Raw genomic sequence first — 57,671 nt, forward strand, 5'->3', positions numbered from 1 at the left:
TGGTACTCCGCGGGAAACCGCGTGGGAGAGTAGGTCGCTGCCGGATTCTTTTTGAAAGCCCCTGGTGCCGCAAGGCGTCGGGGGCTTTGTCTTTGCGGGCTTTGCCTCCGCTGGCTTGCGCGGGGTTCGCGCTCGCGGATGGCTGTCTTTGTGGATCAGCCCAGCAGGCGCACCGCGAGAAAGACTGGCAGGGCCACGTAATAGAGCGCCCGGCAGGTCCACTCCGCGCCGATGCGGACGTTGCGTGTCCACCGTGGGCCCAGCCACGCGGCGCCGAAGCAGAACGCTTCAGCGAAGGCCCTCCAGAAACAGCCAAACAACAGCAGGGCCAGGAACACCGGCAGCCAGGTGCGCGCGAAGGACGTGAGGTACGCCGTCCAACCGTACATCTGGAGCTCTCCGAACGGACCTCCGAAGGAGATGTACTGGTGCGCCCGGAAGAAGATGCCGGCGAGCACTCCCGGCACCAGGCCGTACTTCAGGGCCTGGTCGTACCAGCGCCTGCGCCACTTCTCGCTCCGCGCCTGTGCGTATCTCACTCGCGGGTCGTTTCGTGCGTCTCCCCGTGTCCCCATTGCCTCGAGGAGGGGCATGGGGGCCTGGACCTCCAGCCCGTAGTCGAAGGCTCGCCCCGTGCGCAGCCGCAGGGTCAGGCCCGGGCCTGGGATGGGCAGCCGCCACGGGCGGAGGGCTTCCAGGGCTTCGAAGGGGAGCTCGAAGTGCGCTCCCCCTTGCTGGGTGAGCATCAGTCCTTCCGGCCGAACCGTGACGGTGGCCCTCGTTCCCATCCGCAACAGGCGCAGCGCGATGTGCGGCAGGACTCCTCCCACGACGAGCCCCGCCGCGAGCGGCACGGGTTGCAGCGTCTGGGTGCCCGCGAGCACGTCCTTGAACAGCAGCGTGGTGCCGGCGCACAGCGTGCCCAGCACCGTGGTGTGCAGGATCGCCCCCAGGGCACGCAGACGGGGCGTGAAGGCGTGGACGGGGAAGGGGCCGGAGGCGTCGACGGTCATGGGAGGGGCCTGGCCGCGCGCGCATTGCCTCGATACGAGCGGCTTCCGTAGCATACGCACCCTGGAGGCCCCTCAAAACATGCGTTCCCCGCAGCCTGGCCCTGAGCGTCGCACGGATTCCGATGGCGTGACGCGGGTGACGCCCTCGCGCGATTCCCCAGGAGGTGTGGGCTCCTGGCTCATCGGGAGTGCCGTCGCCATCACGGGCCTGTGCGTGGGGCTCTGCCTCTGGTGGCTCTCCCGCCCCGTGCCTGTCGAGGACCTGCCTCCCATCGTGGTGGCGGAGCGCCCTGCTCCGGTGGCTCCCTCCCTGGAGCCTTCGCGCCCTTCCGTGCGCCCCGCTGTCGCGCGTGTCGCCGCGCCCGTGCCCGTGGAGGAGCCTGCTCCCATGCCCGTCGATGACCCTCCGCCGCCCGAGGGCAAGAGCGGGACGGCCCTGTACCAGCGCGGCACCAAGCCGTTGAAGCGGGGGCTTGTGGTGCCCGACGACTTCGAGCTGCCTCCTGGCTACATGCGGCACTACCAGACGACGGACCAGGGGCAGCCGCTCGCGGCCATCCTGATGTTCCATCCGGACTTCACGCCCAAGGACGCCAACGGGCAGCCCATCCCGATCCCCGAGAACCGCGTGGTGCCCGAGGAGCTGGCGCCCCCGGGCATGCCCCACAAGCTGCTGGACATCCCTGTCGAGGACGAGGACTCGCAGTGACGTCCGTGAAGAGGTGGGCCGGGGCGCTCCTGGGCGTCGCGGCGACCACCATGCTGTTCGCGGCGCTCGGAGCGCTGCGACCGGGTTGGGTGTGGCTGGCCATGGTGGCCATGGCGCCCTGGCTCGCGGCCCTGGACGGGGCTCGCTCCGCTCGGGGGGCCTTGGGGCTGGGCGTGTTGCTGTCGGTGACGTTCACCGCGGCGGTGTTCGGCTGGTTCCCGGGCGCTGTCGCGGCGTACTCGCGCGCGCCCGTGTGGCTGTGCTGGGGCGTGTTCCTGCTCATCGTGCCTGTGTTGGAGCTCCAGTTCATCACCGCCGCCTGCGTGCGGTGGTACGCGCGCCGGCGGGTGGCGGAGGTGCCGCGCCTGGCGTGGGTGCCTCCCGTGCTCACCTCGCTCGTGTACGTGGGCACCGAGTGGTTCACGCCCAAGCTGTTCGCGGAGACGCTGGGCCACTCGATGTATGCCTCGGAGACGCTGCGTCAGGGCGCGGACCTGGCTGGCGCTCCGGGGCTCACGTTGGGCCTGCTGCTCATCAACGAGTGTGTCGTCCGGGTCGCGCGGGGGCTCGCATCCCGGCAGGGCTTGCGGCTCAGGCCGGTGGTCGTGGCGGTGGTGCTGGCGGTCGTGGGCTGGGGCTATGGCTGGGTGCGGCTGGGGCAGGTGCGCTCGGCGGTGCACTCGGCTCCTTCGCTGGTGGTGGGCGCGGTGCAGGCGAACATCACCAACATCGAGAAGCTGGCCGCGGAACAGGGGACCTACGAGGTCGTTCGCAACATCCTCGATACGCATTACGCGATGTCGGATGCGCTGTTGGGCTCGGCTCCGCTGGACCTGCTGGTGTGGCCGGAGACGGTGTATCCGACGACGTTCGGCACCCCGAAGAGCGAGGACGGCGGCGCGCTGGATGAGGAGATCCGCTCCTGGGTGTCGGAGCGCGGGGTCCCGCTGGTGTTCGGCACGTACGACCTGGAGGGCGAGCGCGAGTTCAACGCCGCCATGTTCCTGGGGCCCTCCGCGACGGGCGAGCTGGCTCAGTCCTCGTACCGGAAGACGATGCTGTTCCCGCTCACCGAGTGGGTTCCGGATGCGGTGGACACTCCTGCCCTGCGCGCGATGCTTCCGTGGACCGGTCGATGGAAGCGTGGCCCGGGGCCCCGGTTGGTGGACTTCCGCATCAACGGCGGCCGCGTGCTCAAGGTCGCTCCGCTCATCTGCTACGAGGCCATCTTCCCCAATTACGTCGCGGCCGAGGTCCGACAGGGCGCGGACCTGATTCTCACGCTGTCGAATGACTCGTGGTTCTCAGGGACTCCCGCGCCCCGGCTGCACCTGATGCATGCGGCGTTTCGGAGCATCGAGACGCGTACGGCCCAGGTGCGGGTGACCAACTCAGGCATCTCCGCGTTCATCGACCCCGCGGGGACGTGGACCTCCGAGCTGGAGGACAACCAGCGTGCCGGCACCGTGATGCGTGTGCCTTCGGCGGACCGGTTGAGTTCGCTCGCGGGGGCCTGTGGGGACTGGCTGGGGCCCGTGGCGCTCGTGCTGGCCGTGGTGCTGGGGGTGTGGATTCGCCGCCCTGTGTGACGCCTCGCTCAGGCAGCTTCGGCGTGCGGGGCGGGGAGCTGTGCGTCCGCCTTGGGCTTCCGGGCGATGACCTGGATCTCCCTGCGCAGGTGCGTCAGGCGGCAGACCTGGACCCAGGCCCAGAGGAAGGCGAAGCGGGCGTACTCGTAGGGGGCTCGCAGGCCCTTGGCCAGTCTCCGGCGCAGGATGTCCTTGCCTGCCTTCACCGGCTGCATCCCGGCCCTGGCGCAGGCGTCCGCGAGGTTGTGCTCGTAGAAGTAGACGTGGTGCTGCCAGCCTCGCCGGTCCGGGCGGAACGAGCGGCCCTTCCGGGGCATCACGATGATCTTGTAGTAGGCCGCGTCCGGCACGATGACGAAGGCCACGCCTCCGGGCCTCAGCACGCGCTGGATTTCCCGCAGCCCGTCCATGGGCTGATCCACGTGCTCCAGCGTGTGCTTCAACGTGATGATGTCGAAGGACGCGTCCGGGAACGGCATCTGTGTCAGCGAGCCGTATTCGGCCGTGTAGCCCCGCTCGCGGCAGAGGTTCACCGAGAACTGGGAGTAGTCCAGCCCCGTGGCCTTCAGGCCCGCTCGCTGCGCGGCCTCCAGCACGTAGCCCGCGGAGCACCCCACATCCAACAGGTCCTTCGCGTGCGGCGCGTACTCCAGGCACACGAGCACCTGGCGCAGGCACTTTCGCACCCGGTGGTCCCAGCGGCTCAGGTACTTCGCCCGGTTGTGCTTGAAGTACTTCTCCTCGTAGCCCTCGCCCAGGCCTGGCTTCTGCTCGCGCTTGTAGATGAGCCCACAGCCCGTGCAGCGGCCGTAGCTCAGCTCTTGGAACGCAACGACCGGTCGGGACCCGGTCTCATTGCAGACAGGACACGCGGAATAGAAGGGTGCGAGCATTTCGCGCCGCACCATCAGGCTTCACGTTCTGGAGTGTCAATCCCACCCTCGGCGCCCGTGGTTCCGTGCGCGGGGGCTCGCTTCGCCAGGCCCAGTGCTCCCAGGGCGAGCAGGGCGGCGATGGCGACTCCCAGGGCCATGGGCCTCGCGGTGCCGTCGTGGGTCGCGCTCACCGTCGCGGAGGCTCCGGCGGCCAGCATGAACTGAAGCGCTCCCAGCACCGCCGACGCGATGCCTGCCTGCTTCGCGTGCTGCTCCATCGCCAGGGCCGTGGCGTTCGGGGTGATGGCTCCCAGGGTGGAGACGAACACGAACAACGACAGCGCGATGCCCCACAGCCCGCCAAGGCCCGTCGAGGCCACCGTCACGAGCGCCAGTCCCGCCAGCGCGGCGATGCGCACCGCCTGCTTCAACACCCGCTCCGGAGAGGAGCGCGCCATCAGCCAGTGATTGAGCTGCGACACCGCCACCAGCCCCGCCGCGTTCGCTCCGAAGAACCAGCCGAAGTGCTCCGGCTTCACGCCGTGCAGCGTGATGAACACGAAGGGCGACCCGCCGATGTACGCGAACATCCCAGCCTGCGCGAGCGCCGCCGCCAGCGCATGGCCCAGGAAGTCCGGCGCCTTCGCGAGGCCCCACATGGCCTGGAAGGGTCTGGCGGGTGCGGCGCCGCTCCTCGGAGGGGCTGTCTCCGGGAGGATGACGAACACCGCTCCCAGCGCGATGAGCCCGAGGACCGCGTGGCTTCCGAAGATGGCTCGCCAGCCCGCGGCTCGCAGCACCCAGCCGCCCAGCAGCGGGGCCAGGATGGGCGCCAGGCCCATCACCAACACCAGGCGCGACATCATCCTCGCCGCCGCGGCTCCCGAGTGAAGGTCCCTCACGACGGCCCTCGTGGTCACCATGCCCACCGAGCCTCCCAGCGCCTGCACGAACCGGCACGCCGCCAACACGTCCGCCGATGGCGCGGTCGCGCAGCCAATGCTGCCCAGCACGTAGAGCAGAAGACCCGCGTAGAGCGGCTTCGTGCGGCCGAAGCGGTCGCTCACCGGGCCCGCGAAGAGCTGCCCCACCGCGAGCCCCGCGAAGAACGCCGCCAGCGTGCGCTCCACCTCTCCCGCGGTCGCGTGCAGCGACTCGCCGATGGCGGGGAACGCCGGCAGGTACATGTCGATGGACAGCGGCCCGAAGCCGATGAGCACCCCCAGGATGAGGATCAGCCAGGGCCCCTCCGTGGAGCGGAAGCGCTTGGGCGTGGCGGTCGTCATCTGGCGGTCCTCTTCGACGGCTTCTTGCGGGCGCGTGCCGGCGCCGCCCTGGGTGTCATCAGCGCGCGGATGAGCTGGCGCAGGACGGCTTCATCCTGGCCCGGGGCGTAGGTGGCGCCGCCCACGTGGGCGTTGAAGCAGCGGGCCTCCAGCGCGCCACAGAGCGCTTCGGCCGCGGCCCTCGGCTCGGCCAGGTCCACCCTTCCGGCCCGCTTCGCCCGGGCGAGCCACTTCGTCAGTCCCTCCCGCAGCGCGACAGGGGGCGGCGTGTCCAGGTGCATGGCCCTCGCGCCGCCCAGCGCCGAGTAGTGCAGCACGAACAACCAGGGCACCAACTGGCGCAGGAAGTCCCGGTGATGCAGGAGCGCTTCCAGGAGCTGGTCCTCGATGGGCGCGGTGTCTTTCGGTCCTGGGGCCAGCAGCGCCAGCGCGGTGGGCGGCACGGGGCGGAGGGCTCGTGACATCAGCGCCTCCTTGGTGCCCACCCGATGCAGCAGCGCTGGCTGCGAGATGCCCAGCCGCTTCGCGATGTCCTGTAGCGGCGCGGAGGGGCCCTGCGCCAGGAACACGGAGCGGGCCGCTTCGTCGATCTGCAGGTCGGTGACGCGGGGGGGACGGGACATGGCGCGAAGGGTTAGTTACTGACTGGTAGGTAATAAATCCGCGCCAGCCGTGCAAGGAGCCCGTTTTCACGGGCCCCTCGCGGTGTCTTCAGCGGGGAATCAGATGCGGCCGGCCTTGAGCTCGCCCACCAGGTGGGCGCAGGCTCGGACGGTGAGCGCCATCATCGTCAGGGTGGGGTTCTGCGGGCCCTGCGAGGGGAAGCAGGAGCCGTCCGTGACGTAGAGGTTGGGCACGTCCCAGCTCTGGTTGAACGGGTTGAGCACGGACGTCTTCGGGTCCTTGCCCATGCGCGCGGTGCCCACCTCGTGGATGGCCATGCCCGGCTCGGAGAGCTGCTTGTTGACCTTCTCCACCGTGCAGCCCGACTCCTCCAGCATCTCCAGGCAGGAGGTGACCGCGTCCTCCGTCATCTTCAGGTCGTTGTCCGAGTGCCGGCACTCGATGTGCGCCGCCGGAATGCCCCAGCGGTCCTTCACCGTGGTGCTCAACGTGACGCGGTTCTCCTCGCGCGGGACCATCTCCCCGAAGGGCACCATGTGCATCTGGTCATCGAAGGTGAAGACCTGCACGCCGTAGCCCCGGGCGAAGTCCGGGTGGCGCTCGGTGACGTTGCGGAACTGGGGGATGTACGCCCAGCCGTGCTCCTTCTGCTGGAGGTGCGCGGGCAGGTTCATCCGCGCCTCGATGCCGCGCAGGTACATGTGGTCCATCAGGTGCTTGCCCACGAGCCCCGAGCTGTTCGCCAGACCGTCCGGGAACGCCCGGTTGCGCGAGTGCAACAGCAACCGCGTGGATTCAATGGTGCCCGCGGCCACCACCACCACCTTCGCGCGCACCTCCTCGGAGGTGCCGGAGTTGGCGTCGATGAAGGACACCCCCGTCACCCGGCCCGTGTTCGGGTCGTGCAGGATGTGGCTGGCGATGGCGTGCGAGCGCAGCGTCAGGCGCCCCGTCTTCAGCGCCGCCGGCAGCGTCACCGGCGCGTTCGCGGTCCGCCGGGCGACGACGTGACGGCCGGGCCAGCGGGCCTTCACCTTCTCGCGCAGGCGGACCTCGCCGGGGGACAGCGGCGCGGGGCCGGTGAAGACGGAGTCCGGCAGCGTGTCCACGCCGTCCGGGTTGCCTCGCAGGCCCATCCACCGCTCCACGATTTCGTAGGACGGCGCCAGGTCCGCGTGCGACAGCGGCCAGTCCGGGCTCAACCCATCCAGGCTGCCCGCGTGGAAGTTGAAGTCAGACAGCCGGTAGAACTGGCGGCCGTGAGCCTTCACGCTGGTCCGTCCGCCCACCTGCCTCGCGCGGATCCACGCGAACGGCGCGTCCGACGGCGTGGTGTAGGGATTGTCCACGTCATCCACGAAGGCGTGCGGATGGAACGGCCACGCGAAGCTCGTGGACTGGATGGACTGGCGCGACGTGCGGGCCTTGTCCGACTCGATGCGGTAGCCCAGCTTCTGCTTCACGCGGTGCATCAGGTGGAGCGCCCGGTCCGCGTTCGCTCCGCGCCCCGCCTCCAACACCAGCACCTGGAGCCCGGCCTCCGTCAGTTGCTTGGCCGCCCAGCCACCGCAGGCTCCCGAACCCACCACCACCGCGTCATAGACCGTCTTCGACGTCGTCATGCCTGCTCACCCGGACGGTCAGTCTGCCGCCGCTGCGAAAGTTCGCCTAAATTGTAAAACAGGACCCCATTGCTGCCTATAGGGTCTAGAGGTCTGGCAGGAGCCAACACAAGCCCGGGACGGCGACTTCCGCCCTGGAGTGCGGGGCGCTTGCTGTCGGAGAGGTGCGGACATGGCTGGGTTGTTGAAGCGGATTCGGTGGGGGCGGGTGCTGGCGGTGTTGGTGTTGCCCTGCCTGCTGGGCGCGCTGGCGTTGGCGGGCCGTGCGGCGTGGCGCTCCGAGCAGTACTTCCACTATCCGAAGCCGGCGGCGGTGCTGCCCGAGGACTTCGGCTCCGCGCGCGAGGTGACGCTGCGCACGGACGACGGGGTGGAGTTGCGCGGCTGGTACGTGCCTTCGCGGAACAAGGCGGCGTGGGTGCTGGCGCATGGCCTGTCGCAGACCCGGATGGATTCGCTGCCGGAGGCTCGCGTGCTGCGCGACGCGGGGTATGGCGTGCTGCTGTTCGACCTGCGCGCGCATGGGCAGAGCGGCGGCGAGACGTCCACCTGGGGCGACAAGGAGCGCCAGGATGTGCGCGCGGCGCTGGCGTACGTGCGGGCCCAGCCGGATGTGGACCCTGCTCGCGTGGGGGCGCTGGGGTTCTCCATTGGCTCCGCGGCGGTGGCGGAGGTGGCGGCGAAGGACCCGCAGGTCGCGGCGGTCGTGCTGCTGTCTCCGTTCAACACGCTGTGGCTGGCGGCGGCGTATGACTTCCGCCGCTTCGGCGCCGTCACCCAGACGGGGGCGCTGGTGCCGTTCTGGCGGCGGGGGATTGCCCTGGACGAGGTGCGAACGATTGATGCCGTGGAGCGCATCAAACCCCGGCCCCTGTTCATCGTCGCGGGGACGGAGGAGTCCGGGCAGCCGCTGCTGGATGAGCTGTTCGCGCACGTCGCGCCGTATGCCCAGACGTGGCGCATCGCTGGCGCTTCGCACGGCAACTTCGCCGCCGCCGCGCCCACGGAGTATCCGCGCCGGCTGCGGGAGTTCGCGGACTCGGCGCTGAAGCCGGTGGCTCCCTCGGTGGAGACGCCCGTGGCTCCGGCCGTGGAGGAGAAGGCTCCGGCGAAGAAGCCTTCCCGGCGGACGAAGAAGGCGGCGGCCCGCTAGGCCTGGGCGGGCTGGGCGGCTTCGAGCTTCGCGAGCTGCTCCAGGTACATGCGGCCCTTCTCCGGGTCCGTCATGTGGATGAACGCCGCCATGCCCTTGAGCTGCTCGAGCGACTCGCCCTCGCGGCCCGGCTTGCCCTTCAGGCGGTTGTGGATGGCCGCACGCAGGCGGCGCACCACGTCGCGGGGGACCCGGGCGGCGGGCGTGCCGTCCTTCGCCTCGTTCACCACGAGCCCCGTGACGCGCTGACGGCTGCCCTTGCGCGCGACCCGCGTCTTGTCCGGGTGCACCGTGAAGCCTTCCGCCTCCACGATGTCCTTCACTCGCGCGAGCAGCACCGCCACCGGCGCTCCCTGCGCGCGGCGGGCCTTGGGCGCCTTCGCCTTCGTCCAGGAGAAGGTCAGGTCGTCCGCGTAGCGCGTGTACGTGAAGCCCAGCTTGCGCGACAGCGCGGAGAGCCGCTTGTCCAGGCGCAGGCAGAGTGCGTTGGTGATGCCCGGTGAGGTGGGCGCGCCCTGCGGGAGGGCTCGCGGCCCCTTCGCCACGTGCAGCGTCTTGCCCCGGAAGGACATGCGCTCACGCGGCGCCTCCGTGGACATCAGCGCCAGCAGCGTGGACGTGTTCTCCGGCAGGCCGCCCTTGCGCAACAGGCCCTTCACCCGGCGCCAGTTCACGGAGGGGAAGAAGTCCTTCATGTCCACCTTCACCAGCACGTCCGCGCCCCGGTGCGCCAGCGCGTTGGTGAGGATGGAGCGCCCCGCCACGAAGCCGTGCGCCGCGCCGTGCACCGGCAGCCGCTCCACGACGTTGGACAGCACCCAGCGCTGCGCTTCCTTCAGCTCCGGCTTGGGCGAGGTGATGGTTCGCTCGCCGCCCGTGCGCTTGGGGATGCTCCACGTCACGTAGTTGGAGCCCGTGTCCACGTCGCGGTGGAACGCGAAGCCGCGCAGCTTGGACACGCTCAGGCCCAGCGCCGTGGCCAGCTCCTCCGCGGTGTTCAGCGGGGGCAGGCCGTTCTGGCGCGCGCGCTCCTCGCGGTGCTCCAGGTCGAACTTGTCCGGCAGGCCGGCTTCGCTCCAGAAGATGCCCACGCCCAGGTGGTTCACGTGCGTGGCCTTCCACGCCTCGTGGGCCTGGCGCTCCAGCGCGCGGCGCTCCACCGCTTCGGCCTTCTTCTTCTCCTTCCAGGCCGTCTTCTCCTTGTCCTTCAGCGAGGAGAAGTCGACTTCATCCGCGAGCGCGCCCTTCGCCACGAGCTGGGCGCGCACCCATTCGTCCGCGCCGCCGGCCTCGGTGATGGCCTTCCAGCGCGTGAGGAGGGCGTCGTGCGCGGCCTTCGCGGCCTCGCGCTTCGCGGCGGTGTTGGGGGTGGCGGCGGGCGTGACTTCAGGAGCGGCCTGCGGCGGGGCGGCGGGGACGAACGACTCCAGCTTGGCGGTCATCGAGTTACCTTCGACGGGCGCGGCGGCTCAGGGAGGGGCGACGGAGACGAATTCGAGCGGTCGAGGGAGGCCAGGAAGGCACCACCAGCTCACCTGGGGCACGGTAGCCTCACCGGCTCTCCCCTCCCGAGCACTACCGTCGGGGTGGGAAAACGGCGGCTGCGTCGTTGGTTCCGCTTCCCGCCCCGACGGTAGTGCTCGGGAGGGAGAGAGCCAAGAACAGGCTACCTTGCGGAGAGTGTCCAGCATTTCAACCAGAACGGCGCAACGCCGTTCCTACGCTCGAGGCGTTGAGGCTGATGCGGTCCAGACCTCTCTCGACCACTCGCTATTCGGTTTTCGTCCGGCGCCACCATCCTTCCGGCCGCCCCGTCGGCGGCCGGGCCGTTGAGTGAGTGTTTACACCAGAGTCGAGGCCGCGTCGATGTAGCCGTCCGCGGTCAATTTCTCCAAACGGCTGAAGTACGCCGTCCGGGCTTCCGTGTCCGTGTCGAACCAGAGTCGCTGGTGGCGCGAGTCTCCCAGGCGCGGTCCCCACGTGAGGGCCACCACCTTGCCGTCCAGTGAGACGCGATACACCTGCTCCAGCCCCGTGGCCGGGTCGCGGCGCACGTACGCGCGCGTCTCCGCGCGGATGAGCTTGCGGCCCTCCGGCGTCTGACGGAGCGCCTCTTCCTCGGCGCGGCGGCGGGCGTACGCCAGGCGCAGCGCGAGCATGTGTTCGCAGGGGCCCTCGCGCAGACCGGAGCGGCGGAAGTGCGGGCAGCCGCAGCTCGCGTCCTTCACGCGGCCCTCCAGGTCCATGGTGAAGCTGGGGAAGAAGCTGCGCACCGCCTCGCGGTCCACGACCTCTCCCTGGATGCGCGTGCCCTCGCCGACCAGGTCGTGCACCTGCGTGAGCTTCACTTCGCCCGAGCCCGGGCCGCCGTCGCCCAGCAGGCGGTGGGCGCGGGCCTCACGCTCGTTGCCGTAGCGCAGCGCGGCCTCGTCCACCGGCGTGGGCATCAGCTCGCGCGGGCGGTAGGTGCCGCGGGACACGTCGAAGAGGACGCGGCCTCGCAGGCACTCCAACTGGAGCGCGGCGCGCACCTGATCCTTCGGGGCTCCCGCGTCCCTGGACAGCACGTCGAAGGGGAGGGGGCCGTCCTTGCGCAGGCGGTTGCGCAGTTGCTCCGCCAGGCCTTCCGGCACGTCGCGCGGCATCAGCGCGTCAAAGGCGGCGGCGCTGGACCAGCCGCTCTCCGTCCAGCCGGTGAGCCCCAGCGTCAGCGTGGCCGCGCCCAGGTCGATGACCCAGAACACCGGCAGGCCCGGACCCAGGAGCTGCACGTGCACGCTCTTCGCGTGGGGCAACAGGCGCGCGAGCGCGGCGAGGCGCTGACGGCCGAAGGTGCGCACCACCGCGGGCGCGCTGCCCGTGTACACGCCGCCGTGGCACTCCAGCACCTGCTCCCAGGGCTCCAGCACCAGGCGGGGCGGGGCGCCGGGGACCAGTTCGAATCGCAGCGCGCGGGGCGCCTTCTTCGAGCGGCGGGTGCGCAGCGCGAAGAGCAGGTTGTAGAGGTCGATGGGCGCGATGGCGCAGGTGGTGGCCGGCAGCGTCGCGGCGGACTGCACCTGGAGGAAGCCTCGCAGCCACGCGTGGGGCACCTCCACCGTGCGCGGGGCCCGGGGCTCCGTGGCGGGGGCGGGCTTCGCGGTGGGGGCGACGTGGGCCTCCAGCACCACCGGGGCGTAGGCGCGCAGGCGGTCCAGCCGGGCGGGCAGGTCCTGCGGCACGTCCAGGAAGGTGGAGCCGTGCGCGGCCTGGCGCTGGTCGAAGAGGCTGTTGTCGAAGGCGAGGCGCGCGTAGGCGCTCTCGTCGCGGGAGAAGACCTCCAGCGAGACCTGGTCCGGATCCACCGTGAGGACGGGGTCCAGGACGGCGTCCTTCTTCTCTTCACCTTCCAGCGCGTTGTCGAGGAAGGCCTTCTGCGCTTCCCAGATTTGAGCGCTGGCGCGCTTGCCCTGCTTCATCAGGTACGCGAGGTACGCGGTGCGGTCGCGGCCCCGGTAGCGCAGGTCGCTGGAGAGCACCGCGAAGGCGGCGGCCAGCGCGTCGCGGAAGAGGGTGGGGTCCTTCACCTGGCCACTGACGCCCACGGTGCCTCGCGAGCCCTCCAGGGCAAGCTGCACGCGCGAGGCGTCCGGCGTGACGACCACGTCGCTCTGCGCGGCGTAGCTCAGCGCGACGGGATGACGTGCGGTTGCGGTGCTCACGACGGTTGACCTTCCTTCCGGGCGCGCTCAGCGGCCCGGCGTGCACGTTTGTGGGCGCGGTAGGCCGCCTTGCGCAGCTCCACCGACTGCGACTTGTCGAACGCGGCCGTCTTCAGCAGCGCCGCGGCTTCGTCTCCGCCCAGGCGTCCCAGCGCGGCCCAGGCGTCCTGCTTCACCTCCGCCTTCGGGTCGGCGGCCACGGACTTGAGCGGCTCCAGGTCCTTCTTCGCCAGCAGCGCGGGGACCGCGAGCCGGCGGCCTTCGCTGGCCGTGAGCGCGGACGTGGCCACCTTCGCGCCCGTGGGGCCCAGGGCCACCGGGTCGAAGGGCTTCACCTCCAGCGCCCAGGCCGCGGATTGCTCCGGCACCAGCGCGGCCAGCACCGACGCGGCGGCGGAGCGCACGGCGGCGTCCGGGTCACCCAGGGCGGTGCGCAGGGCCTGCGCTTCGCTCGACGCCTTCAGGCGGCCCAGCACTCGCGCCGCTTCCTGGCGCACGGCGGCGGGGGCCTGGGATTCACCCTTGCGGAGGATCTCGGCGGACGTCGCCACCAGCTCCTTCGCGCCCAGGCGGGAACCCGCCCAGAGCAGGCGCTCCCAGGCGGCGGCCAGCGGCTCCTTCTTCGGCGGCTGCGCGGTGGCCCAGGCGGTGGCGGTGCGCCGTTCGGCGGCCACCAGCGCGCGGGCCAGTCCGGCCGTGTCCACGGCGCCGGCTTCACGCGCGTCACCCGTCCAGGTGCCCACGAGCCGCGCGGCCTCTTCGCGGGCCTCCGGCTTGTCGTGGCCGAACAGGGCGATGACCTCCGGCACGGGCAGCGCGCCACGGCGGGCGAGGCCGCGACGCAGGCGGAGCCGCAGCTCCACGTTGTCCAGCGTGGCCAGGCGGGGCACGAGCAGGGCGGGGTCGCCTTCGCTCGCGAGGTACGTGGCGGCGGGCTCGGAGATGTCCTCGTGCTCGCTCTGCACCGCGAGGAACTCCACCCGCGTGCGCTCCTTGGGGAAGAGCACGTCCAGCGCCTTGCGCGCGGCGGCGCGAAGGTCGTCGTCCTCCTCGTTCAGCGCGGCGGCCAGGGCGGCCTCGGCGGCCGGGTCTCCGAGCTTCCCGAGCTGCTCCGCGACCGTGGCGCGCACGTCGTCGTCCGTCTCACCGTCGGCGAGCAGCGCCTCCAGCTTCACCCGGGCGCGCTCCCCACCGATGGCGCGCAGGCCGCGCACGCCGGCTTCCTGGCGCTGGAAGGCGGCGCCGTCCGTGGCCGCGGCCTCCACCTTCTCCTCGATGCGGCGGCGGTCTTCACCGTCCGGCATCCGGTTCGCCAGCCGGCCGAGCGCCTCGATGGCGGCGAACACCATGTCCTCTTCTGCCGGAGCGTCCGGCGTGCCTCCGCCGGCCACCGTCTCCAGCTCGGAGAGGGCGCGCACGTCGCCCAGGGTGCCCAGGGCGAGCAGGGCCCGGCCGCGCTCGTGCGGCTCACCGGCGCGCGCGTACAGCAGCAGGGGGCGCAGGGCGCTGGCGCGGCGCTGGTGCGTGACGCCTTCCGCCGCGGGCAGCATCAGCTCGCGGGCCCCGGCGCGGAGGATCTCCTCCAGCGGCTCCACCGCCGCGCCCTCTTCCACCACGCGCTTCGAGTAGTGCTCCACGGCCGCCGCGCGCACGGTGACGTCGCGGTCGTTGAAGAGCTGGACGAGCAGCGCGTCCTGGCCCTCGCTCTTGCCGTGCTCCAGCTCGCGGGCGGCGGCCTTGCGGACCTCCGGGTCCTGGCTCTTCACCGCCACGCGCAGGAAGCGCACCGCGAGCGCCGCGTCGCGCTTCTTCAGCTCGCGCTCGTGCTCCTGGAGCTTCTCCTGCTCCGGCGGCCAGGTGAGCTGCATCGCCGCCGTCACGCAGGCGAGGCGCACGGAGGGGGCTTCGTCCTCCACGCTCTGGCGCGCGAGCACGTCCAGTGCGTCCGCGCGGTGGGTGCGGCCCAGCGCGGCCACCAGCCGGGTGCGCTCCGGAATCTCCGTGGCCACCGTCAGGCGCGCGGCCAGCGCGGCCACGGCGGCGGAGGTGCCCAGTCGCGCCAGGGCCTCCTGGGCGCGGCGGGCCACGGCCGACGTCTCCGAGCGCAGGAAGGTGCCCAGCACCTCCACCGCCCGGTCGTCACCCCGGAACGCGAGCAGCTCCGCGGCGCGCAGCCGCAGGTCCTCGTGCTCGCTGCCCATCGCGCGGCCCAGGGCCTCCGTGACGCGCGGGTCGTTGGCGCCCGCGAGCCGCTCAATCACGCCCACGCGCAGGTCCGCGTGCTCGCTGCCCAGCGCGGCCAGCAGCGGATCCAGGCTGCCCGGCGGGCTCAGCTTCTCCAGGAGTTCGAAGGCGGACTTGCGCACCTCCGGCAGCGGCGAGTTGAGCGCCGCGGCCAATCGCGGGCGGGCCTTGTCCCCGCGCTCCGCCAGCTCCTCCAGCGCCGCGCGCGCCACGTCCGGCGACAGCGAGGCCAGGGCCAGCGCCAGCGGCTCGTCGCTGCCGGCGGGGTACAGCTCCTTGAGGCCCGCGAGCGCGGCCCGGCGCACGAGCTGGTGCGGATCCTCCAGCGCGCGCAGCAGGGCGGCCACCGCGGCGGACGTGCCCGCGTAGCCTTCCTGCGTGAGCTTCACCACGCGGTCCACGGCGTCGCGGCGGACGCGGTGGCCCTCCTCGTCGCCCGCGGTCACCTGCCGCAGCAGGCCCACGTAGGCGCCGAACGCGAGGCGGCGCAGGTGCTGACGCTCCGCCTGCGTCGCGTCCTTCGGCGTCCCGGTGCCCGCGCCTTCCGCCGGCTTCACCGCGGAGAAGAGGCGGCGCAGCCAGCTCTTGCCCGTGGCGGAGGCCGTGCCCTGCTTCTCCGGTGTGGAGGGCTGGATGACGTGCGCGGCGCCCTCGGCGGTCTCCGGCTTCCAGGGGGCCTGGAGGGAGCTGGGCCGCGCGACCTTCTGCGCCTCGCGGAAGTAGTCCTGCGGCTTGTTGCGCAGCAGCAGCACCTGCGCCGCCGCGTAGCGCTGCTCCGGCTGGCCGCTGGAGAGCGCCTCCGCGAGCCCAATCACGCGCTTCGCCCGCTCCTCCTCCGCGGGCCAGTCCTTCATGTCGCCGGCCTTCTCCGGACGCGGCGGCAGCAGCACCTCCACCAGGTGCGCGCGGTACGCCTCCGGCTCCGTGCGCAGCTCCAGCGCGCGGGCCGCGGCGTAGCGCACCTCCGGACGGCCGCTGGACAGCGCGCTCGTCAGCAGGTCCGGCGGTCCGCCCTCGCGGCTGGCGCGCAGGTCCCGCGCGAGCACGATGGCGAACACCATCTCCTGCACCTCGCGCGCGGAGTCCTCCAGGCCGTGCAGCAGGCCGCCGTCGCCCTCGTGGCCCAGGGCCGCGAACGCGAGGATGGCGCCCAGCCGGATGGGCAGGTGCTCATGGCGCAGGTTCCCGGTGAGCACCGGCAGCGCGCGCACGTCACCCAGGCGGGCCAGGCCGTCCGCCGCCCACGAGCGTGCCGCCACCAGCGAGTGGCCCAGCGCGTCCAGCAGCGCGCCCTCGTCACCCCGGCGGCTGGCCGTGGCGAGACCGCGCGCGCCCTGCTCCTGGAGGTCCGTCACCTCGTGGGGCAGGAGCGTGGTGGCGTAGAAGCCCAGCAGGCGCCGCGAGCCCAGCGTGGCCAGCGCTCGCGACGCGCGGACGCGCAGGGGGACGAGGAAGCCCGGCGGGTACATCCGCTCCAGGTCCTTGTCCGTGATGAGCCCGCGCATGGGCTCGATGATGTCCTCCGCGCCGCGCGGGGCGAGCAGCTCCGCGGCCCGCACGCGCACCGGCAGCGCCGACGCCGCGATGCCCGCGAGCAGCGGCCCGTTCTCGTTCGGGATGAGCTTGTCGAGCGCCTCCAGCGCGGCGAACGCCACGTCCAGGTGCTCGTCCTGCACGCGCTTGAGGAGCGCGGAGCGCATGGCTTCCGCCGGGGCGTGCACGGAGGCCTTGGCGGCCTTCTCGCGCAGGGCCGGGTGCGGGGTGTTGAGCGCGGCCAGGTGCGGCTCCGCCTTCTCCTTGCCGGCCAGCTTCACCCACGCCTCGTAGGCGGCGGTGGCCACGCCCGCGTCGCGGTCCTCCACGGACTTCTTCAGCCGCTCCAGCGCCCAGTCGTCGGTGCCCTTCTGCGCGAGCACCTCCACCGCGCGGGTGCGCAGGTCCGGGAAGCGGCCCGCCAGCGCGCGGTCCAGCGCCTTCACCGGCTCCTGGTCGTTCCAGGCCCAGAGCGTGCGGAAGGCCTCGCCGCGCACCTTGGCGGACTCGTCCTCCAGCGCGTCGCCCAGCAGGCTTTCGGCACCCTCCGCCTTGGCGCCCAGCTTCACCAGCCGGTCCAGGCCGCGCACGCGCACGTCCTCGTGGCCGGAGCGCAGGGCGGCCTCCGCGGCGGACAGCGGCGCGTCCGAGTCCAGCGCCACCACGGCCGACAGCGCCGCCGCGCGCACATCCCCGTCCGCGTCGTCCAGCATCCACACCAGCCGCTCGCGGGCGCGCGGGTCCTGCAGCGCCTGGAGCGCGGTGGCCGTCTCGCGGCGGATGGCGGCGTCGTCCTCGCGGGACAACTGGAGCAGCGCGCCCAGGGCGCGGCCGTCACCCAGTTGCGCCAGCACGCGCGCGCCTCGCACGGCCGTGTCCGGCATGCGGCAGGCCATGGCGGCGAGCAGCGGCTCCAGGTCGGTCTCCGTCAGCGCCGTGCCGGCGGCCGTCTTGCCGAAGAGCTGCTCACGCGAGGCGGCCAGCTCCGCGTCGGTGGTGAACTTCGCCTCCGTGTCCCCGGCCGCGCGCTTCGCCTGGAGCGTCAGCATGCGGGTCACTTCCCGCACCGTGCGCGCGAACTCCTCGTCCTTGGCCTCCAGCGTGGCGGCCAGCGCGCGGCGCTCCAGCACCCGCACCGCGAAGGCCACGCGGCGCACGTCCCGGTCCGCGTCGTCCAGCGCCCGCGCCACCAGCGGCTGCAGGCGCGGGTCCGCCAGCAGGCCCGCCACGGACGCGCGCAGCAGCACCTCCACCTTGAGGGCCGCGGGGCCGCGCTCGAAGGCCAGCTTCAGCGGCTCCGTGCTGCCCTTGGGCGACACCGTGGTGAGCGCGTCCAGCGCGGCGGTGCCCACCTCCGCGTTCGTGTCCGGCAGCTTGCTGGCGATGAGCCCCGGCACCAGCGGCGACGCGCTGCCCTGCTTCGCCAGCAGGCGCAGGCCCTGCACGCGCGTGTCCACGAAGCGCGAGTCCAGCGCGGCGCGCGGGGCCGCCAGGGGCGACTCCGTCTCCAGCTTCACCAGCGCGTCCAGCGCCGCGGCGCGCACCGTCTTGTCGTCGTCGTTGAGGCGGTCGCGCAGCTTCGGGCGCGCGGCGGTGCGGCCGTGGTTGCCCAGCTCCGTGGCCGCCAGCCGGCGCGCCGCGACGTCCTTGTCCGAGGACAGCACGCCCAGGACGAAGTCCAGCGCCTCCGGCTCCAGGAGGGCCACCGCCTCCTTCACCGCGGCCTCGCGGCGGGGGAGGGCGGCCTTCAGCGCCTCGTTGAACGCGTCGAAGCCGTGGCCGAACGCCGTCGTCTCGTCCGTGGGCTTGCCGTCCGTGCCCAGCGTGATGCGGGTGACGCGGCGGTCCTCGCCGCCCACGAAGAGGAAGCCCAGGAGCTGCTTCGCCTGGCGGGGGTTCGCCGGGGGCGCGAAGGCCACCGCGTTCAGCGCCCTGGTGCCCAGGTCGAAGGTGCGCGGCTTGCGGCGCTCGTCCAGGCGCCAGACCTTCAGCTTGCCGTCGCTGCCCACGGACGCGATGCGCTCCGCCGGGTCCTGGCCCGCTTCCGCCTGCGGCGTGGGCGGGAACACCAGCCCCAGCACGGAGCCCGCGTGGCCGCTGTCCTTGTCGCCGCGGACCTCGAACTCCACCGCGCCGACCAGGTAGCCGATGCGCAGCTTGCCGTCGTCCCCCGCGGAGACGAGCCGCCCGTCGCGCGGCGTGAAGGCCAGCGCCCGCACCGCGCCCTCGTGGCCCGGCATGTCCCGGCGCGCGCCCGTCGCCACCGTGAACGAGCGCACCACGCTGTCGTCACCCGCGCAGGCCACGTACGTGTGCGTGGGGTCCACCGCCACCGCGCGCAGCGGCTGCGAGGACGCGCTCCACTCCTTGAGCTTCTTCGTGCTCTCCCAGTCCCACGCGCGCACGAAGCCGTCCGCGCCGGCCGTGTAGAGCACCTTGCCGTCCGGGCTGGCCGCCACCGCGGTGCAGCCGCCGGGGTGCGCGTTGTGGAGCTGGAACTTCACGGTGCCGTCGGTGAGCGACCCGAAGCGCACGGTGCCGTCCGCGCCCGCCGCGGCGAACTGCTCGCCGGACAGTGCCACGCCCAGCACGTGCGCGGGCAGGGGGCTGGTCCACAGGACCTTGTTGTTCGCGGCGTCATACGCGGTCAGGCGGCTGTCCGCGGCGGCGCGGGTGCCGCCCACGAGGAGCAGGCGCGCATTGGCGGCGAGCGCACGGACCTTCTCGATGTTGCCGATGGAGAGGTTGGCCATGGTGTCGTTGTCCTAGATGCCGCCGAGCTGCACGCCCGGGTGTGCCGCACGCAGTTGCACCAGCGAGGCCAGGCAGCTCTGCCACTCGCCCTTCGCCACGGAGCCGGTGAACTCGCCCAGCACGGGCGCCACCACGCGGGCGAAGCTCTCGTCTTCCAGGCCCAGGTCGCGCACCAGCTCCACCACGCGGCGCTTGGCCACGCTCGCGGACAGCCGGCGCTGCACGTCGCCTTCACGCGCTTCCTTCGCGCGCCCGGGCGGCAGGCCGAACATCATGCGCCGCAGGAACGTGCGCAGCGCCTCCACGTCGGAGAAGCGCGTGGTGCCACCCGCCTCGCGCTCGTCCTTGCCTCCGCCCGCCGGCTTCCAGCCCTCCGGCAGGTGCAGCGGCCGGTGCTTCTCCCAGAGCAGCCGCACCGCGAACAGGCCCACCTCGCGGTCCGCGCTCTGCATCAGGCCAGACAGCCGCTCCGCGCCGCCCAGCCGCGCGTAGTGCCGGCGGATGAGCTCCACGGCGACCTCCCGCGTGCTGCGCTTGGTGGACTCCGTGAGGGCGAACACCTTGCCCGCGTCCAGCTCCTCCGGCTGGAGCGTGTGGCGCGCGTCCGCGCCCGGCTCGCCCGCGTTGAGCAGGGCGTCATAGGCCAGGTTGCGGATCTCCTTCGCGTCCGAGTCCGCCAGCTCGTACACGCGCGTCTGGTAGCCCCACGCGCGCAGCTCCGAGCGGGCGAGGGTCAGCGCGAAGCGGCGCACGTCGTCGCGCGCGTCGAACAGGGCCGGCCACAGCCGCTCCGCCGAGTACGCCTTGCGCGGCGCGCGGGGGCGCAGCTCGTAGGACTTGGACTCCGGCTGCTCCGGCCCGATGCCCGGGTGGTGGCAGCGCAGGTACGTCTGCGCGAACGCGCGCACCGGCGGCGGCTGCTTCGCGCCCAGCGCCAGGTCGAACAGGCGCTCCAGGCCCGCGTCCGCGTCGCCCGTGTCGCTGAAGTCCGCGGGCACCACGTTCGCCAGCAGGTAGCGGTGCGCGAAGTCGTGCAGTTGCGGATCCGCCCTGCGCGCCAGCGCCAGCAGCCAGGGCACCGTGAGCTGCCGCGCGGTGAAGAGCTTGCGGTTGCCGAGCAGCTCCAGCGCCGTTCCCCGGAACTTGCCGTTGAAGACGAGCGCCTTGACGCGCTCCACGTCCAGGCCCGGCAGGCTGTCCGCGCGGGTGAGCCACTGCGCCGCCTGACGGCCCAGGCGCGGGTGCGCCACCAGATCCAGCAGCCACTCCGGCCCGATGTCCGCCGGCTTGTAGGTGGACAGGGCCTTCATCGCCACGTCCTCCACGATGCGCTGGCGCGACGAGCGCTGCTTCGCCTCCGTCAGCGTCACCTTCCAGAAGTCCGCCGGCATCTCCCCGGCCGCGTACTTCGTGGAGACGTAGTTCTTCGCCCAGTCGAGCTGCTGCTGCTTGCCCCAGAGCAGCTCGCGCAGGAAGTCGTGGGTGATTTCCGCGCGGTCGAAGGACTGCTCCAGCGACTTCGCCGCGAACGCCGCGGTGGGCTTGGAGTTGAGCAGCCGGCCCAGCAGCGGCAGGCCCAGGTCGCGCGGCTTGTGCTTCTCCAGGGCGGCGGCGGCGAACTTCTGCACGTCGTCCGCGCCCCGCTCCACCAGGTCCGCCAGCCGGTCCGCGGCCAGGTCCTGCGCGTGGCCTCGCGCGTACTCGATGGCGTAGGCGCGGGCCTTGTCGCTGGGGGAGAAGAGGAGCGCGAGCACCGCCTCATGCAGCCCGGCCGCGCGCAGCTTGCCCTGGTGGAAGTCCGGCGAGCCCTGGAGCGTCTCCACCAGGAAGTCGTGCGCGCTGCCCAGCGGACGGCGCGCCAGGCGGTCCAGCCACGCGGGCGTCACCTTGCGCAGCGCCTCCGGGTGGTCCTTGCGCAGGCCCTGGATGGCGAACTTCGCGGCCGGGTCCGACTGGCACGTGTCCAGCAGGCGCATCAGCGCGTCCGGCGAGCGCTTCCACGCGTCCGGGTACATGCGCTGCTTCACCATGTCGTTGGGCGGCTGGATGGCGAAGCGCGAGGCCGTATAGCCCTTGCTGTTGTGCGCCCAGATGTGGTGCGCCACCCAGCACTGCGACCACGTCGTGTCCAGGTCGTAGTGCCGCAGCACCTCCACCGCGAACTGCGGGTAGAGCTCCGGCACGGCCGCGCCCAGGTGGCGCAGGAAGCGCCACGCGCGGCGCTGGAGGTAGGTGAGGGTGCCGCCGCTGACCTCGCGGTGACGGCGTCCGCCGCGCTCGGTGTCGAAGCGCCAGGCCAGCGCGCCGAACATCTCCGCGTCGTGGCGCGTCTCCGACAGCTTGTAGATGCGCTTGAGGCCCGCCCACAGGCCGAACTTCAGCGGCGCTTCCTTCACCAGCGTGATGAGCGCGGCGCGCGCGGGCTCGGTGTTCTTCTCGTAGAGGGACACCAGCAGGTCCGCGAGCAGCAGGCGCGGCGGCAGCGGCACGTCCTTCTGCGCGAGGAAGCGCTGCCACGCCTCGTGGGAACCCTTGCGGCGGCCCGGCTTGTCGTCGCTCGCGCGCGCCTGCTCCAGGAGCTGCTTCAGCGCGTCGAAGGACAGCGCGCCCTGCGGCAGCGGCGTGTCCGACGTGCGGTCCGGCTGGTCGAGGAAGGCCAGCACGGACTCGGCCAGGTCCGGTGCCTCCGCCCTGGCCAGACGTTCGAGGTCTGCTGCGCTCAGCGCGTCACTCGGGGTCATACGTGGGGTTTAACACAGCTCCCCTGCCCCGCGAGGCATGTCGGACCCGTCTCACCACGGCAGCGCGGGGACCTCCACCTCCTGCGTGTCCTGCAGGGTGCCCGGGCCCACCGTCACGTCCTGGCGGTATGACAGCCAGCGTCCCTCACGTTCTTGCAACACGAGAAGCGTGTAGGGCCCGGGAGGGACGAGCACCCAGGTCCCCGCGTTGTGGATGAGGGGTGGGACGGCCTGTTCGCGCAGCCACCGCACCTCCGTGGCGGAGGCGGATTCGGGCGGCGCGGGGACGCGGCCGGGGAGGAGGTAGGAGGTGCCCTGCCTGCCGCGCTCGCCCCAGCGCAGCTTCAGCCGGACCCCCGTCGCCGTCAGCGGCAGGTCCACCCGGTTGACGCGATGTGGCTCGACGCGCACGACGCGAGGCACGGCCCTGCCGGTGTTCCCGCCCGCGAGCTTCACCACGTAGTCGCCCGGGGTCAGGTCGCGGAACAGGGCCACGCCGTCGCCCGGCGGGGCGTGGAGCTGCTCGTCCGGGTTCGCCTTCGAGACGGCCGCCAGGACGTCCCCCGACGGCCGGCCCTGCGCGTCCCGCGCCGTGACCTCCAGGCGGGTGGAGAGGGGCAGGCGCAGCTCGAGCGTGTCCTCGGTGGGGCCCACGACGCGCTCGAGCAACGCGTGTTCCTGCTCCTCCTGCGCGGTGAGCAGGTAGGGGCGGGACTCCACGGCGGGCAGTTGGAAGGTGCCGTCCGGGCCGGTGGTGACGTCCGCGAACGAGCTGGCGTGCTCCGCGTTGGCGACGTCTTCCGGCCGCAGCGACAGGGAGACGGACACGCCGGCCAGCGGGGCGCCGGTGGCGTCGTCCACCACGCGGCCCTGGATGACGTGGCCCGCCTCCACGCGCACCGTGCCCAGGTCCACGTCGCGGCCTTCGGGGACGTCCACGTCGCGCTGGGTGAGGGCGTGGCCCGGCGCCTGGAAGACGAGGTGCTGGGGGCCGGGCTCCTCCACGAAGACGGTGAAGGCGCCCTTCGGGTCGCGCACCGCTTCGTCGTTCACGGTGAAGCGGGTGATGGGCGTGCCGTCCTTCCTCGCCAGCCGGCCGGTGACGCGGCCCTGGAAGGCCAGGGTGATGCGCACGTCCATGTTCCCCGCGCGGGCGATGAGCTTGGGGCCCTCCTGCTCCTTGAGCCACCGGTTGAGCCTCGCGCGGGTCTCTTCGAAGGTCTCGTCGTCCGGGGCCTCGTCGGGGCGCTCCTTCCTGGGCGGCTGGGGCAGCGCGTAGCCCGGCTTCGCCGCCGTCAGCTCGTAGTCCCAGTCGCGCGCCAGCGGCTCCAGCACGAAGCGGCCGTCCGGGCCGGTCTTCGCGGAGAGGGGGGAGTACCCGCGGCCTTCGCTGTTCTCCTCCTCCTTCGCGGTGGCCTCCACGATGACGTCCGCCAGGGGCCGGCCCTCCGCGTCCACGACGATGCCGCCCGCGCGGCCGTCCATGTCCAGGCGCAGCGCCAGCTCCACCGTCTCCGAGCCGCGCAGCACCACGCGGTCGGGCAGGAGGCGCTCGTAGCCGCCCGTGGTGGTGCGCATCCACACGGCATAGGTGCCGGGCGGCAGGCCGTGGATGTCGAAGCGGCCGTCCTCGCCGGAGGTGCCCGCGAAGGTCGTGCGCTCGCTGTCGGGCGAGTCGCCGTCGTCTTCCGGGGGCTCGTCGTGGACGCCTCGCGAGGGCTCCGCCTCCTGCTTCACCAGGGAGACGTCCACCTCGTTGACGGGCGCGCCGCGCGAGTTCGTCACGGTGCCGCGCACGGTGCCGCCCGCGTCCAGGGTGAGCTTCAGGCCGGAGGTGGGGGCGCGGACCTGGAGCTTGCGCGGCAGGTAGCCGTCGGCCTCGACGGTGAGGGTGCCGGAGAGGGGCTGGTCCACCTTGATGGCGAAGCGGCCCTCCGCGTCGGAGGTGGCGTCGAAGGTGACGGGCACGTCGCGGGGCGGGTGCATCAGGATGAACGAGCGCGCGTACATGGGCGGAGGCGCGTCCGCTTTGCGCTTGCGGGCCGGGGGATGCAGCGACAGGGAGGCGTCCGCCACCGGCTGGCCCGCGGCGTCGGTGACGACTCCCTCCACGAGGACGGCGGGGGAGAGGACGAAGTCCAGCGCAGGGCCGCCCTCGGCCACGGTGCGGGTCGCGGTGAGGTCCAGCATCCGGTCCGCCACCACCTGGAAGGTGTAGTCGCGGGCCCGGAGGGGGCCCAGGCGCACGCGGCCGTCCGCGTCGGTGGTGCCGAGCGGCTGGAAGATGGGGGCGCCGAAGTGCTCGGAGAGCTCACTCGGCAGGTCGGCGCTCACCTCCGCGTGGGCCACGGGTTTGCCGGCGGTGTCGCGCACGGTGGCCTCCACGTAGAAGGTGGTGCCCAGGCGCAGCGTCACCCGGGCCTCGCGCGGGTCCTCCGGGAGCGTCACCGGTTCGCGCGCCAGGAGGCCGCCCTGCTCCGCCTCCAGCGTGTACTCGCCGGGGGGCAGGCCCTCCAAGGTGAAGCGCCCCTGGTCGTCGGTGGTGGCGACGCGCCCGCCGTCGAGCTCCGTGACGGTGGCGCCGGCGACGGGGTGCTCTCCGTCCACCACGGTGCCCACGATGCGCCGGGGGGCGAACAGGACGATGTCCTCCTGCATGGGCTCCACGGCCACCTCCCGCATCCACGCGGTGAGGCGCCCCGGCCCGGCGGCGAGGAGGCCATAGGTGTCCCCGGGCAGGGGGCCCAGGGAGAAGCGGCCGTCCGCGCCGGTCTTCGTCTCGAAGTAGCGCGCCGTGCCGGTGTGCAGCACGGTGACCTGGACCTGGGAGAGCGGGGCGCCGTCCTCGTCCACCACGCGGCCGGTGAGGGGCTGGCTGGCTTGAATCGCCAGCGTCACGTCCCGGGTGCCGGTGACGACGTCCTCCTGGAGGCCCGCGCCCCGCGAGCCCAGGGCCCAGAGGGTGACCGTCCCCTGGGGCAGGCCCTCCAGCGTGAAGGTGCCGTCCTGCGCGGAGGTGGTGCGGGACAGGACGAAGGCGCCGCCCCGGTGGGCCTCCACCAGCTCCCGGACCCACTGGAGGGCGGTGACGGATTCGCAGTCCTCCGACACCAGCGAGACGCCGGGCTGGGCCGTGTCACACGCCAGCTCCGTCAGGGTCTCCCCGGGCAGGGGGACGGAGGCGGAGACCTCGATGCCGGCGACGGGCTGTCCCTGGAGGTCGACCACGCGGCCCTGGACCTGGAGGGCGCCCTGGGGCGGCGCGGGCGGCGCGGGGGGGAGCTGCCGGCGGGCGGCGGGGGCGGCCGGCGGGGACGCGGGGACGGGGGGCGTGGGGCGCGGCCACCAGAAGACCCCGGCTCCGAGGAGGAGCAGGAGCACCACGCCTCCCATGACCACCGCCGACGTCTTCCTCATGGCGCCCCTCCAGGGTGGGCGACTGTAGCAGCAGCGCTGACGCGGTCCTCCAGGAGGGCTGGCCGGCTGGCTGCTTCCGTGGGGGGCGGCGAAAAAGAACGGGGCCGAACCAAGGTTTTTCCCGGCCAACGTATTGAAGGCGAGGTGGGGATGCTGGGGGCAGAGCCACCAGGGTCCAAGGGCTCGGGCCGCGGAGCGGACCGGGCGGAGGGGGAACGGGTTTCGGGGGTCGATCTTCCGGGACTCAAGGTTTTCGGCAGTCGACGTTTTGAAGGAAAAGCAGGACGGACGCGGAGCTTTGGGGGCCGCATCCGAGAGGGGGACCCCTCGGGGGAGGGGTTGAGTTACTGGGAGCGCGTCGAGGGGGCGCGCTCCCAGTATTTTTTTGTGCACCTGCCTATCCGCTGGAGACCACCCGCAGGGGTTGGGCGCCTTCGCGGGGGGACTTCGTGGCGCCGGGCAGCTCCAGGACGTGGGCGCCCTCCGCTTCGAACAGCTCGCGCAGCCACGGGTGGCAGGTGAAGGCGAGGACCTGGTGGGCCTCCGCCATCCTCGCGAAGAGCCGCACCGCGCCCCGGGCCCGCTCTGGATCGAAGTTCACCAGCACGTCGTCCGTGATGAGCGGCAGCGCGCCCCGCGTCTCTCCGAAGTCGCGGATGACGGCCAGCCGGAACGCGAGGAACAGTTGCTCGCGCGTGCCCCGGGAGAGCTGCTCCGCGCTCCAGTCCCTGGCGCCGTCGCTCACCCGCAGCTCGCGCGCGTCCCCGGCCGGGATGAAGACGCGGCGGTAGCGTCCCGCTGTCAGCTCGGAGAACAGCTCGCTGGCCAGTTGGATGACGCGCGGCTGCTGCTCCTCCTCGAACCTCCGGCGCGCCCTGCCGAGCAGCGCCAGCGTCAGCCGGTCCGCCGCGTAGCGCGTGGCCAGCTCCGCCGCCTTCGCCCGCAGCGTCTCCTCCTGGATGCGCAGCCGGGACACGCGGTCGTCGTTCTCCCACTGCGACAGTTGCGCCTTCAGGCTGCCCTGCTCCGTGAGCACGGCCTTGTGGCGCTCGCCCTCGGCCTTGTGGCGCTCGCGCAGCGTGGCGAGCTGTTCCTTCAGGCCCGCCTCGCCGCCCGCCGCGTGGACCTCCTCGTTCGCCGCGTTCTCACCCAGGCCGGTGAGCGCCTGCACCCGCTGGACGTGCTCGCGCACCCGGGCCGCCAGCTCCGCGTACCTGCGCGCCTGCACCGCGCGGCGGCGGAAGGTGGCCTCGTCCTGGCAGCCGCCCTCCGCGAGCAGCGCCTCCCACGCCTGGTCCTCGTCCAGCGCCAACTGGTCCAGCCGCGCCTTCTCCGCGAGCAGCTCTCCGCGCTGTCCGTCCAGGTGCCGCTGGTCGGCCGCCCGGGAGCGCACCTCCTCCAGCGCCACGGACACGCGCGCGGCCACCGTCTCCGCGGGGCCCGGGGGCAGGCCCGCGGCCCGCGCCTCCTGCAACAGCCGCGTCGTCACCGCGCCGCACGCGGCCTCCGCCGCCGTGAACTCCTCCTCGTCCGTGCGCAGGTCCACCAGCCGCTGCCGCAGCGCCGCGGCATCCAGCCACAGCGTCAGCGCCGACGCCGCGGAGAGGGCCTCCGGGAAGCGGCGCGCCACCAGGAAGGCCCTCCACTCCTCGCGCAGCACCTGTTCACGCTGGCTCGCGCGCAGCCGCGCCTCCTCCACGCGCTGGTCCTCGCGCGCCGCCGTGTCCCAGGCCGTGCGCAGCGTGTCCTCCTCGCGCACCAGCAGCTCGCGCCGCTCGGCCTGCGTCAGCAGCTCCGCGAGCAGCGACTCCTGCGCGGCCAGGTCGGACAGCGACGCGCCCGGGGACAGCCCCGCCGCGCCGGAGGCGTTCAGCAGCTCCCGCTGGAGCAGCTCCTCGCGCGCGCTCATCGCCGCCTGCGCCGCGCGGAAGCGCTCCTCCTCCTGCTGCCGCCAGCGGTGCCGCGCCGCCTGCGCCTCCAGGCTGGCCTTGCGCGCCGTCTCCACGCGGTGGCGCACGAGCAGCAGCAACCCCACCAGCAGCAGGGCGCCCACCGCGCACAGCACGCCCACCGACGGGCCCGCGAGCCACGCCGCGAGCGCCGCGAACCCCAGCGCCACGAGCGCCGCCGCCACCACCCACGACAGCGGCAGCAGCGAGCGCAGCGGCACCGCGTCCGTGGGCGCCCGCACGCCGTCCAACTGGCGGCGCTGCTCCATCCGCTGCTCGGCCAGCCGCTCCAGGTCTCCGCGCGCCGCGCGCATCCGCCCCACCGCCGCCTGCCGCTGCCGCACCTGCGCGGGCCGCGCCTCGGGCAGGGCGGTCAGCTCCGCCTGGACCCGCCCCAGCGCCGACTCCAGCCGCGTCCGCTCCTCGCGCGTGCGCGCCTGCTCCGCCTCCGCCCGCGCGAGCGCCGTGTCCGCCGCGTCCAGCCGCCCCGCGAGCGACTCCAGCTCTCCGCGCGCCCGCGCGCCCAGGTCCAGCGCGAGCAGCCCGTCCGCGTCCACCGCGAGCCCCAGCTCTCCCAGCGACTGCTCCAGTTGCCGCCGCCGCGACGTGAGCGACGCCCTGCGCGCGGGCAGCGAGCGGAGCTGCTCGGAGTGTCCGGAGTATGTGGCCAGCGCAGTGCGCAGGGACTCCGCGCGCTCGCGCACGGGCCAGGGGGCCGCCAGCCGCTCCCGCGCCTCTTCGATGGGCGTCAGCCGCTCATGGAGCTGCGCCTGCTGGGCCCGGTACGTCTTGCGCCGCTGGAGCACGTCCTCCAGCCGCGTCTCCGCGCCCGGCGGGAAGGAGTCCAGCGCCGGCAGCGTGGCCAGCTCCGCCCGGTCGCGCGCGAGCACGGCCAGGTCCCCCAGCGCGGACTCCAGGCGCGAGGCGTGGTCCAGTGCGTGTTCGGTGTGCTTGCGCGCCACCTCCAGCGCGTGGCCCTCCGCGACGCGCTCCGCCAACTGGTCGCGCGTGGAGAAGTAGAGCGCGGGCCGGTCCCCCGCCTCGCGCAGCGCCTGCCGCACCTCCTCCAGCTCCTTCATCACGCGGTTCAGCTCGGGCTTCTGGCCGCGCGGCGCGTACAGCGCCTCGGCGTCCTTGCGCAGCCGCTCCACCGCCTCCGGCAACCTGCGCGCGCCCTGCATGCCCGCGGCGAACAGCGCCTCCGACACGCCGCGCTGCTGCGCGAGCCGCTGGAAGGAGGACAGCTCCTCCAGGCGGAAGGCGAACACCTCGAAGAACAGCTCGCGCGGCACGTCCGCCAGCGCCTGGTCGAGCAGCGTCTCCGGCAGCGGCTGCCCGTCCAGGCCGCGCACCGTGAGCGTGCCCTCCGACGCGCGCTTTCCGCCGTGGCGGTGCACCACCAGCGGGCCGCAGGCCGTGTCCAGCCACAGCTCTCCGCCGAAGAGCGCGCCCTCCGGTTCGTAGCGCTCCGGCTGGCCGCGCTTCTCGAAGCCGAACAGCACGCCGCGCAGGAACGCCAGCAGCGTGCTCTTGCCCGCCTCGTTGGGCCCGTACAGCAGCGTGAGCCCCGGCCCCGGCGTCCCCGAGTACCCCCGGAAGTGCCCGAAGCCGTCCACCTGGAAGCGGTTGATGCGCAGGCCCGGCTTCATGATGCCTCCTCGTGGAGCTGCTCCACGCCGCGCTGGCCCGCCTGGGCCACCAGCTCCGGCCGCGGGGCCTCCAGCGCATCCACGCCCAGCCGCTTGAGGCGCTGCCCCAGCGCCGTCAGGTCCTCGTCGTCCCACAGCGCCGCGAGCGCCTCGTCGTCCTGGGACAGCGCCTGGGCCTCTTCCAGCAGCGTGCCCAGGAAGCCGCCCCCGGCGCGCACCGCCTCCAGGTCCACCTCCGGGCGGCTGCCATCGCGCAGCGACTCCAGCAGCACCGGCGGGTGCGCGCGCGCCAGCCGCTCGCGCAGGTCCGCCTCCAACTGCGTCCGGGCGCCCGGCCGCGCGAGCTCCCGGTGCAGCGGGCCGCGTCCGGCCAGGGTGAGGCGCACCGCGTGCCCGTCGAAGTCCTCCGCGCAGCGCGACTCCACCACCTCCGTGGCCACCGCCTGGAGCATGTCCAGCGACGTGACGCCCGCGAGCGGCACGTCCAGCCGGTGCCAGCGCACGCGGTCCACCGGCACGAAGCGCCTGCGCGCGACGCCGTCCTCCACGTCCACCACCACGCAGCCGCGCTCGCCCGTCTCATGCACATGGCGGCCCTGCGGGTTGCCCGGGTACACCGCCACGCCGCCGCCGGGCAGCAGGTGCTCCGCGCGCGTGTGCACGTGGCCCAGGGCCCAGTAGTCCAGCCCGCCCGCCGCCAGGTCCGCGGCCGTGCAGGGCGCGTAGTTCGCGTGGCCCGCGTCGCCGCCCAGGTTCGCGTGCAGCAGGCCCACGCTGAAGTGCTCGCCGGTGCGGCGGAACCTCGCGGACAGGTTCTCGCGCACCTCCACGTCCGGATAGGACACGCCCTGCACATGGCACAGGCGGTGGCCCTCGCGCCGCACCTCCACGTCCTCCCACTCCGGGCCGAACACCTTCACCGTCGCGGGCAGCCCCAGCGCGCCGGTGTCCCCGCTCAGCGGATCATGGTTGCCGTGGACGATGAAGGTCTGGATGCCCGCGCGGTCCAGCCGCGACAGCTCCGTGTGCAGGGCCAGCCGCGCGCGCACGGAGCGGTCCTTCACGTCGAACAGGTCCCCGGCCAGCAGGAGGAACGTCACGCGCTCGCGCAGGCACACGTCCACGATGCGCGCGAGCGCATGGAAGGTGGATTGCTGGAAGCGCTCCAGGAGGGGGCCGTGCGTGGCCACTCCCCGGAACGGCGTGTCCAGATGGAGATCCGCGGCGTGCACGAAGGAGAAGCGCATCGTGCGGGCACCGTACCCGAGTCCTGACCTCCGCCCGACTTTCCCGCCCCCGGGGGTGATGCGCGGGTGGACACAGCACATGCCCCCAGGTCCCAGGCCGCGTTCACCTCTGGAAACCCCGCACGTCGGGTGCACGTCCAGGCCCCTTGCGCTTCGCGCGAGCGCCCCTTGAGCAAAGCAAAGGGGCGCGGGCGCGCCACCCGGGGCACGCCCGCGCCGTCCCAGGCCTCAAGGGTCAGCGGGTGGGCTCGGGGACCGAGCCGCCCGTGTTCCCGGTGTCGGTGTTGCCGCTGGAGCCCGGCGTCACGGAGCCGCCGGTGGTGCTGCCCGTGTCACCGGAGTTGTCCATGCCGGCGCCGCCCGTGCCCGCGTCGTAGCCGGAGCCGCCCGTGCCCGCGTCGTAGCCGGAGCCGCCCATGCCCGGCTCCACCGTCGAACCCGACGAGCCCTGGGTCGTGCCCTGCTCATGCCCCCCGCCCATGGAGGGCTCGGTGCTCTGCGTGCCCTGGGAGCCCTGGGTGCTTCCGGCGCCTCCCGTCCCGCCCACGCCCTCCTGCGAGCGCTCCTTGCTCTGGCACCCCGTCAGGGCCATCGCGCCCGCCACCGCTCCCAGCACCATCCATCGCGTGAAACCCATCATGCACGTCCCCCCTTGTTGGTGTGACGAACCCAAGGCTGGGGGTGGGGCGACGCGAGAGCATCGTCCGGGGGCTGCACGGTGCCGGGCCGCCCTCCCTACGTGCCACGGGGCAGGGGCACGTCGGGTTGTCCGCCCTGTCACGGTGGATCAGGGCTCGCGGCGCAGCACGAGCAGCGCGTACTCCAGGCCGCCATCCAGCAGGCCCTGTTGCAGCCACAGGTGCTCGCGGCGCGACTCGGCGCGCACGGCGTTGAGCGCGGCGCGCAGGCTGTGCGGATCCGTGGGCGCGCGGGCCAGGTGCTCGTGGACGCGCAGCTCCGCGCTCAGCGTCCAGAAGCCCACCGCTCGCGCGGACACGTCGTCATGCGCCTCCAGCTCCAGGCCCGCGTCGCGCGCGTCGGAGAGGAAGGCGTTCACGCTGCCCAGGTGCCGGCTCCACGCGTTGTCGGAGGGGTGCACGGCGTTGGGCCGCACCCAGAAGCAGTCCGCGATGGCGAGCATGCCGCCGGGCTTGAGCCGGGCGTGCACGCCGCGCAGCCACTCCACGCGGGGCAGGGCGCAGGTGTTCTCCACGGCGATGACGGCGTCGTAGCACTCACGGGGCCGGGGCGGCTCGCCCGTGTACGGCCGCACCTGCACGCGCGCGCCCAGGTCCGCCTCGTGCACGAAGCGGCGCGCCTGCTCCAGGTGCGCGGGCACGGTCACCAGCGCCGTCACGCGCGCGCGGTGCTCCTGGGCCCAGTACAGCGCGCTGCCGCCCAGCACGCTGCCCAGGTCGAGCACCTCGACGCCCTCCGGGAAGGGGCCCATGGCGCGCGAGAGCTCCGCGAGCATCCGCTCCTGCGAGTCCTTCAGCCGCTCGCGCAGCTCCGGCGCCGGGGTGCCGGGCGGAGGCAGCCGATCCACCAGCCCCGTGTGGCAGTACACGCGGGGCCCCGTGCCCTGGCGGGCGAGGCCGCGCGCGGCGAGGGCTTCATGGTAGGCGCGCACGTCGAACGGGGTGAGCAGGGGCGGGCCGCTGGACGGATCCACCGCCTCGTTCGTGTCGCGCCCGCGCGTCAGGGACGTGGAGGGGTTCGGGATGAGGGCGCTGAGGGGCTTCATGGGTACTCCCGGGGCAGCAGGATGCGGAGCAGGGCGCCGCCTCCTGGTCCGTTGTGCCGGTGCAGCAGGCCTCCGCTGGCGCGGAGCAGGCACTCGCTGGTGTAGAGGCCCAGCCCCGTGCCCTGGGACTTGGTCGTGTAGAGCTCCTCCGCGGGCGCGTTGAGGCGCTCCGGAGGGAAGCCGGGTCCGTCGTCCTCGATCTCCACCTCCAGGCGTCCGCTGAGCGGTTCGGTGCGCGCCCGGATGAAGACCCGGGACGCGCCCTGCTCGCCATTGCCCTCGCATGCGTTGACAACCAGGTTCTCCACCACCCGGCGCAGCGTCAGCGGCCCGCCGCGCAGGAGCGCGCGAGGCGGCTGGGTCGGCGGCAGCTCCACGTGGATGTCCACGTCGGGGAAGCGCAGGGACACCTGGGCCTGCACGGACTCCAGGACGAGCCCCAGGTCCACGGCCTCCGGCTCCGTGCCGGCGAAGCGGCGGCTCTTGGCGCGCACCTCCTTCACCATCTCCTGGAGCTGCCGCAGGCTGTCCTGGAGCTGGCGGGCCTGGTCCTCGAAGCCGGTGCGCGCGAGCACGCCGCGCTGCGTGCCGAAGGCCTTCATCATGTCCGCGGCGGTGCCGGCGTCGTGCAGCACCTGGTCCATGCCCTGGTGGTGGCCCAGGATTTCCGCCATGGCCTGGGTGAGGCGGCCCACGTCGCGCTCCTGCTGCTCCACGAGCTGCGCGTGCACGGCGGCGCGCAGGCGGTCCGCGTCCGCGCGGGCCTGGTCGTGGCGCGTGGCGAGCGAGCCCAGGTACACCTGGGCGACGAGGGCGGTGGGGCCCACGACGGCGAGGAGCAGCCCGCCCTGGGCGCGCCACGCGAGGGCCGCCGCGCCCAGCAGGGCCACGAGCGTGCCGGCCAGGAGGAAGGGCTCGCGCCACGTCACCCGGTAGCGCTGGCCGTGCACCGCCGAGGTGCCGATGAGCAGCACGCCGAGGACGAGCGCGCCGGGGAGCGCGGCGAGCGCGGTGAGGCCCGCGAGGAAGAAGTGCTCCAGCGCCAGGCCCGGCAGCCACGCGAGCCAGTTGCAGGCCCCCACGCGCCGGTGGCGTGCGTGCACCCAGGCGAAGGCGACGCGGTGGACGGCGCAGGGCAGGAAGCACGCGAGCGCGGGGGTGAAGGGCACGGCGAAGAGGGTGTGGACGCCGGGGACCCAGGTCACGACGCTCACCAGCGCCGAGCCCTGGAGGAGGAAGCCCGCGAGGGGGCGCGCGCGCAGGGACGCGAGGAGCCGGCCCGCGTCCTGGGCGCGCATCCAGCGGCGGAAGGCCGTCACGCCCAGGCAGGAGGACGGGGGCGGGGACTTCACGCGCGGGCTCCGGAGCCGGACCGCGACATGGCGGTGCGGGCAGGACGGTGCCCGGACGGATGCAGGTCTCCGCGATACGGACGCATGCTGGTCAACCCCCCGGCACCAGGCGCAGCCCTCGACACGGAGAAGCAAAGGCGAAGGGGGGCTCGCCGGTCAAACGCGGGGGCGAGGGCAGTGTTGGCCAGTCCGCCGACCCTGGCCTCCCGGTCAGGGCGGGGGAGGACTCCTGTCCGGAGCGACAGTGCTTGGGAGGGCGTGCGGGGCGCGATAGAGGGGCGCCCCATGCGTGACAGAATCCAGACGGTGTTGCGGAACCTGGCTCAATCTCCGGAGTTGGAGGTGCGGTGGCTGCACACGTTGTCGCTGCTGGAGTTCATCGGTGCGCGGAAGATTTCGCGCACGGTGGCGGACCGGCACCCGTCGCTGGAGGTGCTGGGGCACCTGGCGGACGAGACGCGCCATGCGTTCACGTTCAAGCGGCTGGCCTGTGAGGTGGCGGGCCGCGAGGACGTGACGGAGTTCCTGAGCGTGGGCGCGGCGTCCGCGTGGTTCCAGTCGCTGGACCGGCAGCTTGCGGAGTGGGTGACGGGCGTGACGGGGACGGCGGACGTGTACCTGCACTACCTGCTCACCACGGCGGTGGTGGAGCGCCGGGCGATGGTGCTCTACCCGCTCTACAAGGCGGCCACGCGGCACGCGGTGGTGCGCGAGGAGCTGGGGCGCGTGGTGGTGGAGGAGCAGTCCCACCGCCGCGCCATCGAGGACGCCTGCCAGCAGCGCCTGGACAAGGCGGGCACGACGCTGGAGCCCGCGCTCGCGCTGGAGGAGCGCCTGTTCGAGACGTTCCTCACCCAGTTGGAGAAGGACGTGGCCCAGGCGCTCGCCGGAGCCCAGGCGGCCTGATTGCATCTCCGGGGCGCGAGGATTAAGTGACTCACTTCCGCGTCAGAAGTGAGTCAGGAGTGCTCGCCATGTCCCATCGATTGCAGCCCACCGTCTCCGACCCGGTCATGGAGCAGGTCCAACGGCTGCGGCGCGAGCTGGGCGGGGACGTCTCCGAGATCATCACCGAGGCCATCAGCCTGCTGGACAAGGTGGTGCTGGAGGCGCGCCGGGGCTCCCGGCTCGCCTTCGTGCCGCTCCAGCCCGGGCAGCCCCTGCGCGAATACAGCTCTCCGGCGCTGACCCGGCTGGAGTGGAAGGCGATGGACGAGGAGTCCATTGTCCTGCCCGCGAAGGACTTCGACCGGGTGGCCAAGGCCGTGGCCGCGCCCCCGAAGCCGTCGCGCGCGCTGCGCGAGCTCTCCCGCCGCCGCCGTCGCGAGCGCCCTTGAGCCGCGAGCCGCCCGTCATCCCCGCGCCGTTCACGGAAGCGCTGACCCGCGAGGACGCGGCCAGCGGCTTCCAGTGCGAGCACGAGGCCCTCAACCGCTTCTTCCGGCAGGACGCGGGCCAGAACCAGCGCCGCGACGTCAGCCGCACGTGGGTGCTGCGCCGCCCGGACACCCGGCCGGACTGGCCCCGCGTGCTCGGGTTCTACACGCTCGCCGTGGGGCAGGTGTCGCGAGACGAAGCGCCGGAGGCGGTCATCAAGCGTCTGCCGCGCTACCCGCTTCCCGCGGTCATCCTCGGACGGCTTGCCCGGGACTCACGGGTCCGGGGCGCGGGGGTGGGCGAGCAGTTGCTGGACGACGCGCACCGCCGGGCCCTGGCCATCGGGGAGAACGCGGGCGTCGTGCTCGTCATCGTGGATGCGAAGGACGCGTTCGCGGCCCGCTTCTACTCGCGCTTCGGCTACCGGCCGCTCATCGGCGTCAGGCCCGGCGCGCCGGAGTGGCCCCAGCGGCTGTTCCTGCCCTTGAGCCACCTGCGCGCGTCCTTCGAGGACGACGCCTGAGCCGTCAGGCTTCGTCGTCTCCGTCACCGGCCGCGCTGGAGAGCACCAGCTTCCCGCCCGTCCACGCGGCCTGGAGGTTCCTCGCGCGGCGTGCGCGCTTGCGGCTCAGCTCCACGCCCACCGCGTCCAGTCCCAGCGCGTTGGCCACCGCGAGCGCGGTGCCGTGGCCGCAGAAGGGGTCCACCACCGTGCGCGTGCGCGTCTGCTCCAGGATGAAGCGGCACGCCACCAGGCACGCGTTGAGCCCCATGCCTCGCGTCCACGTCACCTCGCCGGGGTCCGGCAACACGTCCGCCGTGGACTTCGCCGCGTCCGCCTTCAACCCCCGGCTGAAACACAGCAGGTGCGAGTACGCCGGCCTCCCGAACGTCACCGTCCCCGGCGCCCGGCGGCACACCACCTTGTGCCAGAGCGTGTCGCACCCCGCCGCCTCCGCCGCCTTCGACACCAGGTAGCCCTTGTCCACCCAGGCGCCGTCCTTCTTCACGTCCGACTGGTAGAACACCGCCACCCCGTCCGCCGGCACCCGCGACAACACCTTCGCCGCCGCCCCCACGAACCAGTCCTTCCACTGGGGCACCGTGAGCTGCGGGAACTCGGAGACGTCCGGCAACGACGCCACCACCGAGCACCCCTCCAGCACCGGCCGCGCCTCCAGCCACGCGAGCGCGTCCTCGCAGTACACCGTGCGCTTCGCTCCCGCCGTCCCGCTGCGTCCATCCGTCATGACGCACCCGAGTCTGCCGCAAGCGCGCACCCGCTCCCACCCTTCATTCCCTCCCCGCCCACCTACCCGTCAGGACAGCTCGCCCTTCCGGCCGCCGGGCAACCCCCGAGCATGTGGACGGCCACGCCCCAGTCGTGGCTTGCTACGCCTCCCCTGCAAGACGTGACTTCTCAGTCTTTCCCCCCGAAGAGGACAGCCCCCATGCCCACGACCCACGCGACGGATGGAACACCCCTGCACTACCGGGTGTTCGGGGACGGTCCTCGCGACGTGGTGCTGGTGCACGGGTGGATGGTGTCCGGCGCGGTGTGGGACTCCATGCTGGAGAAGCTGGACATGACCGGCCTGCGGCTCATCGTCCCGGACCACCGGGGCACCGGGGCCTCCGGACGGCCGGCGTCGGGGTACACGCTGGAGCAGTACGCGAAGGACGTGCTCGCGGTGGCGGACCACGCGAAGGCGGAGCGCTTCGCGCTGGTGGGCCACAGCATGGGCGGGCAGATCGCCAAGTGGGTGGCGGCGGGGTCGCCTTCGCGCGTCAGCGGCCTGGTGCTGCTCAACACGGTGCCTGCGGCCGGGTTGCCGCTGCCCCCGGACGCCGCCGGGCTGTTCCGCACCTCCGCAGGGGACCGGGAGAAGCAGAAGACCATCCTGGGCCTGGCCTGCAAGCAGTTGTCGCCGGAGTCGCTGGAGGTCCTGCTGAAGGACTCGGGCGCGGTGTCGAAGGACGCCATCGAGCAGTGCTTCGACTCCTGGACGGCGGGCGGCTTCGCGGACCGGCTGTCCGCCATCACCTCGCCCACGCTGGTGGTGGCCACGGATGATCCGTTCCTGCCGCCCACGTTCCTGCGGCAGGCGGTGGTGGGGCTCATCCGGAACGCGCGCCTGACGTACCTGCCGGGGCCGGGGCACTACCCCCAGGTGGAGCGTCCGGCGGAGACGGCCGCGCTGGTGTCGGCGTTCCTCGCGGGCAACGCCGCGCAGGCCTGAAGGAGGACGTGACATGGCCTGGGGGATGTCCTTCGAGCGCGACGCCGAGCACGACGTCGTCACCGCGAACTTCACCGACTGCATCCTGGTGACGGACGAGGACGTGGATCGCTGGCGCCGCGACGTGGAGGCGCAGTTCGCCAAGTTCAACGGCCGGGTGGACCTGCTCATCAACCTGGATGGGCTCGTCGTCCGCCACACGGCGGGGCGCACCTTCGGCAAGGTGCGCCGCGAGGTGCTGGAGCGCAACACGCACCGCTCGTACCGCTACGGCGGTGACGAGATGACGCTCATGTTCATTGGCACCAGCGGCGTCATCAACGGCGCCGCGGTGAACCACTTCCCCACGCGCGAGGCCGCCCTGGCGGCCCTGCTCGCCGAGCGCGAGAGCCTGCGCAAGCGCGGCTTCACGCCGTTCCTGCCGGGCGTCGTCAACACCAAGCCCTAGACGCCCGCGAACCACTCGTAGCCCCGGTCCTCCCAGGTGCCCCCCGTGGCCTCCGGGAGGAAGCGCACGGTGGTGAGGTACTTCACCATCTTGTAGCCCAGCTTCACGCCCGAATAGAGGCGCAGCGGCGCGCCATGGCCGGGGATGAGCGGCGCGCCGTTCATGCCGTACGCGAGCACGGTCTGCGGGTGCAGTGCGCTCGGCGCGTCCCAGGACGAGTAGTAGCCCTGGTCGAACGAGCGGAACTCCACGAAGCCCGCGCGCGGATCCGCGCCCACGGCCCGCGCCAGGTCGCGGAGGGCCACGCCGTGCCAGGACGCCACCGCGCTCCAGCCCTCCACGCAGTGGTGGCGGATGCGGGAGTCGGTCCGGGGCAGCCGCCGCAGCTCCTCCAGCGTGAAGGCGCGCGGCCGGGCCACGAGTCCCCCCACCTCCAGCCGCCAGCCCGCGGGGGCCAGCGGCACGGTCTCGGAGATGAAGTACTGGGGGAAGTCGCCGGGCGGGGTGAGCTGCTCGATGGGCTCCTCGGGGGCGAGCCGGGCGGGGTGGAAGAGGGCGGACTGGGCGCGCTCGTTGAAGCGGTCCATCACGCCGAGGAAGCCCGCGCGCGGACGCTGGGAGTCGCACGCGCTGGTGGCGAGCGCGGCGGCGCCCAGGAGGACGCGGCGGCGGGTGAGGACGCGCTCAGCGGGCATCGGGCCTCCTCCCGCCGGTGATCATCTCCCCGAAGGTGCGCGGGTGCAGGGCGACCAGGATGACGTGGCCCACGGTGAAGAACGCGAACAGCGCGAGCAGCAGCAGGTGCACGAAGCGCGCGGGGTCGTAGCCACCGAAGAGCCTTGTGAGCCACTGGAGCTGCACGGGCTTGTAGAGGACGAGCCCGGACAGGATGGACAGCGCGCCCATCACGAGGGTCGTGGTGTACGCCAGCCGCTGGAGCCCGTTGTAGAGCCCCGTCTGCACGGGCGCGGGGCGCAGCCGCAGGTAGTACGCGAGCGTGGCCACGGCGTCGCGCGCGTCGCGGCGCGGGAGGAACAGGCGGCGGCGCCACTCACCGCTGATGGCGAGATAGAGCACGTACGCGAACCCGTTGAGGGCCAGGAACCAGCCGAACGCGAAGTGCCAGCTCCGCGCCCCCGCGAGCCAGTCCCCCAGGCGCAGCCACGACGGCGGCACGGCGTCCTGGAAGGGGTAGAGCGCGAAGGGCCGCCCGCGAGGCCCCATGCGCGGATACGCGACGAGGATCTGCAACCCGCTGGCCGCGAGGATGGCGAGCAGCGGCACGTTGGCCCAGTGTGTGAGCCGGATGGGCCAGGGCTGGGGACGGCGGGACTCGGGCGGGTGCACGCGGCGGAACCCAACACCGCGGCGCCGTGCGGGACCATGCGGCGGGAGGATGGCGCGAACGCTCGTGGGAGGACTTCGCTTACGTCAGGGGACGCCGTACAGGGATTGCCGTGGCACTGGCCCTCGGGTCGCGGAGCATTGGCAGACATTGGACGGCGCGCCGGGCTCGCACGGCCTGGGTCCCCCGTGGATTGGACGTGTGGGAATCCCCCGGTATCGTTCCCTGACCCGTCCACCTTCCCCGAGGATGCCGTGACCCTGAAGCCTGCCCGTGCGTTGCACCTCGTGGGGTTGTTGCTGCTGAGCACGTTCGGTTGCGTGGAGGAGGATCCCGCCGTCACGGCGCCGCTGGCCGGTGGCGCGCGGCTCGTGGTCGCGCCACCCAGGTCCTTGGAGGCCGCCTCGGTGACGGCCTCGGTGACGCATGCGTCGGGCGCCACGGAGTCGAAGGCGCTGACGCTGGCGGCGGATCCGGATGGTGGCCTCGCGTGGTCGGCCGTCGTGAAGCCGGAGTCTCCCGAGGAGGAGCTCCAGCTAACCGTGACCGCCGAGGACGCCGCGGAGGCGGTGGTGGCCTCCGTGAGCCCGAACGCCGGGGTGAAGCTGCCGCAGTACGGGGAGTCGCTCGTGGTCCTGGTGCCCCAGCCCGAGTCCGGCCTGCCGGGGCTGGCCAACCACGCGCCGCGCATCCACGCGGTGCGTGCGCCGCGCGCCATCGTGGCTCCTGGCGACACCGTGGAGCTGCGCGCGGAGGCCAGTGACCTGGAGGGGCAGGCGCTGACCTACGAGTGGACCGCCTCCGGCGGGGTGCTCGATTGCGAGGACGCGGTCTGTGAATGGACGGCGGCGCCCCCGCCGGCCCCCGCTGCTGGCACCGGGGGCGACGCCGGTACCGACTACGACCCGGCCCTCAAGAATGACGCGTTGATCCGCCTGCGTGTCACGGACGCGCAGGGCGCGGTGTCCACGCTCCAGTTCCACATCGGCGTGGGCACCGTGCGCACGCCCCCGTCGCTGAGGAAGACGTGGTTCAACCGGGCCCCCGTCCCCTCCGTGGTGCCCGGGGCTCCCCAGCAGGTGAAGCGGGACACGCCCTTCCAGGTCCAGGCGACGGTGACGGACGAGGACGGGCCCGGCGAGCTGCTGACGTATTCCTGGAGCGCGACGTGCGAGGGCACCTTCGACGACGTCACCCGCGCCACGCCCTCCTTCACTCCGACGGCGGAGCCCCCGGACTGCGCCTGCCAGTTGAAGGGCGCCGTGAAGGACGGCTTCGGTGGAAGCACGGAGCAGCTCGTGAACCTGTGCGTGCGGGCGGAGGCGCCGCCGGTCCTGGAGACCACGTCGCAGTCCGCCACGAGCGCGCTCGCGGGCGAACGGGTGACCTTCACCGTGAACGCGGCGGATCCGCGCGGCGAGGCGATGACGTTCGCCTGGACGTCGAACGTCGGCGCGCTCGGCACGCCGGTGGGCAATGGCGCGGCGAGCACGGTGGACTGGACGGAGCTGTCCTGCCTGCCGGCGGACGTGACGCCCACCGTGGAGCTGGTGGTGACGAACGCCTCGGGCGCCAGCACGCGGCACTCCTTCCCCGTGACCTGGATGGGCCGGCGCTGCGGCCCGGGTGAGACCGCCTGCGCCATCACGCTGTCGCCGGGAGAGGTGACGCTGCGCGAGGACTGCGTGGTGCAGAGCGCGGTGTTCATCCCGGACGGCTTCACGTTCAACGGGGGCGGGCACACGCTGACCGCGTCCGAGGCGGGCGCGGGGGACCACTACAAGGGCGCGGTGCTGCGCAACCGGGGCGCGGTGGCGAATGTGCGGGACGTCACGGTGACGGCGCGGGGCCTGTCGGACGTGTGTGACGGGGACGCGGACCGGCTGCGCGGCATCCTGCTGGAGGGCGCGGGCGGCACCATCGAGGACACGGTGGTGGAGGACCTGAACCAGGCGGACAACATCGGCGGCTGCCAGGAGGGCTTCGCCATCGACGTGCGCAACCTCGCGCCGGACGCCGCGCAGGTGGCGGTGACCGTCCGGAACAACCGGCTCACGGGCTACCAGAAGGCGGGCGTGGTGGTGCTGGGGCGCGTGGCGGCGACGGTGGAGGACAACGACATCGACGGCCTGGGCCCCACGGACCGCATCGCGCGCATCGGCATCCAGCTCGCGCACGGCGTCTCCGGCCAGGTGGTGCGCAACCAGGTGCGGGGCAACGCGTACATCTTCGAGCGCGACTCCGGCTCCGGCATCCTGGTGTTCGGCGGCCCGTACTACGGCGCGGGACGCGAGCTGTGCCACGGCCTGCGCATCGAGGGCAACGTGCTGACGGAGAACGACGTCGGCGTCAGCCTGCTCCAGGCGGTGGACCTCGACTTCACGCCCCCGCCCGAGTCCCAGGACATCCAGGTGGTCGACAACACGCTGACCAAGGCGGGCCTGACGGGCTCCTATCAGGCCGCCATCTCGGACAACGGGACCGCGAACCTCATCAGCCGCAACCGCATCAGCGGTGCCGGCTACGACCCGGCCGAGTACCCGGACAACGCCCTCTCCGTGGACGTGACGCTCCAGGGCGATGCGCGGCAGGTGGGCTTCGCCACCCCGGCGCGGACGCTGGACGTGGGCGTGTGCTCGGAGGTGCTGGTCGTGCAGGGCCGGGACCTGGCGGACAACCTGGCCCCGCTGTCCGTGCCGGAGGTGACGCTCGCCGCGTCGGATCCCGGCGCGACCTTCCACCTGCTGCCGGACTGCTCGGACGCTCCCGTGACGGTGGTGAGCCTCAAGAACCCGCAGCGCGAAGGCCTCTTCTACGTCCGCGCTGCCGCCTCCGACCCGCTGACCGTCACGGCGACCGGCGACGGCGCGAGCAGGAGCCAGGAGCAGACGGTCCGCTGAGCCACGCTCCGCGTGCGCGCGGCGGCCCGACCGCCGGTCCAGGTGGAGACGATGGCCGCCGGATGTTCGCCTCGGCGAAGCGGGCGCGGTAGAGGGGAACGCGTGTACGGACGGGCGGTCATTTCCTGGGTGGGGCTCTGCCTCCTGTTGCTGCTTCCCGCGTGCGCGCCGCGAGCCACGAAGCCCGCCGCGCCCACCGCGCCCGCCGTGGCGCCCGGAGGCGTCGAGGCGCTGGCCCTGCGCTACCTGGACGCCTGGGCGCGCAACGACGTGGCCGCGCAGCGCCGGATGCTCGTGGACGCGCCCCCTGACTTCGACGCGCAGCACGCGCGCTGGCGGCAGGACCTGGGCGTCATCGCCTCGCGCTTCGACCCGGTGGTGCTCGAGTCCCAGGACGCCACCACCGCGGTGGTGCGCTTCCGCGGCGTGCACACGCTGCGCGGCCTGGGCGACTGGGAGGTCGAGTCCCGCCTGCGCTTCGTGCTCCGGGGCAGCCGCTGGAGCCCGCGCTGGACGCCGGAGGTGTTCCATCCCGACGCGCGGCCCGGAGACCGCTTCGGCCGCACGCGGAGCTGGGGCCCTCGCGCCGACCTGCTCGACGCGAACGGCGACCCGCTCACCCAGCCGGGCGAGGTGATCCGCGTCGGCGTGCTGCCGGGCCGGGTGAAGGACCGCGCGGCCGTGGCCAGCGTGCTCCAGTCGCAGCTCGGCGTGGACCCCGCGAAGGTGCTCGCCGCGCTGAACGCCGCGAGCGCGCAGCCCGAGCAGTTCCTCGCGTTCATCGACGTGCGCCAGGAGCGCTACCAGCAGGTGCGCGCCGTGCTCGCGCCGGTGCCCGGCATCTTCTTCCGCAAGCGGCCCGCGCGCCTCTCCCCCGCGGAGGGCTTCGCCGTGCACACGCTGGGCCGGGTGGGGGAAATCACCGCGGAGGTGCTCCAGGCGCTGGGCATGCCCTACCAGCCGGGCGACGTGGTGGGGCTGTCCGGCCTGGAGCGCGCGCAGGAGCGGACGCTGGCGGGGCGTCCCTCCGGCGAGGTGCGGCTCCAGCGCCGCTCCGGCGGCAGCGAGCTGCTGTACCGCTTCGAAGGCGAGCCGGGGCGCGCGGTGCGCACCACGCTGCGCATGGACGTGCAGGCGGCGGCGGAGGCGGCGCTCGTGGACGTCACCCGGCCGGCCGCGCTGGTCGCGGTGGACACGGCCACGGGCCAGGTGCTGGCGGTGGCCAGCCGGCCGCTCGGCGAGGGGTGGCACCGCGCGCTGATGGGGCGCTACCCCCCGGCGTCCACGTTCAAGCTGGTGACGGCCACGGCGCTGCTCGAAAGCGGCCTGAAGCCGGACTCCCGCGTGGAGTGCCCCCTGGAGGTGACGGTGGGCCGCAAGCGCTTCCGCAACTTCGAGTCCGAGGTGCTGGGCGCCACCACGCTGCGGCGGGCGTTCGCGCTGTCGTGCAACACGACGTTCATCCAGCTCGCGGCGAAGCTGGACCCCCGCGCGCTGGAGGACGCGGCCCGGCGCTTCGGCTTCGGGGTGTCCTACGACGTGGGGCTGCCGTCTCCCGGCGCCACCTTCCCCCCGCCCAAGGACGACGCCGAGCGCGCGGCGGACGCCATGGGCCAGGGCCGCGTCCTGGTGACGCCGCTGCACATGGCCACCGTCGTGTCGGCGGCGGCCACCGGCGTCTGGCACGCGCCCAGCCTGCTCGCGGACGCGGCGCCCGGCCCGGAGGCGCGCCTGGGCCCGGGCACGACGGACATGCTCCGCGAGCTGATGCGCGCGGTGGTGACGGACGGCACGGCGAAGTCCGCCGCCAGCATCCAGGGGCTCATCGGCAAGACCGGCACCGCGGAGTTCGGCACGTCCGTGCCGCCGGAGACCCACGCGTGGTTCGTCGGCGTGCGCGACGGCATCGGCTTCGCGGTGTTCGTGGAGGGCGGCGGCGTGGGAGGCCGCGTCGCCCTGCCGCTCGCGGTCCGGTTCCTCCAGGGGCTGGACGCGGCCTCGGTCCTCTCCTTCAAGCGGGACGACGCCAGCTAGGGCAGCGGGGCCGTCCCTCCGAGCGCCGCGCCCCTTCCCTCGCCGGCCGCTGGTCACCCCGGAGGACCCTGCCCACGTTGCGGGGATGGGCGCCCAACGCTCGAGCGGCCAGGGCACCGGGCCCATGGCGCACCCCCCGCGTCACTCCGGCGCGCGGCGGAGGCAGGCACCGGCGCGTGAAGGGCCCCCCGCCTGGAGCGAGCCGGTGGAGTCCCTGCGCGCCCGGCTGGGCGCCCCGCTCCAGGGGCTGTCCTCCCAGGAGGCCGAGGAGCGGCTCGAGTCCCTGGGCCCCAACGAGCTGGAGTCCCGCCGGCGCCGTTCGCTCCCGCTGGAGCTGCTGCTGCGGCTGGGCAACCCGCTGGTGCTGGTGCTGCTGGTGGCGAGCGGCATCTCGGCCGTCGTCCACGACCTGACCAGCTCCGCCATCATCGCCGTCATCGTGTTGATCAGCGTGACGCTGGACTTCGTCCAGGAGCACCGCGCCAGCAACGCGGCGGAGCGCCTGCGCGGCGCGGTGGCCCTGCGCGCCCGGGTGCTGCGCGACGGCGTGGAGCAGGAGCGGCCCGCCACGGAGCTCGTCCCCGGGGACGTGGTCCTGCTGGCCACCGGCAGCCGCGTGCCCGCGGACGCGCGCCTGCTGGAATCGCACGCGCTGTCCGTCAACGAATCGCTGCTCACCGGCGAGCCCTACCCCGTGGAGAAGACGCCGGGCCTGGCGCCCGCGGACGCGCCGCTCGCGGAGGTGGACAACACCGTCTTCGCCGGGACGTCCGTGCTGGGAGGCACGGCCCGCGCGCTCGTGTTCGCCACCGGCCGCGACACGGAGGTCGGCGGCATCGCCCAGGGGCTGGACGCGCCCGTCGCCTCCACCGCCTTCGAGCGGGACACGCGCCGCTTCTCCGTGATGCTGATGCGGCTCACGGTCCTGATGGTCCTGTTCGTGCTCCTGGTGAACCTGACCCTGGAGCGCCCGCTGCTGGAGTCCTTCCTCTTCGCCATGGCCCTGGCGGTGGGGCTCACGCCGGAGCTGCTCCCCATGGTGGTCTCGGTGACGCTGGCGCGGGGCGCCCTGCGGCTCGCGGACCAGGAGGTCATCGTCAAGCGGCTGAGCGCGGTGCACGACCTGGGCTGCATGGACGTGCTGTGCACGGACAAGACGGGCACGCTCACGGAGGCGAACATCCGGCTGGCGGGCACGGAGGACGCCGCCGCCCGGCGCAGCGAGCGCACCCTCGCGTGGGCCTGTCTCAACAGCCACTTCGCCACCGGCCTGCGCAGCCCCATGGACGAGGCCATCCTGGCCCGGGGCGCGGAGTGCACGCAGGGCTGGCGCAAGCAGGACGAGCTGCCCTTCGACTTCGAGCGCCGCCGCGTGTCCGTGCTGCTGGAGAAGGAGGGCCGCCGCGTCCTGGTGGTGAAGGGCGCGCCGGAGGCCCTGCTGTCCCGCTGCGAGGCGTGTGAAGTCCCGGAGGGCCCGCCGCGGGCCCTGGACGTGGACGCGCGCGAGGCGCTGCAAACCCGCGCCGACGCCCTGGGCGAGCAGGGCTTCCGGGTGCTGGGGCTGGCCTGGCGCGACGCCCCGTCCCAGCGCGAGCCGCTGTCCCCGGAGGACGAGACGGGCCTCGTCTTCGCGGGCTTCGCGTCCTTCCTGGACCCGCCCAAGCAGAGCGCCCGGCCCGCGCTGGCGGCGCTGCGCGACGCGGGCATCGCGGTGAAGGTGGTGACGGGCGACAACGCGCGGGTGGCGGTGCACGTCTGCCAGGAGCTGGGGCTGGAGGTGCGGGGCGTGCTCAACGGCGCGGAGCTGGCCCTGCTGGACGACCCGGGCCTGCGCGCGCGGGCGGAGGACACCACCGTCTTCGCGCGCGTGTCCCCCGCGCAGAAGAGCCGCATCCTGCGCGCGCTGAGGCAGCGCGGCCACGTGGTGGGCTACCTGGGGGACGGCATCAACGACGCGCCGTCGCTGCACGAGGCGGACGTGGGCATCTCCGTCGCGGGCGCGGTGGACGTCGCCCGCGAGGCCGCGGCGCTCCTGCTCCTGCGCCAGGAATTGGGCGTCCTGCACGACGGCGTCCAGGAGGGGCGGCGCACCTTCGGCAACGTCATGAAGTACATCCGCATGGGGACCAGCTCCAACTTCGGCAACATGCTGAGCATGGCCCTGGCGTCGCTGGTGCTGCCGTTCCTGCCCATGCTGCCCATCCAGATCCTCCTCAACAACATGCTCTACGACGTGTCGGAGCTGGCCATCCCGCTGGACACGGTGGACGCGGAGCAGCTCTCGCGGCCCACCCGCTGGGACCTGCGCTTCGTGCGCCTCTACATGGCGGTGTTCGGCACGCTCAGCTCGCTCTTCGACGCGGCGACCTTCACGGTGCTGCTGCACGGCTTCCACGCCGGGGCGCCGCTGTTCCAGACGGGCTGGTTCATGGAGTCGCTGACCACGCAGGTGCTGGTCATCTTCATCATCCGCACCCGGGGCGGCGTGGCGCGCAGCCGCCCCGCGCGGCTCCTGGTGCTGTCGTCGCTGGGCGTGGTGGCGGTGGCGTGCGTGCTGCCCTTCACGCCGCTGGGGCACTACTTCGGCTTCGTGCCGCCGCCGCCCGCCATCCTCGCCGCGCTGGGCGCGCTGGTGGCGCTGTACCTGGGCTGCGCGGTGGTGCTCAACCGCTGGTTCTTCCGCCGCTTCGACACCGCCTGAGGATGCAATCGCCCCGCCAACGGGGCGTAGGGAGGCGCATGCGAGTGAGCCCCCGAATGACCTGGAACCCGTTGCGCGTGCTGGCCATGGCGCTGCTGGTCATCCCTATCGCAGCCGGTGCCGCGACGCGGCAGCAGGAGCTGGACAGGCTGCTGACGCAGTACCACCAGTTGCGCCAGTTCAACGGCGCGGCGCTCGTGGCCAACGAGAAGGGCGTCGTCCTGAAGAAGGCCTACGGCCAGGCCAACTTCGAGTGGAACGTGCCCAACACGCCGGACACGAAGTTCCGCCTCGCGTCCGTGTCCAAGCAGTTCACCGCGATGGTCATCCTCCAACTGGTCGCGGAGGGGAAGCTGAAGCTCGAAGACACGGTGGCGTCGGCGCTGCCGGACTACCGCCAGGACACGGGCTCGCGCATCACCGTCGCCCACCTGCTCAACCACACGTCGGGCCTCCCCAACTACACGAGCCTGCCGGACTTCTTCGCCCGGGATTCGCGCGTGCCGTACCCCGTCGCGGACTTCGTGAAGCGGTTCGCCAGCGGCGACCTGGAGTTCGAGCCCGGCTCGAAGTTCGCCTACAGCAACTCCGGCTACTTCCTGCTGGGGGCCATCATCGAGCGCGTCACCGGCAAGACGTACGCGCAGGCGGTGCGGGAGCGCATCTTCACGCCGCTGGGCATGAAGGACTCCGGCTACGACGTCGCCGCGACGGTGCTCCCCAAGCGCGCCAGCGGCTACGAGCTGGGGCCGGAGGGCTACGTCAACGCCCCCTACCTGGACATGTCCGTGCCGTACGCCGCCGGGTCGCTGTACTCGACGGTGGAGGACCTCTACCGCTGGGACCGGGCGCTCTACGAGGACAAGCTCCTGCCGGAGGCCCTCAAGCAGAAGATGTTCACGCCCGGCCTGGAGAACTACGGCTACGGCTTCTCCATGGACCCGCTGAAGCTGGACGACGGCAAGACGGAGCTGGCCACCATCAACCACAGCGGCGGCATCAACGGCTTCAGCACGCGCATCTACCGGGTGCCCGCGAGCCGGGAGGTGGTCATCCTCCTGGACAACACGTCGCGCGGCGACAAGCTCAAGCCGCTGGCCGCAGGCCTCTTCAGCGTGCTCCACGGCATCCCGCCCAAGGCGCCCCGGACGGGCATCCGGGAACTGCTGAGCCAGACGCTCGACAAGCAGCCCATCGCGAAGACCATCGCGCACTACCGCGAGCTGAAGGCCACCAGGCCTGACGCGTATGACTATTCCGAGGAGCAGCTCAACAGCCTGGGCTACCAGTTGCTCCGGACGGGCCGCGCGGCGGACGCAGTGGAAATCTTCAAGCTCAACGTGGAGGTGTTCCCGAAGGTGGGCAACGGCTATGACAGCCTGGGCGAGGCGTACCTCGGGGTCGGCGACAAGGAGCAGGCGCGCGTGAACTACCGCAAGGCCCTGGAGCTGGACCCGAAGAACGCCAACGCGGCGGCCGCGCTCCAGAAGCTGGGGACGGCCGTTCCCTGAACCACGACTCGCGAAAGGGTGCCTGCATGAAGCTCTATTTCAATCCGCGCAGCCGGGCGATCATTGGCAAGTGGATGCTCGACGAGGCGGGGGCCGAGTACGAAATCGTGCCCATCGACCTGGAGAAGCGGGAGCAGAAGTCGCCGGAGTTCCTCAAGGTGAACCCCGCCGGCAAGCTGCCCGCGCTGGTGGATGGAGCGGCGCGCGTGTTCGAGAACGCGGCCCTCTGTCTCTACGTCGCGGACAAGTACCCGCGGGCGAAGCTGGCACCCGGTCTGGATGCGCCCGAGCGCGGCCGGTACCTGTCGCTGATGGTGTACTCCACGTCCCAACTGGAGCCGTCCATGGGCGACCACATGGCCAAGGCCCCCACGCCGCCGCAGCGCGGGTGGACGGAGTACGCGCAGACGCTGGACGCCATGGAGCGCGAGCTGGGGGACGGGCCCTACCTCTTCGGCGACTGGTTCACCGCCGCGGACGTGATGATCGGCTCCATGTTCATCTACCAGCGCATGCTGGGCGGTTCGACGGGGCGTCCGAAGCTGGAGGCCTACGTGGACCGGCTGCTCGCGCGGCCCAAGTGCATGAAGCTGGGCTGAGGGGCTCCGGGCCTCCGGGCCTCAGGGCGCGGCGAAGACCCGAGACACCGGGTCGGGTGTGAGGAATCGCGCGGCGGGGGTGAGGGGAAAAAAGGGGCATTTGCGTTGGGTGGGGGCAGGCGCGAAACCGGAACGGCCCTCACGGCCGCCGGGCGCCCCGCCTCGGGAGCAACCCCATGTCACCGTCCCCACGCCTCCGTTCCGTGGCCCGGCTCACCGCCGTGGCCTTCTCCACCCTGGGCTTCAGCGCGTCCGCGCAGACGTATGCCTTTCCCGGCGCCAGCGCGGACCTGCCCGAGGGCAGCCACTGGTGGATCGCCAGCGGCCACGGCGGCACGAACAACCGCGACCTGGAGGCCGTGCGCTTCGACGACGACGCGAAGCGCTTCACCCGCGTGAAGCTTCCCTTCGCGGACTACGCGGCCGACCCGAAGAACTCCGACTGGGTCATCTACGGGCTGCCCGTCTCCGCCATCGCGGACGGCGAGGTGCTCACCTGCTGGCGCAACGCCCCGGAGGGCCTCAAGCCGGTGGTGTACGGCGGTGACGACGTGCCCCACCCGGGCCGCACCTCCAACCCGCTGCGCATCCCGCGCTCGGGCAACCACGTGAACGTCCGCACGGACGACGGGAAGATCATCCTCTACGCGCACCTGCAGCCCGGGAGCGTCCCGGAGGAGCTCTGCCCCTTCAACGACACCTACGTGGCGGACGCGGAGGACCGCGTGGGGGACCTGCCCCGGGAGGTCATCGTCCCCGCGGCGCAGCGGGTGCGCGTGAAGCGCGGGCAGTTCCTGGGCCGCGTGGGCAGCTCCGGCGCCTCGTCGAATCCCCACCTGCACGTGCACCTGCAGCCCATGACGAGCGACACGACGGTGGGCACGTCCCTGCCGCTGCCCTTCTCCCACGCGTGGCGGAAGAACGGCGACGTGGACTTCGACTCGCCGCTCGTCTTCGACCCGCTCCAGAACCAGGCGCTCGACCAGTTCCCCTCCGCCATCCACCCGGATCCGCTGCTGCGCCGGGGCGACATCACCGGGGACCCGGTGCTGGAGGTGGCGACGGCGTCCTCGGGCAGCATGGTGGTGACGGCCACGCGGGACGTGACGGGGCGGCTGGCGCTGGGCTCGTGGCAGCTCACGGGGGGCGGCAACTTCACGAAGCTCCAGGAGGCCTCCGCGGGCGCCGCGAGCTCCATCGCCATGGCCCACCCGCACAGCGGCTCCACCCGCGACGTGGTGACGGCGCTGCGGGATGGCGGCGGGAACCTCAAGCTCATCGCCTGGCAGGTCGCCTCGAACGGCGCCATCGTGCGCAAGGGCGAGGCCGGCGGTGACGCGGACGCGACGGAGATCAACGTCGCCGCGCTGCCTTCGGGGCTGGGCGTGGTGAGCGCCATCCGCGACGCCACGGGCCACCTGAAGGTCAGCACCTGGGAGACGACCACGACGCTGGACACGGTGACCCGCATGGGCAACGGCTTTGGCGAGGAGGCGACGAAGGTGGCGATGACGCCCATCCTCAACGGCCGCGTGGACGGGGACGTGGGCCGCTTCACCGGCGTCGTCACGGCGGTGCGCACGCCGGGGGGCAACCTGAGCCTGACGGCGTGGGAGATCACTCCGCAGAAGACGCTCATCCCGCGGGGCACCCACCTGGCGGGCGCGGTGACGGACCTGGCCCTCAGCACCGTCACCGTGCCGGACGGCTCGCGCGACGTGGTGGTGGCCAGCACGCGCCTGACCAACGGGGTGCTGCGCAACATCTCCTTCGACGTCACCGCGGCCGGACAGTTCGTGCGCCGTGACCACGAGGACGGCGAGGCCATCCTGGACCTGAGCGCGACGCGCGTGGGCGGCGCGCACCTGGTGACCCCGGTGCGCGACACCACGGGCAACCTGCGCGTCTACACCTGGGACGTGGGCGTGGACGGCAAGGTGCGCCGCACCGGCAAGGAGCGCGCGGGCGCCATCGTGTCCGGCCTGTCCGCCACCTCCACCACCGTGGGCGTCCGGCTCGTCGTCACCGCCGTGCGCCTGACGACGGGCACGGGGGGCGGGGACCTGCGCCTGATTGCCTGGGACGCGAACCTCCGGTAGCGCGAGTGTCATTCCCCAGCGCTCGTGGACGCTGGGGAATTTTCCCGGATTGCCCGGCTTCTCCCGGGCGCCGATGATGCGTTCGAACGACGCTCGGCGCCCTTTTCGCGAGGAGAGGCATCTTGGAGTTGCGACACGGCCCATGGGCGGGAGCTTCCCCGGACGCCGGTTTGGAGACGCTGCGGCGGGACCTGGGCCGGGCGCTCGCGAGCGTCTGTCCCGCGTCGCTCGCGGACCGGCGGGAGGACCTGTTGCAGGTCGCGATGATGAAGGTGGTGGAGCTGCGCGGGCGCACGAAGGGCCAGGCGGAGCTGACCCCCGCGTACCTGTACCGGGTGGCGTACACGACGCTCATCGACGAGCTTCGGCGGATGGGGGCGCGCAAGGAGGTGGCGTTGGAGGAGGTGGAGCAGGGGCCTCAACACCCGGTGGCGCCGGGGGACCCGGAGCGGGCGGCGGGGGCCGCGCAGATTGCCCGGGCCGTGCGTGACTGTCTTCAGGGGCTGGTGCGGGACCGCCGGCTCGCCGTGACGCTGCACCTGCAGGGGCACACCGTTCCGGAGGCCGCGGAGCTGCTGGGGTGGGAGGCGAAGCGGACGGAGAACCTCATCTACCGGGGGTTGAGCGCGCTGCGTGCCTGTCTCTCCCTGAAGGGAGTCCAGCCGTGAGCGACCGCCGTCCCGAGGATGAAACGCTGGAGGCCGCGGGCGTGGAGCGGCTGCGCACGGCGCTGCGCGAGGACGAGGCGGAGGGGGAGCCGGTGGACGCGGACCTCGTCTGGCGCGCGGTGAGGCAGGAGCTGCCGGTGGAGGAGCGCCGGGCGGTCGTCGAGCGCGTCTCGGCGGATCCCGCCTGGGCGCGGGCGTGGCGGTTGGCGAAGGCGATGTCGCGGGCAGCGGCGGAGGCGGAGCGGGGGGCTCCGGCGGAGGGGGAGGCGGCGCCGCCGGCGGCAGGCGAGGAGGCACCCGCGAAGGTGGTGCCGCTGACCGCCCGGCGCTCCTGGCAGGCAAGGCCCGCATGGGCCGCGATGGCGGCGGCGGTGGTGGTCCTGGTGGGCGCGGTCGTGGTGGTGCGGCAGCAGCAGGCGAGGGAGGACCCGGCGCGCATCCGCGGTGGTGCGTCGGGGGCCATCACCTCGCAGGTGCCGGAGGCCACCGCGCTTCCGCGCGAGCGGTTCGTGCTGCGCTGGAGCGGCGTGCCCCAGGCGGTGTCCTGGAGCGTGCAGGTGTCGTCGGAGGATTTGAAGGTGTTCCATCGCGCGGAGCGGCTGGAGTCGCGCGAGTACACGGTGCCGCCGGACGTGCTCGCGGAGCTGCCCTCCGGGGCGCGCGTCCTGTGGCAGGTGGAGGCGCGGCTTCCGGATGGAAGCGTCCAGCGCGGCAGTACGTTCGTGAACCGGTTGCGGTGAGTGCCGCACCACCTTGGGCCAGGCCGGCGGCCCAATGACATACAGAGGGGGATGCAATGAAAGCAATCAATGTGGGTAGGGGATTCGTGCGCGCGCTGTCGATGATGGCGCTGCTGTGGGGTGTCGTGGTCGCGGCGCAGGCCGCGGCCCCGCTGTACACGGTGGTCGTGACCACGCCGCCCCTGACGGGCGCCACGCATGACACGGTGGTGGCCTCCGTGGTGGAGGCGGGCACCCTGCGGGCGCCGACGATGGTGCCCGTGACCCTGCGCATCCTGGATGCACACGACGTCGTGCTCGCGACCGTCACGGGGACCGTGAGCTCGGGATCCCCGCTGCGGGTGAGCGCCCGCGCTCCCTCCTCGGACGGGGTCCGCGCGCAGCTCGTCCTGCCGGCGGGCGCGGAGAAGATGGCCGCGGGTGTCCTGGTCCTCGAGCGGGCGGGGCTTGCGGCGGAGCCGCCTCCCCAAAGCACCTCCTGCGAGATTACCCTCTACACCTACGACCCGGCGACGGGCATGCCGGAGCCTGTCACGGCCATGGGCGGATGCGTGGCGGAGACCCTCTGAGGTGACCGGAAGGCGGCGACAGCGCATGGGACGACGGGGCGGCTTCACCCTGGTGGTGGGGCTGGCCCTGTGCGTCCCCGAGCGGGCCGCCGCCTCCGCGGAGCCCTCCGGACTCACCAGGTGCGAGGAGGGCTTCAACGCCCACCCGGAGGACTCCGACGCGGCGATGTGCTTCTACCGGAGCGCCCAGGGGCCCGCGGGGCGCGACGAGGCCCGGCGCAGGCTCCAGGGCCTCATCGCGCGGCACCCGGACCGCCCGTGGCTCACGCTGGTGCTCGGCCACGTGGAGCTGCTGTCCGAGCCCGTGCTGGCGGAGGCGTCGTACCGCCGCGCGGCGCTCGCCTTCCGCGACCTGGGGGACGCGGAGGGCGAGGTGATGGCCGGCATCAACCTGCGCAGCGTGCTGGGGATGCGCGGCCAGACGGAGGAGGCGCACCAGTGGGTTCTGCGGGTGGGTGAGGTGGCCCGGGCCTCCGGGGACCCCCGGCTGGAGGTGCGCGCGCTCATCCTGGAGGCGGCCGAACTCTCCGACCTGGGACAGGACCTGGGACGCGCCTACCGCCTGCTCAAGCGCGCGGAGGTGCTCACCTTCCCGGACGGCACGGACGGCATGAAGAAGCAACTGCTCAGCCCGCTGGCCACGGTGAGCTTGAACCTGGGGCGCTTCGACGAGGCGCAGGACCTGTATGCACGGCTCGCGGAGCTGGCGGAGCGCACGAAGGACGCGGGCACGGAGGCGCGGGTGCGCTTCGCGCTCGCGAACCTCGCCTGGCGGCGGCGCGAGGAGCATCCCGAACCCGGGGGCCGGCCGGAGCTGATGCGGCTCGCGAGGGAGGCGCTCGCGGCGTCCCAACGCGCGGGCAGCAAGGCCTTCGAGACGATGTCGCTGCGCCTCGTGGCGGAGCTGCTGGGGGACGAGCCCGGGGAGCGGAGGGAAGCGGAGGACGCCCTGGGCCGCTGTATCGACATCGCCCGGGAGAAGGACCTGCCCGAGCGGCGCATCTCCTGTCTGTGGACGCGCGCCGAGCGCCGGGCCGCGGTGGATGCGGCCGCCGCGTGGCGCGACGTGGACGAGGCCCTGGCCCTGGCCGCCGAGCACGACAACCCGCTCTACCTCGCCTCCGCCTGGCGGGCACGGGCGACGGTGGCCTTCCGAACGCGGCCACTGCCGGAGGCCCTGGGCGAGGCGGAGCGCGCGCTCGACGCGGTGGAGGTGCTGCGTCAGTGGCAGCGGGATGCCACCAGCCAGGCCGAGCTCTTCTCCGGCTGGGCCAGCGACTACCACCGGCTCGCGGGCCGCACCCTGGAGGCCGGAGAAGCCTCCGCCGTGCCACCCCGCGAGGCCCTGGAGCGCGCCTTCGCGGTGAGCGAGCGCCTGCGGGCGAGGACGTTGTTCGAGGCCCTGGTGGCCTCCCGCGCGCTTGCGATGCAAGCAGAGGCACCGGAGCAACGGAAGGCGCGCGACGGCGTGCTGCGCAGCCTGTCCGTCACCCAGAGGCGGCTGCTGGAACCGGCGCTGTCCGCGTCCGAGCGCAAGGGGCTGTTGGGAGCGCTCCAGGAGCTGGAGCGCCGCGAACGCGAGCTGCGTCCGGCGGCCCGGCGCGCGGAGCTCTCGTTCGCGTCGCTCGCCGCGACCGAGCAGCGCCTGGGCGAAGAGGAGGCACTGCTCGTCTTCCTCGTGGGGGCGGACCACGACCTCCAGGGCGCGCACAAGGGGGGCGCGTGGGTGATGGCGGTGACCCGCGAGGGGACGCGCGCCTACCGCATCCCGGAGCGAGCACGGCTGCGCCCCTCGGTGGCGCTCCTGTCGGGTCTCATCGAGCGCCGCGATGGTTCAGAGGCCGCCGCCGCCGCGGCGCTGTACGCGCAACTGCTCGCCCCGGCGCTGCGGGGCCTTCCGCCAAGGGTGTCGCGCCTGCTGCTCGTGCCGGATGGCCCGCTGCACGACCTGCCCTTCGCCGCGCTGCGGGAGCACGCGGACGGCCCGCCGCTGATGACCCGTTACGAGCTGGCGCGGGTGCCCTCCGCGAGCCTGCTCCACTACTGGCGCGCGCAGCCCGCCCGCCCTCCCGAGGGCGAGGCCCTGGTCCTGGCGGATCCCGACCGGAGCGACACCCTTCAGGGCACGCAAGTGGCCTCCGCGAGAGGCGGCATGTTCCTGGAGACCGCGAGCCTGGGCGCGCTTCCGGAGGCGCGACGCGAAGGCCGCTCCGTGAGCGAGTCCCTGGAGGACACGGGCGTGAAGCCCCGGCTGCTCATGGGTGCGGAAGCCTCCGAGCAGGCCCTCAAGGCGGCCCGCTGGGACGCGGTGCGCATCCTCCACATGGCCGCGCACGCGGTCGTGGACGTCGAGTCCCCCGAGCGCTCCGCCCTGGTGCTGGCCCCGGGCGAGGCAGGGGAGGACGGCCTGCTCCAGCCGAGGGAGATCGCGGAGCTGCGGCTGCGGGACGCGCTGGTGGTGCTCTCCAGTTGCCGGGGAGCCTCGGGCGCGCTGCTCGCGGGCGAAGGGGTGCTGAGCCTCGCGCGGGCCTTCTTCGAGTCGGGAGCGCGAGCGGTGGTGGCCAGCCTGTGGCCCATGCGCGACGCCGAGGCCGCGGCGCTGCTGGAGCGCTACTACCGGCACCTGGCGAAGGGGCGGGACGCGGCGTCGGCGCTGCGCGAAGCCCAGCGCGAGGCCTGGGAGGATGGCGAGCCCGCGGCCATGTGGGCCGGGCTGGGGGTGATGGGGGACGCGGCGCTGGTGCCGGTGCGGCCCGCCGCCGGGGGCACGGGGCAGGGGGTCCTCGTGGGGGTGTCCGTGGGGGCGGGCCTGCTGGGGCTGTTGGGATTCGGGGTCCACCGCGCGCGCCGGAAGCGGGGGAGCGGGCAGGCGGCGTGAATCCGGAGCGGCCGGCGGGGCGTGCGCGGTAGGGTGCCGGGGCGATGAGTGACGCGAGCCGTGAGCCGGCGCCGAAGCTGACCCTCGAGGTGCGGGACCTGCACAAGTCGTTTGGCGGGCAGGCGGCGCTGCGGGGCGTGGACCTGGTGGTGCCGGAGGGCACGACCTGCGTGCTGATGGGCGTGTCCGGTTCGGGCAAGACGGTGCTGATGAAGCACATCATGGGCCTGATGCGGCCGGACCGGGGCGTGGTGCTGGTGGAGGGCGAGGAGGTGGCGAAGATGAACGAGCCCGAGCTCAACCAGATGCGCCGCAAGCTGGGCATCCTCTTCCAGGCGAACGCGCTGTTCGACTCGCTGAACGTCTTCGACAACGTGGCGTTCCCGCTGCGCGAGCGCACGAAGATGTCCGAGCCGGACATCACCAAGACGGTGAACGAGACGCTGGGGAAGGTGGGCCTGTCGCACGCGGCCACGCGCTTCCCGGGAGAGCTGTCCGGCGGCATGCAGAAGCGCGTGGGCTTCGCGCGAGCGACCATCCTCCAGCCGAAGATCCTGCTCTACGACGACCCCACGGCGGGCCTGGATCCGCTCACCACGGCGGCGGTGAACGAGATCATCACCACGGGCAAGCAGCAGTTGGGCGCCACGTCGCTGGTGATTACGCCGGACGTGGCCTCCGCCTTCGGCATGGCGGACAACCTGGCGCTGATGCACGAGGGCCGCGTGGTGGAGTACGGCCCGCCGGACCACTTCCGCCAGTCGCAGCATCCAGAGGTGAAGGCCTTCCTGCGCAACTGGCTGCGCAGGCGCTCCGCGCGGACGCAGGCCTGACGGAAGTTCGAGTAGGCTTGAGGGGGCCCGGGGGCCGGCGGGTTCGTGATGGAAGCAGGAGTCCGCATGTCCCGCAGCAAGCTGCGTCCCGTGTTCAGGCGTCTGTGGTTGCTCGCGCCCGTCGCCACGTTGGGGGTGGGGTGTTCCTCGACGTGGGGATGTGATCCGGATGAGAACTGGAGCCAGCAGAACTCCCCCCTCCCCGCCACCCTGCGTGACGGAAGCGTCCCCACGAAGGACACCTCCTGCGAGGCGCTGTGCGATGCGCTCGGGGCCAGGACGCCCTGCTCCCGCGTCACGGAGGAAGGAGCGGACGGCAGCGTCGTCGAGTCGGTGAACTGCGAGGCCCAATTCCTCTGTGAGGGGCGCAGGCCGGAAGGCCTGTGCAGCGACGGCGCGGTGGCTTCGGAGACGCCCGCGCTGGGAGCGCTCTTCGCGAGGATGGCGCACCTGGAGGCCGCGTCCGTGCCGGCCTTCGAAAGGCTCGCGCAAGAGCTGGCCGAGCACGGGGCCCCGGAGCGCCTGGTGCGGGCCGCCAAGCGTTCCGCGAAGGACGAGGTCCGCCACGCGGAGGCGATGGAGTCGCTGGCCCGCCGTCACGGAGCGCCGATGCCGGAGCTGAAGGTGGCGCCGTTCCAGGCGCGGTCCCTGGAGGCGCTCGCCATCGAGAACGCGGTGGAGGGCTGCGTGCGCGAAACCTACGGCGCGCTGCTGGCGGGCTGGCAGGCCCGGAGCGCGGAGGACGCGCGGGTGCGCGAGTCCCTGGGCGCCATCGCCCCGGACGAGCTGAGGCACGCGGAGCTGTCCTGGGCCATCCACGCATGGGCGCTGGAGCGACTGTCCCCGGAAGCCCGAGAGCGAGTGGACTCAGCCCGCCGCGAAGCCTGGCGCGAACTGGAGCAGGACGCGGCCTCCAGCCACGTGCCGGACGAAGTGGCCCGCAACGCAGGACTGCCCTCCGCGGACGTGGCCCGCAGGCTCGTCAGGGAGCTGGCGTCCGAGCTGATGCCTGAAGCCCTGGCCTGGCTGGAACCAATAGATTGATTTTAGCTGGTCGCTGGAGTCAATCTATTGGTTGTGCCGCGCCAGAATCTATCCGAAGACACAACGCCCTTCGCCGTGGCCCGGGCCATCACCACGCTGGGACAGAACATCGCACGCGCCCGGATCCGGCGTGGGCTCCGGCAACTGGATCTCGCGAAGAAGACGGGCCTGGCGCTCGGCACCATCCGTCGAATCGAGGAGGGAAGCCCCACCACGGCGCTCAGCGCCTACTTCACGGTTCTCTGGGCGCTGGGGCTCGAGCGCGAGTTCAACGGCCTGGCCTCGCCAGACCGGGATGAAGAGGGCAAGACGCTGGAGTCCGCGCGTCAGCCCGCGCGGGTGGATCTCAAGTCAAAGGGAGGACTCGATGGCGACTTCTGATCCGTCCGGTTGCTACGTGTACCTCCAGCTTCCGGCCTCGCTCGACGTCGTGACCTGCGGGCGCTACGTGCAGCAGGACGGCGTGGGGCAGTTCGTCTACGG

The 57,671-nt window shown here is 72.9% G+C and carries 40 protein-coding genes (1 of these 40 running past the window's edge); 22 read left to right on the top strand and 18 right to left on the bottom strand.

Annotated elements, in window-relative coordinates; genetic code table 11:
• Positions 1-155: 155 nt before the first annotated feature.
• A complete protein-coding gene (locus K8556_RS35500; RefSeq protein WP_223744555.1) occupies positions 156-1,013 on the bottom strand; it encodes a hypothetical protein in 858 nt (285 codons plus the stop codon).
• A 166-nt stretch (positions 1,014-1,179) separates the two neighbouring features.
• Between K8556_RS35500 and K8556_RS35505 the strand changes: the two genes are divergently transcribed.
• Both K8556_RS35505 and lnt read left to right on the top strand, forming a co-directional pair.
• Entirely contained in the window at positions 1,180-1,722 is a 543-nt protein-coding gene (locus K8556_RS35505) for a hypothetical protein (protein ID WP_223744556.1), read from the top strand.
• Entirely contained in the window at positions 1,719-3,311 is a 1,593-nt protein-coding gene (gene lnt / locus K8556_RS35510) for an apolipoprotein N-acyltransferase (RefSeq protein ID WP_370640018.1), read from the top strand. Before K8556_RS35505 ends, lnt begins: the two co-directional genes overlap by 4 nt.
• A gap of 8 nt (positions 3,312-3,319) precedes the next feature.
• On the opposite strand, the gene K8556_RS35515 is transcribed toward lnt, so the two are convergent.
• The 4 genes from K8556_RS35515 to K8556_RS35530 all read right to left on the bottom strand — a co-directional run bounded on the left by K8556_RS35515 (position 3,320) and on the right by K8556_RS35530 (position 7,718).
• Positions 3,320-4,204: a class I SAM-dependent methyltransferase gene (locus K8556_RS35515; protein ID WP_223744557.1), complete on the bottom strand. Its 885-nt coding sequence runs from the start codon at positions 4,202-4,204 to the stop codon at positions 3,320-3,322.
• 14 nt (positions 4,205-4,218) lie between these two features.
• Positions 4,219-5,472, bottom strand: a complete 1,254-nt coding sequence (locus K8556_RS35520; protein ID WP_223744558.1) for a multidrug effflux MFS transporter — start codon at positions 5,470-5,472, stop codon at positions 4,219-4,221.
• A complete protein-coding gene (locus K8556_RS35525) occupies positions 5,469-6,095 on the bottom strand; it encodes a TetR/AcrR family transcriptional regulator (RefSeq protein WP_223744559.1) in 627 nt (208 codons plus the stop codon). Before K8556_RS35525 ends, K8556_RS35520 begins: the two co-directional genes overlap by 4 nt.
• A 99-nt stretch (positions 6,096-6,194) precedes the next feature.
• The gene (locus K8556_RS35530) at positions 6,195-7,718 is read right to left on the bottom strand and encodes a GMC oxidoreductase (RefSeq protein ID WP_223744560.1); all 1,524 of its coding nucleotides are present in this window, start codon (positions 7,716-7,718) and stop codon (positions 6,195-6,197) included.
• Between the two features lie 172 nt (positions 7,719-7,890).
• On the opposite strand from K8556_RS35530, the gene K8556_RS35535 reads away from it, so the two are divergent.
• Positions 7,891-8,871: an alpha/beta hydrolase gene (locus K8556_RS35535; protein WP_223744561.1), complete on the top strand. Its 981-nt coding sequence runs from the start codon at positions 7,891-7,893 to the stop codon at positions 8,869-8,871.
• On the opposite strand, the gene K8556_RS35540 is transcribed toward K8556_RS35535, so the two are convergent.
• The 10 genes from K8556_RS35540 to K8556_RS35585 form a co-directional block, all read right to left on the bottom strand.
• On the bottom strand, positions 8,868-10,313 hold the full coding sequence (locus tag K8556_RS35540) for a reverse transcriptase family protein (RefSeq protein ID WP_223744562.1): 1,446 nt from the start codon (positions 10,311-10,313) through the stop codon (positions 8,868-8,870). The two genes, K8556_RS35535 and K8556_RS35540, sit on opposite strands and share 4 nt — an antisense overlap.
• 399 nt (positions 10,314-10,712) lie before the next feature.
• Complete coding sequence (locus K8556_RS35545) at positions 10,713-12,572, bottom strand: SWIM zinc finger family protein (protein WP_223744563.1); 1,860 nt, start codon at positions 12,570-12,572, stop codon at positions 10,713-10,715.
• Positions 12,569-19,102 carry a HEAT repeat domain-containing protein gene (locus K8556_RS35550; RefSeq protein ID WP_223744564.1) on the bottom strand — a complete coding sequence of 2,178 codons (6,534 nt, stop codon included), beginning with the start codon at positions 19,100-19,102 and terminating at the stop codon, positions 12,569-12,571. Before K8556_RS35550 ends, K8556_RS35545 begins: the two co-directional genes overlap by 4 nt.
• Positions 19,103-19,114: 12 nt before the next feature.
• Complete coding sequence (locus K8556_RS35555) at positions 19,115-21,844, bottom strand: hypothetical protein (protein WP_223744565.1); 2,730 nt, start codon at positions 21,842-21,844, stop codon at positions 19,115-19,117.
• A gap of 51 nt (positions 21,845-21,895) precedes the next feature.
• A complete protein-coding gene (locus K8556_RS35560) occupies positions 21,896-25,261 on the bottom strand; it encodes a carboxypeptidase regulatory-like domain-containing protein (protein WP_223744566.1) in 3,366 nt (1,121 codons plus the stop codon).
• Between the two features lie 397 nt (positions 25,262-25,658).
• Positions 25,659-28,859 carry an AAA family ATPase gene (locus K8556_RS35565; protein ID WP_223744567.1) on the bottom strand — a complete coding sequence of 1,067 codons (3,201 nt, stop codon included), beginning with the start codon at positions 28,857-28,859 and terminating at the stop codon, positions 25,659-25,661.
• Positions 28,856-30,106, bottom strand: coding sequence for a DNA repair exonuclease (locus K8556_RS35570; RefSeq protein WP_223744568.1), 1,251 nt, complete (start codon positions 30,104-30,106; stop codon positions 28,856-28,858). The genes K8556_RS35565 and K8556_RS35570 overlap by 4 nt, the downstream gene beginning before the upstream one ends.
• A 235-nt stretch (positions 30,107-30,341) precedes the next feature.
• Entirely contained in the window at positions 30,342-30,746 is a 405-nt protein-coding gene (locus K8556_RS35575) for a hypothetical protein (RefSeq protein ID WP_223744569.1), read from the bottom strand.
• Between the two features lie 147 nt (positions 30,747-30,893).
• On the bottom strand, positions 30,894-31,850 hold the full coding sequence (locus K8556_RS35580; RefSeq protein ID WP_223744570.1) for a cyclopropane-fatty-acyl-phospholipid synthase family protein: 957 nt from the start codon (positions 31,848-31,850) through the stop codon (positions 30,894-30,896).
• Complete coding sequence (locus K8556_RS35585) at positions 31,847-33,202, bottom strand: HAMP domain-containing sensor histidine kinase (protein WP_223744571.1); 1,356 nt, start codon at positions 33,200-33,202, stop codon at positions 31,847-31,849. The genes K8556_RS35580 and K8556_RS35585 overlap by 4 nt, the downstream gene beginning before the upstream one ends.
• 285 nt (positions 33,203-33,487) lie before the next feature.
• Between K8556_RS35585 and K8556_RS35590 the strand changes: the two genes are divergently transcribed.
• The 3 genes from K8556_RS35590 to K8556_RS35600 all read left to right on the top strand — a co-directional run bounded on the left by K8556_RS35590 (position 33,488) and on the right by K8556_RS35600 (position 35,102).
• Entirely contained in the window at positions 33,488-34,108 is a 621-nt protein-coding gene (locus tag K8556_RS35590; RefSeq protein ID WP_223744572.1) for a hypothetical protein, read from the top strand.
• Positions 34,109-34,176: 68 nt separating this feature from the next.
• A complete protein-coding gene (locus K8556_RS35595; RefSeq protein WP_120580531.1) occupies positions 34,177-34,539 on the top strand; it encodes a hypothetical protein in 363 nt (120 codons plus the stop codon).
• Positions 34,536-35,102, top strand: a complete 567-nt coding sequence (locus K8556_RS35600) for a GNAT family N-acetyltransferase (protein ID WP_223744573.1) — start codon at positions 34,536-34,538, stop codon at positions 35,100-35,102. The genes K8556_RS35595 and K8556_RS35600 overlap by 4 nt, the downstream gene beginning before the upstream one ends.
• 4 nt (positions 35,103-35,106) lie before the next feature.
• Here K8556_RS35600 and K8556_RS35605 read toward each other — a convergent pair whose 3' ends face one another.
• Positions 35,107-35,829, bottom strand: a complete 723-nt coding sequence (locus K8556_RS35605) for a site-specific DNA-methyltransferase (RefSeq protein ID WP_223744574.1) — start codon at positions 35,827-35,829, stop codon at positions 35,107-35,109.
• Positions 35,830-36,030: 201 nt separating this feature from the next.
• Here K8556_RS35605 and K8556_RS35610 point away from each other — a divergent pair, with 201 nt between their 5' ends.
• Together K8556_RS35610 and K8556_RS35615 are read left to right on the top strand one after the other, a co-directional pair.
• On the top strand, positions 36,031-36,819 hold the full coding sequence (locus tag K8556_RS35610) for an alpha/beta fold hydrolase (RefSeq protein WP_223744575.1): 789 nt from the start codon (positions 36,031-36,033) through the stop codon (positions 36,817-36,819).
• A gap of 13 nt (positions 36,820-36,832) precedes the next feature.
• Positions 36,833-37,267, top strand: coding sequence for a hypothetical protein (locus K8556_RS35615; RefSeq protein WP_223744576.1), 435 nt, complete (start codon positions 36,833-36,835; stop codon positions 37,265-37,267).
• Here K8556_RS35615 and K8556_RS35620 read toward each other — a convergent pair.
• Together K8556_RS35620 and K8556_RS35625 are read right to left on the bottom strand one after the other, a co-directional pair.
• Positions 37,264-37,962 carry a molybdopterin-dependent oxidoreductase gene (locus tag K8556_RS35620; RefSeq protein WP_223744577.1) on the bottom strand — a complete coding sequence of 233 codons (699 nt, stop codon included), beginning with the start codon at positions 37,960-37,962 and terminating at the stop codon, positions 37,264-37,266. The two genes, K8556_RS35615 and K8556_RS35620, sit on opposite strands and share 4 nt — an antisense overlap.
• Positions 37,952-38,614 (bottom strand): cytochrome b/b6 domain-containing protein, encoded by a 663-nt coding sequence (locus K8556_RS35625; protein WP_223744578.1) that lies wholly within the window; start codon positions 38,612-38,614, stop codon positions 37,952-37,954. The genes K8556_RS35620 and K8556_RS35625 overlap by 11 nt, the downstream gene beginning before the upstream one ends.
• A gap of 252 nt (positions 38,615-38,866) precedes the next feature.
• On the opposite strand from K8556_RS35625, the gene K8556_RS35630 reads away from it, so the two are divergent.
• From K8556_RS35630 to K8556_RS35695, 14 genes are all read left to right on the top strand, one after another.
• Positions 38,867-41,512 (top strand): right-handed parallel beta-helix repeat-containing protein, encoded by a 2,646-nt coding sequence (locus tag K8556_RS35630; RefSeq protein ID WP_223744579.1) that lies wholly within the window; start codon positions 38,867-38,869, stop codon positions 41,510-41,512.
• Between the two features lie 102 nt (positions 41,513-41,614).
• Positions 41,615-43,546 carry a penicillin-binding transpeptidase domain-containing protein gene (locus tag K8556_RS35635; RefSeq protein ID WP_223744580.1) on the top strand — a complete coding sequence of 644 codons (1,932 nt, stop codon included), beginning with the start codon at positions 41,615-41,617 and terminating at the stop codon, positions 43,544-43,546.
• Between the two features lie 205 nt (positions 43,547-43,751).
• Complete coding sequence (gene mgtA, locus K8556_RS35640) at positions 43,752-46,247, top strand: magnesium-translocating P-type ATPase (RefSeq protein ID WP_370640019.1); 2,496 nt, start codon at positions 43,752-43,754, stop codon at positions 46,245-46,247.
• A 56-nt stretch (positions 46,248-46,303) separates the two neighbouring features.
• Positions 46,304-47,758, top strand: a complete 1,455-nt coding sequence (locus K8556_RS35645) for a serine hydrolase (RefSeq protein ID WP_223744594.1) — start codon at positions 46,304-46,306, stop codon at positions 47,756-47,758.
• Positions 47,759-47,784: 26 nt separating this feature from the next.
• The gene (locus tag K8556_RS35650; RefSeq protein WP_223744582.1) at positions 47,785-48,357 is read left to right on the top strand and encodes a glutathione S-transferase family protein; all 573 of its coding nucleotides are present in this window, start codon (positions 47,785-47,787) and stop codon (positions 48,355-48,357) included.
• Between the two features lie 176 nt (positions 48,358-48,533).
• Positions 48,534-50,456 (top strand): M23 family metallopeptidase, encoded by a 1,923-nt coding sequence (locus tag K8556_RS35655; protein ID WP_223744583.1) that lies wholly within the window; start codon positions 48,534-48,536, stop codon positions 50,454-50,456.
• A gap of 122 nt (positions 50,457-50,578) precedes the next feature.
• Positions 50,579-51,124, top strand: a complete 546-nt coding sequence (locus K8556_RS35660; protein WP_223744584.1) for an RNA polymerase sigma factor — start codon at positions 50,579-50,581, stop codon at positions 51,122-51,124.
• Entirely contained in the window at positions 51,121-51,864 is a 744-nt protein-coding gene (locus tag K8556_RS39320; protein ID WP_370640020.1) for a hypothetical protein, read from the top strand. The genes K8556_RS35660 and K8556_RS39320 overlap by 4 nt, the downstream gene beginning before the upstream one ends.
• Positions 51,865-51,920: 56 nt before the next feature.
• Positions 51,921-52,433 carry a hypothetical protein gene (locus K8556_RS35670; protein WP_223744585.1) on the top strand — a complete coding sequence of 171 codons (513 nt, stop codon included), beginning with the start codon at positions 51,921-51,923 and terminating at the stop codon, positions 52,431-52,433.
• Positions 52,434-52,458: 25 nt separating this feature from the next.
• On the top strand, positions 52,459-55,311 hold the full coding sequence (locus K8556_RS39590; protein ID WP_304504029.1) for a CHAT domain-containing protein: 2,853 nt from the start codon (positions 52,459-52,461) through the stop codon (positions 55,309-55,311).
• Positions 55,312-55,355: 44 nt separating this feature from the next.
• Complete coding sequence (locus K8556_RS35680) at positions 55,356-56,144, top strand: ABC transporter ATP-binding protein (RefSeq protein ID WP_223744586.1); 789 nt, start codon at positions 55,356-55,358, stop codon at positions 56,142-56,144.
• Positions 56,145-56,210: 66 nt separating this feature from the next.
• Entirely contained in the window at positions 56,211-57,188 is a 978-nt protein-coding gene (locus K8556_RS35685; protein ID WP_223744587.1) for a hypothetical protein, read from the top strand.
• Positions 57,189-57,263: 75 nt separating this feature from the next.
• Positions 57,264-57,569: a helix-turn-helix domain-containing protein gene (locus K8556_RS35690; RefSeq protein WP_223744588.1), complete on the top strand. Its 306-nt coding sequence runs from the start codon at positions 57,264-57,266 to the stop codon at positions 57,567-57,569.
• A protein-coding gene (locus tag K8556_RS35695) for a type II toxin-antitoxin system HipA family toxin (protein WP_223744589.1) crosses the window boundary here: on the top strand, positions 57,556-57,671 show its beginning. Its footprint extends 1,141 nt past the window's final position; only the first 116 of its 1,257 coding nucleotides appear in the window; it begins with the start codon at positions 57,556-57,558; its stop codon lies beyond the right edge, outside the window. Before K8556_RS35690 ends, K8556_RS35695 begins: the two co-directional genes overlap by 14 nt.

Origin of the sequence: Corallococcus sp. AS-1-12 (genome assembly GCF_020036995.1) — a bacterium.
Lineage (GTDB): Bacteria > Myxococcota > Myxococcia > Myxococcales > Myxococcaceae > Corallococcus.

Bases quoted from the DNA above. Each gene is read 5' to 3' on its own strand.
- K8556_RS35500 (WP_223744555.1), bottom strand. From the start codon at position 1,013: ATGACCGTCGACGCCTCCGGCCCCTTCCCCGTCCACGCCTTCACGCCC.
- K8556_RS35515 (WP_223744557.1), bottom strand. From the start codon at position 4,204: ATGCTCGCACCCTTCTATTCCGCGTGTCCTGTCTGCAATGAGACCGGG.
- K8556_RS35520 (WP_223744558.1), bottom strand. From the start codon at position 5,472: ATGACGACCGCCACGCCCAAGCGCTTCCGCTCCACGGAGGGGCCCTGG.
- K8556_RS35525 (WP_223744559.1), bottom strand. From the start codon at position 6,095: ATGTCCCGTCCCCCCCGCGTCACCGACCTGCAGATCGACGAAGCGGCC.
- K8556_RS35530 (WP_223744560.1), bottom strand. From the start codon at position 7,718: ATGACGACGTCGAAGACGGTCTATGACGCGGTGGTGGTGGGTTCGGGA.
- K8556_RS35535 (WP_223744561.1), top strand. From the start codon at position 7,891: ATGGCTGGGTTGTTGAAGCGGATTCGGTGGGGGCGGGTGCTGGCGGTG.
- K8556_RS35540 (WP_223744562.1), bottom strand. From the start codon at position 10,313: ATGACCGCCAAGCTGGAGTCGTTCGTCCCCGCCGCCCCGCCGCAGGCC.
- K8556_RS35550 (WP_223744564.1), bottom strand. From the start codon at position 19,102: ATGGCCAACCTCTCCATCGGCAACATCGAGAAGGTCCGTGCGCTCGCC.
- K8556_RS35555 (WP_223744565.1), bottom strand. From the start codon at position 21,844: ATGACCCCGAGTGACGCGCTGAGCGCAGCAGACCTCGAACGTCTGGCC.
- K8556_RS35560 (WP_223744566.1), bottom strand. From the start codon at position 25,261: ATGAGGAAGACGTCGGCGGTGGTCATGGGAGGCGTGGTGCTCCTGCTC.
- K8556_RS35565 (WP_223744567.1), bottom strand. From the start codon at position 28,859: ATGAAGCCGGGCCTGCGCATCAACCGCTTCCAGGTGGACGGCTTCGGG.
- K8556_RS35570 (WP_223744568.1), bottom strand. From the start codon at position 30,106: ATGCGCTTCTCCTTCGTGCACGCCGCGGATCTCCATCTGGACACGCCG.
- K8556_RS35575 (WP_223744569.1), bottom strand. From the start codon at position 30,746: ATGATGGGTTTCACGCGATGGATGGTGCTGGGAGCGGTGGCGGGCGCG.
- K8556_RS35580 (WP_223744570.1), bottom strand. From the start codon at position 31,850: ATGAAGCCCCTCAGCGCCCTCATCCCGAACCCCTCCACGTCCCTGACG.
- K8556_RS35590 (WP_223744572.1), top strand. From the start codon at position 33,488: ATGCGTGACAGAATCCAGACGGTGTTGCGGAACCTGGCTCAATCTCCG.
- K8556_RS35595 (WP_120580531.1), top strand. From the start codon at position 34,177: ATGTCCCATCGATTGCAGCCCACCGTCTCCGACCCGGTCATGGAGCAG.
- K8556_RS35605 (WP_223744574.1), bottom strand. From the start codon at position 35,829: ATGACGGATGGACGCAGCGGGACGGCGGGAGCGAAGCGCACGGTGTAC.
- K8556_RS35610 (WP_223744575.1), top strand. From the start codon at position 36,031: ATGCCCACGACCCACGCGACGGATGGAACACCCCTGCACTACCGGGTG.
- K8556_RS35615 (WP_223744576.1), top strand. From the start codon at position 36,833: ATGGCCTGGGGGATGTCCTTCGAGCGCGACGCCGAGCACGACGTCGTC.
- K8556_RS35620 (WP_223744577.1), bottom strand. From the start codon at position 37,962: ATGCCCGCTGAGCGCGTCCTCACCCGCCGCCGCGTCCTCCTGGGCGCC.
- K8556_RS35645 (WP_223744594.1), top strand. From the start codon at position 46,304: ATGACCTGGAACCCGTTGCGCGTGCTGGCCATGGCGCTGCTGGTCATC.
- K8556_RS35650 (WP_223744582.1), top strand. From the start codon at position 47,785: ATGAAGCTCTATTTCAATCCGCGCAGCCGGGCGATCATTGGCAAGTGG.
- K8556_RS35655 (WP_223744583.1), top strand. From the start codon at position 48,534: ATGTCACCGTCCCCACGCCTCCGTTCCGTGGCCCGGCTCACCGCCGTG.
- K8556_RS35670 (WP_223744585.1), top strand. From the start codon at position 51,921: ATGAAAGCAATCAATGTGGGTAGGGGATTCGTGCGCGCGCTGTCGATG.
- K8556_RS39590 (WP_304504029.1), top strand. From the start codon at position 52,459: ATGGGACGACGGGGCGGCTTCACCCTGGTGGTGGGGCTGGCCCTGTGC.
- K8556_RS35680 (WP_223744586.1), top strand. From the start codon at position 55,356: ATGAGTGACGCGAGCCGTGAGCCGGCGCCGAAGCTGACCCTCGAGGTG.
- K8556_RS35685 (WP_223744587.1), top strand. From the start codon at position 56,211: ATGTCCCGCAGCAAGCTGCGTCCCGTGTTCAGGCGTCTGTGGTTGCTC.